Source organism: Piscirickettsia litoralis (genome assembly GCF_001720395.1).
GTDB classification, from domain to species: domain Bacteria; phylum Pseudomonadota; class Gammaproteobacteria; order Piscirickettsiales; family Piscirickettsiaceae; genus Piscirickettsia; species Piscirickettsia litoralis.
In genome coordinates, this window is sequence record NZ_MDTU01000001.1 from 1974438 (window position 1) to 2030568 (window position 56131).

Consider the following 56131-nt stretch of genomic DNA (forward strand, 5'->3'; position numbering starts at 1 on the left):
TGAAATTAAATCAATTTTTTCTTGCAAGTAAGTTGATTTAATATTACGTGGGTGGTCTGCAATAATTTCAGTTTCAAAGGCGATTCGTCCAGGGTTGTGATCGAAGACGATGACACGGTCAGCCATTTCTACCGCTTCTTCAACGCTATGAGTGACGATGACCATAGAATGGGTATTAATCGCTTTTTCTTGCCAAAGTCGAATAACATCTTTGCGTAATATATTTGCGGTACCGATATCCAAAGATGAAAAAGGTTCATCCATAAGTAAAATTTCAGGCTCGACGACGAAGGCACGAGCAAAGCCGACACGTTGACGCATACCCCCCGAAAGCTCTTTAGTATAAGCATTTTCATAGCCTTCTAGGCCAACCAAACGAATGGCTTCGAGTGCTTTAGGTTCACTCTCTGATTTAGGAATACCTTGAGCGTCAAGACCAAAGCGGACATTATCAAGCACAGTCAGCCAAGGCAGTAAAGCAAAGCTTTGAAACACCATAGAAATTTCTTCAATGGGCTTTTCGATTAAAGTATCACGATGGTAAACATTACCGCTAGAGGCTGGCAATAAACCAGAAATTGTACGCAAAAATGTTGATTTTCCTGCACCAGATTTACCTAAAATTGCAACGATTTCATTATCGTATAAAGTAAAGTCAATATTGTCTAAAATATGATGAATTTGTTTATCTTCACCCACCAATGTTTGGTTAACACTTTTTGTGTAAAGTAGAGTATTGTTGTTGGTCTGAGTAGTCATAGTTGTAGTTTGCATGAGTATTCTCCTACGCTTTGTAACGTGTTTCAGCAAGACGATAGAGTGGTTTCCAGATAAAAATAACGCAAAGTCCGACAAGGAAGCACAGTGCGGTGACTGCAAGAGCGGCCTGATGAAGTTGATTGTCACCGGTTGTTTGGGCAACTAAAGCACCTAGACCATCGGCTGCGATAGTTTGGCTGCCCCATTGTAAAAACTCTCCAGCGATGGCTGAATTCCAGGCACCACCTGCAGCGCTAATGATGCCGGTGACAATATATGGAAAAACAGCAGGTATCATAAATTTAAACCACCAATTCCAACCGGAGAGGCGAAAGCTTTTTGCCATTTCAAGCATGTCTTGTGGCAGAGATGCTGCTCCAGCGATGACATTAAAGAGGACATACCATTGGGTGCCGAGCATGATCAATGGGATCGTCCATAGGTTTAGTGATTGATGAGTAGCGATTAAAATAATGGTGATTACAGGAAAGAAAACATTAGGAGGAATAGCCGCCATGATTTGGATAATAGGCTGGAAAATTCGTGTTAAGCGTGGGCTTAAACCAATCCAAATGCCAATCGGCGTGAAAATAATCACACTCAGTATCATCGCAATGGCAACTCTTAATGTTGTTTTTAGCATTAATGGAATAAGGTAGGCCATACTACCGTTGGGGTAGAAATTCCACAGCTTATAACCTGCATAAATACAACCTGCACTGATCACTCCATACCATAAGGCCGTGCTAGTTTGTATTAAACTTTGTGGCAAGCGGGTTGGTTTGAGTTTAAAGGTATTGGCAACATGAGTCGGAAAGTTAACGAATGCGTGGCAGATGATACGAAAAAGATAGTTTATAGAATGAGTGAAGGTGCCTCGTTGCATAAGATTATAAAACCAAGAGCTATTATGTGAGCGTGATTGCACATTTTCATATTTAAATTTTTCTGACCATTTCACCAGTGGGCGAAATAAGAATTGATCAAAAATAATAATATTAATAGCAATGGCTGCGATTGCATAGAAAATTGCCTGTATATTCGCGTGGTCTAATGCAACTTGAATATAAGAGCCAACGCCAGGGAGCATGATCGTGTTATCACCGACGGGAATTGCCTCTGTAGCAACTAACGCAAACCACGCTGCAGATTGTGAGACCATCGTATTCCATAGCAAACCTGGAATAGAATAAGGCAATTCAATACGCCAGAAACGTTGCCATGCGTTCAAATGAAAAGCTTTGCCTGCTTCGACGAGTTCATCAGGAATAATACGCAAAGTTTGGTAAAAAATTAAGGCCATATTCCAGGCTTGGCTGGTAAAGACCCCAAAAATTGCTGCAGCTTCAAGTCCCATAATATTTTTAGGAAATAAAAATAAAAACAACGCTGTGGTAAAGGTTAAGAAGCCAACAAGCGGAGCAGACTCCATAAAGTTAATCACAGGGAGCAAGACACGCGCAATGTGCTTATTTTTGGCACAGGCATAGCCAGCAATAAGGGCAAATAGCGAGGAAAAAAGCATGCCTACGAGTAGGCGCATTGTTGTTCGCAGTGTGTAGTAAGGCAGGTGCTCAGGATTAAGTGAAATTGCTGCAACACTTTTTGCACCAATAAATTGGGCATGCATATCATGCCAGCCGATGTAGTAAAGGCCAATGAACAAGCCGATAAATATTAACGTGATAACATCACGTTTATTTAAGTGTAATTTAAAATTACGAGCTTTATAAGCAGGGCATACTGCTTGGGTAGAAAGTGAATTACTTTCGTACATAAAACTACCCTCGAAGTTTAATCAAGTCAATTTTTAAAAACAGATAATAAAGCAATTTATTAACGTTTTATTATTTTTTTATTAAGATGATGATGCCTTATCGCTTGGTTATTTTAATAGTGCTAACGATTAACTATGACAGGTCATAGCAATGTTATAGCGTACTTAAAGAAGGCAAGATATAAAGCAAGGATGTTGTTTTAGTGACAACTTGGTGGTTGCAGCGGAGTGCTGATTTTGTGTGGCATAGAAGCCTCCTTACATTTTCTCAATTTGGGGAGGTTGATTTTTATCAATTTGCGACAAATCTAAATCAAAAAATTATCGAAGTCAATAAAAAAATAACAAAAGATTGATTTTTATTTTTGGCCGGGTAGAATACATGAAACATTAGCCATATTACTTACCACTCAATTATAAAGGAGGTCTAAATATGCGCTGTTTTTATAGCTTACAACCTCCGAGTCCAAGCTCTTAACGCCTCTTTAAAAGTTATAAATTTTCATTACTATATTTTTGATTTTGTTAAATTTTATATAGCTTGATGTTTTATATCAATCTAATCTATTTATTTTGAAAACTCGCTGCATACAGGAGTTTATTATGCATTTTTAGTACTATTACGAGTCTTGCCGCAACGGGGGCAACTATTGGATTTTTTGTCGGGTTTATTAGGGAGTGGTGGAACAACTTTCTTGGTGCCGACACTGACCGCTTTTTTTACCTACTATCTGTCATTGCATGGGAATTCTGTGCACTTTGCTGTGTTTTCTGCTTTAACTATTTCAGCATTAACTTCATTAAGCAATATAACAACATACTTGAGACAAAATCTTATAAAACAGCAAGATTTGCTTGCTATTGCTCCCTGGTTATTGGTTGCTAATATTGTTGGTTTATGTTGTTCATCAAAAAATTCCAGCATTTATAAGTACGATTTTATTTGCTATTTTTTCATTATATTTATCTTACTCGATTTTTGTTAATCAAAAGCAAGGTGCTTTAATGGGGCGTTTGCCAGCAATGAGTAGCTGGGTTGGCTTTCAGTCTGGTTTGTTGGGTATTAGTGGCGGTAATATCGCATTTTCATATTTATCAAAAACGTCAATGAAAATTGAGCAATCGATTGCGCTGTCAACGTTTATTACATTCAGTGTATCAATGACAGGTTTTATTATTGGGTTGATTGGCAGTTCTCATGCGCATGTAACATGGGCAACAGGGTTTATTTATTGGCCTGCTGTGCTTTTAGTCACGCCGTTTTCTGCACTAATGGCGCCGTTTGGAGTGAGACTCGCTAAAGCGTTACCTGCGACCTTATTGAAGCTGATTTTTGCTTTGGTGATGCTTTGCTCGGCCTTATATATGCTAAGTAGTGTTGCTGCTGGATAAGTGCTGTAAAGATATAAAATATTAATGTGAAGAAGCTTTTTGGCATAAAAAAGGCGCTATTAAAGCGCCTTGTATTAAGTTAATAATATTGACTCTATTTTTTTGCGCGAGATGCACGTTTGCGGTCCGTTTCTGAAAGCATTTTCTTTCTTAAACGAATATGCTCAGGTGTGACTTCAACTAACTCATCATCTTCGATAAACTCAAGGGCTTGTTCGAGGGTAAAACGAATCGGTGGAGTGAGTTGAATGTTTTCATCTGTTCCGGAGGCGCGTACGTTGGTGAGCTGTTTGGCTTTTTGTACGTTAACGACTAAGTCGTTATTACGTGAATGAATGCCGATGATCATGCCTTCATAAGTATCAGTTTGCGGGCCGATAATCAGCTTGCCACGCTCTTGTAGGTTCCAGAGTGCAAAGCCGACGGCAGCACCGGTTGCATTCGCGATTAATACGCCGTTTTGACGTGTGATGATTTCTGATTCTTGCACATCACCATAATGGTCAAAGACGTGAGTCATGATGCCTGAACCTGAGGTCATGGTTAAAAAGTCGTTATGAAAACCGATTAAGCCTCGGGTTGGAATTTGATAGTCTAAACGGATACGACCTTTACCATCTGGGATCATATTGGTGAGTTGGCCACGACGTAGGCCAAGGCGCTCCATCACTGTTCCTTGATGCTGTTCCTCGATATCCAGCATAAGCTCTTCGAACGGCTCTTGGAGTTTGCCATCAATTTCTTTTAAAATCACCTCAGGGCGAGAAACACCCATTTCATAGCCTTCACGGCGCATGGTCTCAATTAAAATTGATAAGTGCAGCTCGCCACGACCAGAGACGCGGAATTTATCTGGATCTTCGGTATCTTCAACGCGTAATGCGACGTTATAGATTAACTCTTGCTCTAAGCGATCGCGAATCTGACGGCTGGTGACGTATTTGCCTTCTTTGCCGGCAAAAGGCGAGTTATTGACACAGAACATCATGCTGACGGTCGGCTCATCAACAGTCAAGGCAGGTAGAGCTTCGACTTTATCGGGTGAGCAGAAGGTTTCAGAAATAAATGGACGTTCGATACCTGTGACGCAAACAATGTCACCGGCAAAAGCTTCTTCGGTTTCAACGCGCTGTAAGCCATGATGAGTCATGATCTTTAAAATGCGACCAGAGCGCTCATTGCCATCATTATCAATGACACGAATAGCAGAATTGGTGCTTATTTTGCCACGATTGATGCGGCCGACTGCAATCGCGCCAACATAACTGGAGTAATCCAGTGAAGAGACTTGCATTTGGAAAGGGCCTTCAGGATCAACATCAGGTGCAGCCACTTTTTCTACAATGGTTTCGAATAAAGGTGTCATATCGCCACTTTGCTCAGCCTCATCAACGCTAGCATAGCCTTGTAGGGCAGAGGCGTAAACAACTGGGAAGTCAAGTTGCTCATCGGTTGCGCCGAGTTGGTCGAAGAGTTCAAAGACTTGGTCCATCACCCAGTCAGGGCGCGCGCCTGGGCGGTCGATTTTATTGATAACAACAATGGGATTTAAGCCTTGTTCAAAGGCCTTTTTAGTCACAAAGCGTGTTTGTGGCATCGGCCCATCAACGGCGTCGACCAATAGCAAGACAGAATCGACCATAGAAAGTACACGTTCAACCTCACCACCGAAGTCCGCGTGCCCCGGGGTGTCGACGATATTAATGTGGTAATCATTCCATTGGATGGCTGTATTTTTAGCGAGAATGGTGATACCACGCTCTTTTTCCAGATCATTAGAATCCATCATGCGCTCACCGCCTTCATTGCGGCCTAACGTACCTGATTGTTCTAACAATTTATCAACCAGTGTGGTTTTACCGTGGTCGACGTGGGCAATAATCGCAATATTGCGAAGCTTCTCTATCACAATGACATCCTCAATGCAGCATTCAATAATATAAATCTTTAGATGCCAAGGAGGGTAATGTTTTCCTCGCCAAGTGTAAAGTTTTCTCGGCTTTATTTAACTAAATTAACCCAAATTCATCAAAATTGATGCAAATAAGCCCAAAACAGCCCTAAATATTCGTGTATAACAATACGTGAGCGCTGTAAGTAGGCCGCTTGAGGTAAGTAATAAAAGCGTGGATGAATTTGCGCTATAAAGTCGCTGGGGGCGGCAATAGGCGACAATCCTTGTTGGTCGAAGAGCCAAAGCGCGCGCGGCAGGTGTGATGCTGAGGTAACTAAAGCAAATCTATTGTTTTTTAATAACTTTTTGATCATTATCGCTTGGGCTGCGGTATTTTTTGAAACATCATCGGTAATAATATGCTCTTTAGGAATACCGAGCGTAATTGCTGCTTGCTCTAATAATTCCGCTTCTATGGGGCTGCCAAGCACTGATCCACCTGAGACGACCAGCGTTATTGGGCGCCGCGCTTGTTGGTAGAGTCGCACAGCACTGACGATGCGTGCAACAGAGGCACGACTCAGCTCTGTGAAAGGAGAGGGTGTGGAAGCGGTGTGAGCGCCACCACCCAAGATAACAATCGTGTTTATATCATCAGGAAGTTTGGTTAAAGGGGAATGTTGTGATTCTAGTTTGTTCAGTAAGTATTGCGGTAAAAAGGGCGTGCTCCACAATGCCAGCCAGCTAATAGAGAATATTAAGAGTGTTAGGCTTGCTATGCGCGAATAAAATAGGCTTAAAGCGGCGAGGGCTAATAAAATAAAAAACAGTGGCAGCGGGTAAAGTAAGCTGCTCATAAACTTCATAAAATAAAAAGGCATTGTGACTCCTTTAACCCTTGTGCTCTAATAATAGGTGATTGAACGTTTAAAGTGTGGTTTTAGGAGATCTATAGTAATGACAATTATTGACGATATTCGTCATGCTCACCGTCTGACTGCGGGGTATCGCCTGAGTTTTTGGTTATCTTTTTTCCCTATGTTGTTTTTGTTATGTGCATCACAGCTATTGAATGAACATGCAGAGAAGAGCACTAGCATTGGCTTGACTGCATTGCAGCTTGTGATTCAACTGATTACCATATTTGCTGTCATTGGACTTTACCGTTTTGGCTTGTCTCGAGCGCGTGAGCAAGATTGCCATGTGTTTAGTACTGTCTGGAGTGTATCGAAATGGCGTCAAGGGCTTGCTTATCTTGGTGCTAGCATTCTTGTGGCGATTATTTTAATGGCCGGACAGCTGCTTATTGGTTTACTCGCACATATTTTGCCGGGTGAGCTGGTGCTTGCTTTGGCATTAGTTTATTTTTTGGTGATAGCCTTCGGTGCTGTATTTATCCCGCTGATTATACTCGATGGGCAACTGCCTTGGTATAAGGCGGTATTTGGTTCCTTTGTTTTGATCCGCTATGGTGTGAGTGACTTTTTACAATTTATCTTGGCAGCTTTGGTCATGATTATTGTGTCCATTTTTACGTTCGGTATTTTATTTATCTGGGTATTTCCTTTATTGTTTGTTTTAGCCGCTGGCACTTATCAGCGTTTATTGAATCGAGCCAAGAGTTAAGCTTAATACGCCGCTGTAATTTTCTTGTTGTGGTGTTGTGTGAGTGCTAGAAAACGCCGAATCAATAGCAAGGATGCGATAATTAAAGCAATAAGCATGGCGTAGCGTAAGCCGAGCGGGCCGATGGTGAAGATAAAAGCAAGGGCGATTCCCGTGGGTAAGGCGATGCCCCAGTAGCATAGAAAGCTGTTGAACATGGTGAACTTAGTTTCATAAAGCCCACGCAGGAAGCCGGCCATCACTGTGCGAATGCAATTTGCCAGTAGTGTAAATGCATTGATGATAAAAAACGCACTGGCCAGCTGGTAAATTTCTTCTGAAAGGGGTTCATCGGTATAAAGCCTAAGTAAATGCTCATTATGGAAAAGGTAGATAAAGCTTATTATCAGCATCAGTGCAAAGGCCATTGCCATGCCGATATAGCCTGCCGCGCGTAGCTGTTGTATGGAATGGCCTTGCCCCTTGGCTTGGCTGACAAAAATACTCACACTATGGGCGATACCAAGAGGAATTAACATGGCGATAATAGAGCATTGAGTGACGATTTGTTGAGCAGCAAGAGCCTGTGGGCCGAATGATCCCATCATAAAAACGGCTAGAGAAAGTGCACCGAGTTCAGCACAGGATTGGCCGGTGATGGGTAAACCAACCTTTAATATCTTTTTGCGTATTTTCTTCTCCCGTGCTTTTGGCTTTTGCCAAACAGAAAATTTCTTTAACGCAGGTGAGTAATAAAAAAATAATAAAATTAATAGAAAAGTCACACTATAGGCGATCACATTTGCAACAGCTAAGGCGTTGATACCAAGCTCGGGCAGGCCATAATTGCCATGAATGAATAAATAGGTGAGAGTGAGTATATTGACGCTGGTTAAGGCGCTAAATGTTAAAGCAAGACGGGGCTTACCGATGCCATAAAGAAACTGCTGGGCATTAATGCAAAATAAGCTAGGCAGGAGGCTTAACGCAATTATCTGAAGGTAATCACTACAAGGGGAAATGAGGTGAGCTGGTTGCCCAGCAAGCTTTAACAAAGGTTCAGCGCAGTATAATAGGGCAATCATAGGTAAAGCGATGATGGGGCCAAGTATAACCGCTTGACGCAAAACGGCAGCACAATAGTTATACTGCTTTCTTACCATGCTGCGTGCGCTAATCACACCGACGGCCAGAAATACTGACCAACAACCGATTTGTATCGGAGTAAATAAGGCGGTGATTAATGTGGTGGTGGCAAGGGCATCTTCACCCAGGCGAGCAATCATCAGTAGGCCGAACCAATTCGTTCCCACATTAAGGAAGCGACTTAGCATCATTGGTAGAGAAAGCCGTGCTAAGGCTGTAAATATCCTGAAGTTCGTCATTAGCGATGAGGCATGAAACGAGAAGGAATGTTTGCTTGTCTATTCACACTTTAAGTGTAGTGTGCTTTAGGGGGTTTGCTTACTTTAGAAGGTATTGAAACCAGTGCAATAAGCGCTTTTCTAACCAGCTTTGTGGTAAATAGCGTCCCTGGCCGAGAAAGCCAACGTGGCCACCATGATCATAAATTTCTGCCTGGCAAGAAGATGGAAATTGTGCGGGGATACAAGATGCTGGAATAATTGGATCATCTTTAGCATGGATGATTAGTGTTGGTGTTTTAATATCAGCAATAAAGTTCTGGCTGCTGCAAGATTGATAATAGTGTTCAGCCGAGTTAAAACCATGTGTTGGGGCTGTGACCTCTTCGTCAATTTGGCGAACGGTTTTAAGTTGCTGTAAGCGCTTTTTAGATATGCTTAAATCAACGCCATGATCGATTTTGTTTTGTACAGTGCGCTTGAGGCTTTTTAGGAAGCTGTATTGATAAAGTTTATTCGCTGGTTTTTCAAGCTGTGCACAGGCGCTAGAGAGATTAAAGGGGGTGGAGACGGCAGCAGCACCCTGCAATGGGTTAAGTGAGTTCTCACCCAGGTATTTTAGTAAAGCATTTGCACCAAGGGAGAAACCAGCGGCGAATAGAGGGCAGTTAGGATAGTATTGACGAAGATGATCAATTACTGTGGCAATATCCTGACTTTGGCCGGCATGATAGCCTTCTGCGAGTTGATTGACGCGCCCATCACAGCCGCGAAAATGCAAAGTAACCATACTGAAGTGATAATGATGCGCTTGATGCATTAAGGCCTGGATGTAAGCTGAGTGGGCTGAGCCTTCAAGTCCGTGAATGAGGAGTAAAATGGGCTGTGTATGGATGAGATGTTGATTTAGCCAGACAAGTTCAAGTTGATCTCCAGGAATATCTACGTACTCATGGCTAAGCTTAAGCGTTGAGTTAGGTTTGCGCAGGCTTGCGAGTATTGTCTGCAAGTGGGGATTTTTAATGGACCAATGGGCTTTAAAAGGAGGGTAAGTCATATTGATTACTCCTTTAGCATCTGTATTGTATCTTAACTAAACAAAAAGCCCCGGAAACGGGGCTTTTTTGAAAATTAAATCTCTCAGGCGAGGTGCTGATTATTTAATTTTTGCTTCTTTATAAAGAACGTGCTTACGAACAACAGGATCATACTTTTTAAATTCAAGTTTATCTGTTGTTGTACGTTTGTTCTTATCAGTTGTGTAAAAGTGACCTGTACCGGCACTAGAAACTAATTTGATTTTATCACGCATAGTTAAGCTCCTTAAACTTTCTCACCGCGAGCACGGATCTCAGCAAGAACTGAGTCAATGCCTTTTTTATCGATGATGCGCATACCTTTAGAGCTAACGCGTAGACGAACAAAGCGTTGTTCACTTTCCACCCAAAAACGGTGGTGATGTAAATTTGGCAAGAAACGACGACGCGTTTTGTTATTTGCGTGAGAAACATTGTTCCCAGTCATCGGACCTTTACCAGTAATTTGACAAATTCTGGACATTTCGTTACCTATACCTCAAAACCTGAGCTTAGAAATTCTTATCAGGGGCCAATTTATACCAGAATCACGGATTGAATGCAAATCAAATTCGAGCACTCCTGGTGATTAAGACTGTTTTGCTGACTTTATTTCTAGTAGAATCTTGCAGACGTAATCATTTGAAGGTAAATCGTGATCAATGTTGAAGAATAAAAAGGTTCTCCTTGCAATCAGTGGTGGTATCGCAGCCTATAAATCTGCAGAGCTAGTGCGCCGCTTAATCGAGCAGGGTGCCAAGGTACAAGTGGTGATGACGCAGGGCGCGCAGGCTTTCATTACCCCGCTGACATTGCAGGCACTTTCAGGGCGGCCAGTACGAGATTCTTTACTCGACTCAACAGCTGAGGCGGCCATGGGGCACATCGAGCTTGCGCGCTGGGCAGATTTGATATTGATCGCACCTGCGACAGCGGATGTGATTGCGAAACTGGTCGCAGGTATCGCGGATGACTTATTGACTACTTTATGTCTTGCATCAACAGCGCCGCTTGCTATTGCGCCAGCGATGAACCAGCAGATGTGGCAGGCGAGAGCAACGCGTGACAATATTCACACTTTAAAAGCACGGGGTGTAGCAATTTGGGGTCCTGCCTGTGGTGAGCAAGCCTGTGGTGAGATTGGACCGGGACGGATGTTAGAACCTGTGCAATTGTGTGATCAGGTGTGTCAGCAGTTAACATTAAAATCAGACTTTGCTGGTAAAGTTGTCCTGATTACTGCAGGGCCAACCCGTGAAAACATTGATCCTGTGCGTTATCTGTCGAATTACAGTTCGGGTAAGATGGGCTATGCCTTGGCAGAAATGGCGAGGCGTCGTGGTGCGAAGGTTATTTTAGTCAGTGGCCCGGTACGCCTAGCAGCGCCTGCGGGTGTGACTGTATTGAGTGTTGAAAGTGCTTTACAGATGCGTGATGCGGTAATGGCGCATGTGAAAGAGGCTGATATTATGATCGGCGCGGCTGCCGTGGCAGATTTTCGTCCTGAACATTGTGAAGGGCAGAAAATTAAAAAAGGGGCTGCAACCTCGATGCAACTTCATTTGGTGAAAAATCCGGATATTATTGCTGAAGCATCGACTCATCCACAGCGTCCTTTTACAGTTGGTTTTGCAGCTGAGACACATAATCAAGAAGAATATGCGAATAAAAAATTGATTGAAAAAGAGCTAGATATGATCGCGATGAATGATGTGAGTCGCAAAGATATTGGTTTTAACAGCGATGAAAATAGTTTGCGTGTATTGTGGCGAGAAGGTGAAGCTGTTATTGAAAAGGCGAGTAAATTAATTGTTGCCGATCAGCTTTTGAACGAGATTAAGGATCACTATGAAGCAAAAAGTAAAAATTAAAGCATTATCTGAAAAAATAGGCCGAGACATCGCCTTACCTGAATATGGTACGGTAGGCTCTGCAGGGCTAGATTTGCGCGCTTGTATCGATCAGCCTTTGCAACTGGCTCCAGGCGCGGTGGAGTTAATCCCGACAGGACTTGCGATGTATTTAGAAGACCCTAATCTGGCCGCGATGATCTTACCACGCTCAGGACTGGGCCATAAGCACGGCATTGTGCTTGGGAACTTAGTGGGTTTGATTGATTCAGATTATCAAGGAGAACTGAAGGTTTCCTGTTGGAACCGAGGTCAAGATCACTACGCAGTTGAGCCGGGTGAGCGCATTGCCCAGATGGTGCTCGTGCCTGTGGTGCAAGCCGACTTTGAGCTTGTTGATGACTTTGATGCGTCGGTACGCGGTGAAGGTGGCTTTGGTCATACAGGCAATCATTAAGGTAGTTATTATGAAAAATATTCAATCACTTAAAAGTATTTTCCGCGCTTATGATATTCGCGGCACTGTGGGTGATCAGCTGACTGCTGAGTTTACTTATTGGTTGGGCCGTGCCGTGGGCAGCGAAGCGCTCGCACATGGTGAGAGCATGGTGGCAGTAGGGCGTGATGGTCGTTTGTCGGGGCCTGAACTTGTTGAGGGTTTGATCAAAGGTCTATTGGCAAGTGGCGTTGATGTTGTCAATGTTGGGCGTATTCCCACACCGGTCTTATATTTTGCCGCAGCGACAGAATGTCGCTCTGGAGTGATGGTCACCGGCAGTCACAACCCACCGAACTATAATGGTTTTAAAATGGTGATCGCCGGCAAATCTGTTGCGGGGGGTTGGGTGCAAAAGCTCTATCAACGCATAGAATCTCAACAACTTGAAGAAGGTCAGGGCCAGCTTGTCGAAAAAGACCTAAGGGAGATTTATCTAAACCGCATCACTAGTGATGTTAAAGTGCCTGAACCGCTGAAGGTGGTTGTTGATGCGGGTAATGGTGTTGCAGGTGAGCTAGGGCCAGAGTTGCTGCATCGCTTAGGTTGTGAAGTCGATAAGCTATATTGCGAGATTGATGGCACTTTCCCAAACCACCACCCAGATCCAAGTAAGCCTGAAAACTTACAAGATTTAATTGCCAGGGTAAAAGAAACGGGTGCGGATCTAGGCTTAGCCTTTGATGGTGATGGGGATCGCTTGGGTGTGGTATCACCTCAAGGTGAGATCATTTGGCCAGATCGCCAAATGATGCTTTATGCCAAAGGTGTGCTAGATGAGCGTCCGGGTGAAGAAATCTTATATGATGTGAAGTGCTCACGTAATGTGGCCAAAGAAATTGAGCGTGCCGGTGGCGTAGCAACCATGTGTCAGACCGGCCATTCTCTTGTTAAAGCTAAAGTGAAAGAGACAGGTTCCCCTCTTGCCGGTGAGATGAGTGGTCATATTTTCTTTAATGATCGTTGGTATGGTTTTGATGATGCACTTTATACCGCAGCGCGTTTGCTGGAAATTTTGGCACGTGATTCTCGTGCGGTTGAAGACGTGTTTAAGAGCTTACCCGATAGCATTAATACTCCGGAGATTAATGTGGCTGTTAGTGAAGCGCGTAAATTTGAGCTAATGGCAGAATTAGTGAAAGCGGCGGATTTTCCTGATGGAAAAATCATCAGTATTGATGGCTTACGCATTGAGTTTGCAGATAGCTGGGCATTAATTCGACCATCGAATACGACGCCTTGTTTTGTTTTGCGTTTTGAGGCTGACAGTCAAGAGGCGTTAATTAAAACTCAAGAAAGGATTAAAGCGTTTTTGCATACGCATGAGCCTAATTTAGAGTTAAATTTCTAAATTTGTAGAGTCAAAAAAGCAGCCTTGAGCTGCTTTTTTTTATGACGATAAGGTAATTAGTTAGAGCGATAAGGGGGTGTTATGGAAAAAGCAACATTTGCAGCAGGTTGTTTTTGGGGGGTGGAAGCCTCATTTCGTAAGCTTACAGGGGTGGTTGATACACGTGTAGGCTATATTGGCGGCCATGTAGAGAATCCAGGCTATGAAGCAGTCTGTACAGGGAAGACTGGCCATGTTGAAGCTATCGAAATTGATTATGATCCTGCTCTAATGAGTTATTTAGATTTGGTGAATCACTTTTGGCAATGCCACAATCCAACGACTTTAAATCGCCAAGGCCCTGACATCGGTAGCCAGTATCGTTCAGTGATTTTTTATCATAATGCTGAGCAAAAAGAGATAGCAGAACAAAGCAAAGTCGCGCAGGCGGTTAATTTTAGCAGCGAGATTGTCACAGACATTGTCGACGCCAGTGTTTTTTACTTAGCAGAAGAGTATCATCAACGTTATTTTGAGAAGCAGGGTAAAGAAGGGATGTGTTATATACGCTAGTCAAAGAGAGCGAAACTTAACTATCCTTATTGATAAGGCGGAGTTTTATTTTATAGGTTTAAGGATATGGACCAAGCTCAAGGACAAGAGCTTTATCGAATGATCATGGCAAGACATTACCTAAAATCAGCGGTAAAGCTAGGCAGTTACGTTTTATCTCATGAACGTGAGTTAGCGAAAGGAATTAAAAAGAAACTAGAACGCACGGTCATACTTTATTACAGTATTCCTTTTCGTCATACCTGTTCATGGGGGCGTTGAGTGGTGAGTTTATTCCTGATTCAAGCCTTCATAATGAGCTTTTGCAAGCATCAGAGCAAATACTGGGCGTTAAAGATACGGCGATTCGCTTTTTTCGGGAAAAAGATCAGAATGATATTTATTGCTATAGCTTAAATCAACCGAGCATATGTGCTGGAAAAATATCGGCTTCTGTGGTTTTGCTAGGCAAACCATTGCAAGAGAAACTTGAAGAGAAAATTAATAGCCTTGGTAATCAGGTTGAATTTAATCGTGCTTCTGATGAGGTGGAAATACATCTTGATGGCACTATTTCTAGTAAATAATTATACTTTAATCGCAAAGTGGTTGAGCTTATAAGCATGTCTTTTTTTGCTTCATTGTGTGTTTTATATTTTGCAGTTTTTGCTGTGCTTACTTATGCTTTACTCTATGCTTATACAGACTTAAATCTCTATTTGATCATTGAGATTGCAAGTTTGGCTGGGATTATCGGTATTTTATTTCCAGTGATTAACATGATGTTGCATAAGGTAAAACGACGGAAAAGGCGTTATTCTGACTCTTGGCAACGTGAAAAAAATGATGCCGAACATAGCATTACTCACTTAAGAAAGCAGATCGAGTGGTTTCATCGCCATGAAAATGATAGTGGCTTGTCTCATCGCTTAACCTGTAAGCAGTCGATAAGCCGGCTCCATAGTGCTTTGTTACCGATTCATAATCACCGAATCATCAAAACAGAGGTGATGGTGCTTTGTAATGAATTGTTTGAGTTAACAGACAGAAGTCACACTCAAGGCCACCATTTAACGGGCGACGCTGTTGCTAAGCTTAAAGCCCTAGAGCAAGCGCTGATCGACCCCTACATAAAAGATACCGAATCGGCGGATCTGCTCAGATAGTTACTCTTGCTGGAATTTTTTGCACTGCGCTCGCTTCTTTGACTCGTGATAAGTGCTCGGAGAGTGTGTGTTTGCGTTTAATGGCAATGCCAATGGCAAGCGCGTCGATAATGCTCAGATGAACAAGACGTGAAATCATGGGGGTATATAATTCGGTATCATTGGTTGCTGTCGTTGTGAGCCCCAAGGTCACAACTTTGGCTAACGGGGTGCCACGACTGGTAATGCCGATCACTGTCGCTCCTGCATTCTTGGCAAGTTTGACGCTTTCAATGATTTCTTTTGTGCGGCCACTGCGCGAGATGGCGAGCATGACATCTCCCTGGCTGAGCATGAGGGCCGTCATGCTTTGCATGTGCGAATCCATACAGGCAATGGCGGGAATGGACAAGCGGAACATTTTATGTAGAGCATCTTGGGCAACAACGCCAGAGGCACCAAAACCAAAAATGCCAACCCGCCTTGCGCCTAGAATGGTTGCAATGGCCTCATCTAACATGCTGGCATCGATATCATGTTGAGCATTTTGAAGGGCGATTGCGGCGCCTTTGAATATTTTCTCTTTTAAAGTTTCACTGTTATCTTCTGCTCTGATCACTGTTGAAATAGTGGGTTCTTTTGGTTGACTAACAAGGCTTTGTGCAAGTTTTAGTTTAAAGTCTTGATAACCTTGGCAGCCGATGCTACGACAAAAACGCAAGACGGTCGGTTCGCTGACATCGGCCTGACGAGCCAGGTCGGTGATGCTAAGTTGAATTGCTGTTTGGTTGTTGCTAAGAACCCATTCACCGACTTTGCGCTCCGATTTACGCAGTTCGGCGAGGAAGTTTTGAATATGTTGTAATAAGCTGCTCATGCTATTATATCACTCTAAAATAAAAATATAGGTAAATTTACTACATTTTAGCATAATTTTGATTTTTTGTTACATTCTTCTTGATTTTTGTAGTTTATTTTGCATTTTATGGGGGCTTATGGCATAGTGAGCCTGGTTTCACAATTTGAATTGAACGTTTCGTCTATGTTTAGGGGAGGTTCGGTTTTCTTGTGAGGCGACACTCCTTAAAATTTTTGCGCACGTGTTTTAACGCCTGCGCATTTTTTTGTCCTCAATGAAGGCTATTTACTTTTTGTTAGAGGATTGGTAGAATCGGCCGATATTTGGCGCAATCTGGCGCTTAACGAGTTTTTAAAAAGCATATGCGGTGCCTGTCTAAGCAGGGTGGCGGCATATCATTAATGAGGTATATATCATGAGAGAAGGCATCCACCCAAAATATGAGAATGTGAGTGTTGAATGTAGCTGTGGTAACAAGTTTACAACTCGCTCAACTTTAGCAAAAGACGAGCTTCAAATTGAAGTCTGCTCAGCTTGCCATCCTTTCTATACAGGAACACAAAAAGTTCTTGATTCTGGCGGTCGTGTGGATAAATTCAAGAAGCGTTATGCGCGTTTTGGCAAGAAAGCATAATTCGCCTGCTAATTACAAATTTTGTTAAAAAAGCGCCTTCTAGGCGCTTTTTTTATGGCATTATATTGAGGATGTGAAATTGTTCGACTAAGCGAGGATGTAATGAGCAATACAGAATCAAAGCAAGCAGCGTTAGATTATCACTCTAAACCTGCACCAGGGAAGCTGAGCATTGCGGTGACAAAGTCCATGGAAACCCAGCACGATCTTTCTTTGGCTTATAGCCCAGGTGTTGCAGAGCCAGTGCGTGAAATCGCTGAAGATCCAAATGCAGCTTACCGCTATACCTCTAAAGGGAATACCGTTGCAGTCATTAGTAATGGTAGTGCGGTGCTTGGTTTAGGCAATGTAGGTGCTTTAGCCAGTAAGCCGGTGATGGAAGGAAAAGCAGCGTTGTTTAAGCGCTTTGCCAATATTGATGCGATTGATATCGAAGTTGATGCGGATAACCCGTCTGATCTGATTAATACAGTGGCGAGGATCTCGCCGAGCTTTGGTGGGATTAACCTTGAAGATATTAAAGCACCTGAATGTTTCCAGGTTGAGCATGCATTGCATGAGCGTTTAGATATTCCGGTATTTCATGATGATCAACATGGTACGGCAATTACCATTGCTTCTGGTCTTTTAAATGCGCTTGAATTACAAGGCAAAGAGTTAAAAGATTGCAATATCGTCTGTGCTGGGGCCGGTGCTGCTGGTTTAACCTCCATGCGCTTATTAACGACTTTAGGTGCGTCACGAGATAAGATCTTTGTGGTTGATCGCGAAGGGGTGATTCACTCTGAGCGTCAACGCTTAAACCCTTATAAATATGCGTTTGCGATTGAAACGGATAAGCGTAGCTTAGAAGATGCAGTACGTGATGCTGATGTCTTTATTGGCCTATCAGCACCGAATATTTTAACGCCAGAAATGCTGACTTCGATGGCACCACGCCCAGTTATTTTTGCTTTATCTAATCCAGATCCAGAAATCCACCCTGCTGTGGCTCATAAAATACGTGATGATATTATTATGGCAACAGGGCGTAGTGATTTTCCTAATCAGGTGAATAATTTATTGGTCTTTCCTTTTATTTTTCGTGGTGCCCTGGATGTACGTGCTAAACGCATTAATATGGAGATGCAAGTGGCGGCTGTCAATGCGGTACGTGATTTAGCCCATGAGCCAGCACCTAAAGAAGTGGTCAATGCTTATGGAAAAGATGAGGTGCTAAGTTTTGGTGCTGAATATATTTTACCTAAACCCATTGATCCACGCTTAAAAGAGTGTGTTCCTGCTGCCGTTGCAAAAGCTGCAATAGAAACAGGTGTTGCTCAATTGGGCTACCCTTCACATTATCCAAAAATAGATTAAGTTTTTAATAATCTAATTTAAATCCGTTTAAAAGCTGCTATTTAGCGGCTTTTTTATTTTTTGTTTTTTGTAATCTTATAAGCGCAGCGCCTGGCGCCCTGAATAATATGCTCAGTTCGGCTGACTTTAACCTTATCTCCCAGAACGTTTTGAAAAACTTCCAGCTCTGAGCGGCAAAAATTTTGGCAGTGTTTTGCAGCAATGCAAATAGGGCAATGATTTTCGAGTAAATAAAAACAATCGTCTGCTTTTTTGACTTCTGCCATATAGCCTTCTTGCCTACGTAGTTTAGCCAGGGCTTTTAGTTTATTTTCTAAGTGATTATGCTGATCAATCTCTTGCTGATAGAGCTTGAGCATTTGATGTTCTCGAGTTTGAATAATTTGATCCAAGCCGTTTTCACCAAAAGCACTATTGATGCTTTGAATCAAACTTACAGCCAGTTCAGCATGGCTATCTGGGAATTGCTGCTCGGCTTTTTCTGTAGTGCACCAAAAGCGCTTGGGGCGACCACGTTGTGCATTATCTTCATAGTGAGAAACCAGACCTTCTTGCTCTAAGCGGTGCAACTGTTGACGTGCGCCCATAGAAGTGAGTTCGAGCGTGTCAGCCAGTTCTTGAGCCATTTTTGGCCCTTTAGTCTTTAATAAATAAAGAATTTTATCTCTAGTGCTCTGTTCGTCTTTCATGTTAGTCATTTAAATAAACTTTTGTATTTACATATTCTAGCAGCTTTGCTAGACTCTAGCTATTAAGTAAATATTTTTGTTTATTTAATTTTGAGATATGAGGTCATCAATTTTATAGCGAGATTGAGCGTTACTGACGTCGTCGAATTTATACTCATGATGAAAATAATCGCTATTATGAGTTTGCCGAGTATTTAATAGAAGATATTAATCTGAGAAACCAATATGAATAAAATAGCGAATAAAAAAGAACCCATTATATTTCTTGGCAGTTCTCGCTCAGACGGAGATACACGTAAAGCGATAGAACAAGTTTTTAATGGAAAACAGTCCGTTTTATATGATCTTAATGATTATAATATTTCTTATTTTGACTATCAATATAATAATCAAGATGATGATTTTATAAATTTAGCAAAACAGATGATGGAGCATGAGACAATCGTTTTAGCAACGCCTGTTTATTGGTACACCATGAGTGCAGTTATGAAAACATTTATCGATCGTTGGTCAGATTTACTAACGATTAGAAAAGACCTTGGGAGAAAATTAAGAGGGAAAAACTTATTTATTATTTCTACCTATGCAGTGAATTCTTCTGATGTATTTGAAGATATTTTTTCTTTAACTGCGGAATATTTAGGAATGAATTACTTAGGTTGTTTTTATTATCGGCAAAACTCAAATGTTATTGATGCTTCTGAAACGAAGTTAGAAATAGAGTGTGCGCAAAATATTTTATTTGATCATAACGTTGAGAAGTTGGAGGTGAACTATGCTTGGTGAGTTACTTGATAAATATAAGCCATTATCGCCCTTTTACCAAAATTATAAATTAGCAAATCACTTGCCGATGGTTTTGATTAGTTTATCAAAAATGGGTGCAAATCATCAACGATTAGAAAAATATGCAAAGTTTTATATTGACCGATATCATTTGCAAACTGCTGTTGCTGATGTAAATATGGTGGCTATAGACCATAAAAACTGGTTAAATCATCTCGGTTGTTATTCTTGCTACTCGAGCTATTTGATCTTTTTTAAAAATGAGTTTTCAAAGTTTGGGAAAGATGATTTTCTAGTCCATTATTTGCCCCAGTTTATCAATGGATTTGCTGTTCATGCCTATCATCCGCTGATCCGTTTAGCATTGAGTGTTGATGCTGGAGATGACAATGATATTCCTTATGCCTTTGCGTATTGGGCCGCTGGATTTTGGCGATTATCTGATCAAAAACCTAATTTTGATTTGGGTTCACATGATGATATTTTAAGCCATATCCAAAGTAAGGCTGAGTTCAATAAAGTTCAGGCCAGCGGAGAAAATATAGAGATTCGTTTGCAAAAAATAGTAACACAGCTGGATTTGAAAAAATTACCTGTGTTGAATATTCATGAAAATAGTTTAAAAGATATTGCTAGCGTGTTGGCAAAGTTATATTTTTCTACACAAAATTTTACTGTGTTGCATGGAGTAACGAGCTGTCATGCGTTACGAACAATTTTGCCTTATTTTAAATCGCAACAGCGCCAAGAGCTGGCAATTAGAAATTATTGGTTATCACTATCAGTTGTGTATGTTATGCTTGGCTGCCCAAAATATGAAGATATACCTGAAATTAGTCAACTCTTACCAACATGGGCAACGCTATTTCAGCTTGCATGTGAACATAGTGATCCACATGTTATAAAGTTGGTGTACAGTTGTTATGAAGAGTATTGCCACTATGGAGATCAGCTTTATCACGCCATAGCAGCACAAAAACTAGGGTTGTTACAAGATTTTTAAGTCATGCTTAGCCCAATCATGAAATTCAGCTTTGAGTTGCTCATAGGACTCTATAACAAATAACAGTGGCTGCATATGCCAAACATCGTATTCTTGATTACCAAGATCGGCCGGCTTAAATGGCCATTTTTTCTACTTTGTCGGTGAGGCAATGTAAGGTTTCGTTATAGGAAGAGAGAATTCCTGCACCATATATCCGCGTGCCTGTCGCCTCTTGGATTAGGCCAAACTCAACGGTAAACCAATAAAAACGTTCTAATTTAATTGCTGTTTTTTCGTCTGCATTCAATGAGGCTTTGCCAAAATCTTGGAAAAACTCTGAAAAATAAGGATTAGTAATCAATGGCATATGGCCAAATATCTCATGAAACATGTCTGGTGCAGGCGTGTAGTCTAGCTCATGAGGCTCGCGGATATAATTGGTGGAGGGAATGACTCGGTCCGCTAGAGCGGCGATAAATTGAGTGCCTTCAAGTAACCCAGGCGAATAGCCGACTTGCCAGTCATGAAACTGGTGAAGCTTGTCGTTGAGTTTATGCACAGAAGGAAGGTGATCAGAAGGCAGATCTAATTTTTTCACGCCTTCGATGAAGTCATGGCTTGCACGTCCTTCTAAGATTTTAATTTGACGCTGAAAAAGTGTTTTCCAGGTGTTGTGTTGCTCTGCAGAATATTGGAGCTCAGGAAATTGCTTGCCCACTAGCATGGGCCCATCTAATTTGACAGGCGCGCAGCGTGGGTCACTGCCTGCAAGCTCACCTTTTTCGTAAGCGCTTAAAAAATCGCCGTTATTTTCCTCTTCATTTCCCATAAGTCCTCCTTCTATGCTGTTTTCTTAATTATAGATTTTAATAAGAAAACAGTCTGGTTTTTTGCACTGCAATACTGCAATTTAGTTTAATCGGCACGCTTATTATTAATAAAACTATGTATTTATTCAAGAGAATCTGATAGCGTGGATGTGATTTAGGAAAGATGTTTGATTCAAAAACAAAAAAAGGAGACTGGCATGACAGATGCGAATGCTGCGAACGTGGGACCTACGACGACGATTAACCCTATGCAAACTCAAGGGTTTTCATTTCTTGAGTTTACAGCAAGTAAAAATCCAGAACACTTTACTACAACATTTACTAATTTAGGCTTTAGTAAAATTGCGGTGCATGCAAGGAAAGACGTAGAATTATGGAAGCAAGGCAATATCCATTTTCTTGTTAATCGTGATTCAAATAGTGCATCACAAAAATTCTCTGACCAGCATGGCCCCTGTACTTCAGCCATGGGTTTTCGTGTAAAGGATGCTAGCTTTGCCTTTGAGCGTGCGGTAGAACTGGGTGCAGAAGTGTTCACTGGTGAAGGCGTGATTGATGTGCCTGCGATTTATGGCATTGGTGGTAGTGTCTTATACTTTGTTAGTGAAGACTATGACCTTGAAAGCGAGTTTGAGATTATTGCCGGTGTTGATATGAATAGTACAAATATGGGCTTGGTTGAGTTGGATCATGTCACCCATAATGTTTTGCGCGGTAACATGGATAAATGGGCTGGCTTTTATGAAAAGCTCTTTAACTTTCGTGAGATTCGTTATTTTGATATTGAAGGCAAACTGACAGGCCTTAAAAGTCGCGCAATGACCAGCCCTTGTGGAAAAATTCGTATTCCTATCAACGAGTCTTCTGATGATAAATCTCAAATCGAAGAGTTCATCAATGAGTTTAATGGTGAAGGAATTCAGCACATTGCTTTGACTTCAAGCAATATTTACAAATCTGTTGAAAATATCCGTTCTAACGGTGTGACATTCTTAGATACACCAGATACGTATTACGAGGGCATTGCTAAGCGTGTGCCTTGGCACAGCGAATCTGTTGAAGATTTACACAAGAATAAAATTTTAATTGATGGTGCGCCGACGGCTGATGGCGGTCTATTATTGCAAATCTTTACTGATACAGTAATTGGCCCCGCATTTTTTGAGATCATTCAACGTAAGGGCGATGAAGGGTTTGGTGAGGGTAATTTCCAAGCTTTATTCGACTCAATTGAATTAGACCAAGTTAGACGTGGTGTTTTAAAAGACGAATAATAGTAAGGGTCGCACGGCCCTTCTTCTTGGTGAAATTAAATAGCTTAAATAAATATATCGTTTTATATATGAAATTTTAATGAAATTTAGTTGAAAAATGAGGTTAATGACTAATGAAATTAGCAACTTTAAAAGATGGTAGCCGCGATGGCAAGCTGATTGTTGTCAGTCGTGATTTAAAAAAAGCAGTCACAGTAAGCTCTATTGCGAAGACGTTGCAGGTTGCTCTGGATGATTGGGTGAATACCGAGCCTAAATTACAAGAAATATACATCGGTTTGAATCAAAATGAAATCGCTGATAGTTTTGACTTTAATGAAAATGCTTGCATGTCACCATTGCCGCGTGCTTATCAATGGGCTGATGGCAGTGCGTATGTGAATCATGTTGAGCTAGTGCGTAAGGCACGTGGTGCGAAAATGCCAGAGAGTTTTTGGCATGATCCGTTAATGTATCAAGGCGGCAGTGATTCTTTTATCGGCCCTCGTGATGATATTCAGGCTGAAAGCACAGATTTTGGTATCGACTTTGAGGCTGAGTTAGCAGTGATTACTGGTGATGTTGCGATGGCAGCAGATCCTAAGGCTGCTAAAGAGAATATTCGTTTATTTATGTTAGTTAACGATGTATCGTTACGTAGTTTGATTCCAGCAGAACTCGCTAAAGGCTTTGGTTTTTTCCAATCTAAACCATCGAGCAGTTTTTCTCCAGTGGCAATTACTCCAGATGAATTAGCAGAAGCTTGGGATGGTGAAAAAGTGCACTTACCGATGATGGTGCATTTAAATAATAAGCTTTTTGGCAAGCCTAATGCTGGTGTAGATATGACGTTTAACTTCCCTGAACTTGTCTCTCATGCGGCTAAAACGCGTCCATTGGCTGCGGGTGCAATTGTGGGTTCTGGTACTATCTCTAATGTTGATCGAAGCTCTGGCTCATGTTGTTTAGCAGAAAAGCGCATGCTGGAGATTATTGAAAGTGGTGAAGCTAAAACACCTTTTATGCAATTTGGCGACAAAATTCGCATAGAAATGTTTAATCAACAAGGTCAGAGCCTATTCGGTGCCATCGATCAGCAAGTTGTAGAATATAGCAAATAAAGGAGTTAATCGTGAAGCTTTATGGTTATTTTCGTTCTTCAGCAAGCTTTCGAGTTAGAATTGCTTTAGCACTCAAAGAAATTAATTATGAAAATATTCCAGTTCATTTATTAAATGAGGGTGGTGAGCAATATAAAGCGGATTACACGGAGATTAACCCTCAACAGCTTGTTCCAAGCTTGATTGATGGTGAAGCGGTGATCACGCAGTCACTCGCAATTGTTGAGTATTTAGATGCTAAATACCCAGGTGTCATGCCACTTGTGCCAAAGGACATTTGGCTTGCTGCAAAAGCGCGGCAAATTGCCTATGCTATCGCTTGCGATATTCACCCAATGAATAACTTACGTGTATTACAGTACTTGAAAGGTGAGTTAAAGGTGGATGATGAAGTAAAAAATACGTGGTATCATCATTGGGTTTTAACTGGTTTTACTGCAATTGAAAAAATGCTCGGTGAAACTTGTGACCAATATTGTTTGGGTGACCAGCTAAGCCTGGCGGATGTGTGCTTAATTCCTCAGGTTTATAATGCCAAGCGTTTTAATTGCGATTTAACAAAGTTCCCACGTATTTTGGCAATTTATGAGCATTGTATGGAGCACGATGCCTTTATTCAAGCGGCTCCTGAAAACCAACCCGATGCAGGATGATGAAACCATGTCATTAAATCTAGATGAACTTGCCCCTGCTTTCATTCGTGAAGTGATTCCGTATAAACCAGGTAAAAGTATTGATGAGCTTAAACGTGAATATGGCTTAGAAACGATTATTAAACTTGCCAGTAATGAAAGTCCATTGCCACCTTCTCAAAAGGTCAAGGTCGCAATAGAGCAGGCAGCCCATGATGTTGCCCGCTATCCGGAAGATGCGGCGCCTGTTTTGCGTGAGCGCTTAGCTAAAAAAGATGGAGTTAAGCCTGAGCAAATTGTGATTGGCGCAGGCTCTTCTGAAAACCTAGGTATGCTAATTCGCTGCTTTGTTAGCGAGGGTGATGAGGTTGTGGTTTCTGAACATGCCTTCTCGGTCTATCGTATTTTTGGCAAGATGTCAGGGGCGAGTATTATTCAAACAGCCGCTAAACATTATGGCCATGATTTAGAGGCGATGTTAGCAGCAGTTACTGAAAAAACAAAAATTGTTTTTATTGCTAATCCAAATAATCCAACAGGTACTTGGTTAACTTTTAATGAGATACAAAATTTCTTAAAAGAAGTGCCAGAGAATGTTTTGGTTGTGCTCGATGAAGCCTATTATGAATACGTTGAAGATGAGAATTATCAATCAGCAATAAGTTTACTTGACCAGCATACTAATTTAGTAATTACCCGAACTTTTTCCAAGGCCTATGGCTTGGGAAGTTTACGTGTAGGCTATAGTATTAGTTCAAGCGATTTGGTGAACTATATGATGCGAGTGCGCTATAGCTTTAACTGTAATAGTATTGCTGTCGCCGCAGCCTTAGCGGCATTAGAAGATAAAGATTATCTGGAAAAAAATCTTGCTAATAATCATCAAGGTTTAATTTATTTAAAATCATGTTTTGATAAATTAGGCTTAGAATATGTCCCTTCTGCAACTAACTTTATTTTGGTGAAAGTAGGAGAGCGAGCAATGGATGTTTTTAATGCTCTGCTTAAAGAAGGCGTGATTGTGCGCCCAACGGTTGCAGATGGTTTAGCTGATTTCTTGCGTGTTAGCGTTGGGCTACCCGAAGAAAATCAATTATTCATCACTAAATTTGAGAAGGTTTTAAAAGAGATTTTGTGATTTTGTTTTTATAAAATATTTAATATCTAAAAGAGGGATTTGTCCCTCTTTTTTTCTGGCCTGTTATTTTTTATCATTTAGTTTTTTTGCACTTCTTTACACCATTTTTCCTGGGCTTCTAAAATAAGCTCCGAGTGCCGATAAGTCATTAACAAATATTCTTGATCTTGACGATTTTTATGATCATTTTCGATGTGCTGTTGAATTTTTTTGAGTTTGCGTTTGCGACTTTGGACTTGTTCGGCAAAATAGTCAATATGCTCCAAGGTGTCTGTTGTTGATAAGTGCTGAGCAAGGCTCAATTTTAACATAAGCTCATTACGTATTGTTGTTTCTTCAACATCTTGGCGCAGCCACGTTAATAGGTGCTCACGGCCTTTTTCTGTGATGCTATAAAGATTACGCTTTCTACCAGACTCTTGTGTTTCTGCCATAGTGACCATGTCTTGGGCGAGCAGCTTTTTTAACAGGGGGTAGAGCTGTGAGTTGCTCTCTGACCAGTAAAAAGAAGCGACTTTCTCAAGGAGTCTTTTAATATCATAGCCTGACATAGCATCGCGCTTGGTGAGATAGCCAAGAATAGCAAATTGTGTTTTGTTGGTACGGGACATGGACTTTCCAGTAATTAAGCTTTGCCACAGCTTACCCTGGTGCTCTCTTCTTGACAAGCCCAGCACTTGACAGTTTAACCAAGCGTGTTTAACATGTGTTTTCTATAGGTGTTTAAGACCTATATAGGCTTAAGGAGTATTCTCTTGGAAAAAAGATTAACTATTTGTTTTTATGTTGTTTTGTCGGTTTGTTTAATCACTCCTCTGGGCAATGATATATTTTTGCCTTCTTTGCCGGATATGGCGCAGTATTTTCATACTAGTCATATACAGTGGGTGATGAGTTTCTTTTTATTTGGCTTAGCGTTGCCTCAATTAGTCTATGGGCCGTTATTCGATCGTTTTGGTCGTAAACCTGTGCTAATTGGCGGTTTGATTATCTTTACTATAGCAAGCATAGGCGTTGCTGCGGCAACCTCGATAGAGATGTTGTTAACATCACGGTTTTTTCCAAGCAATCGGTGCTTGTTGCTCTGTTGCTGGAAGTTTAGCCATTGCCCGTGATGTCTATGCGAAAGAGCGCCTGGTAAAGGTGATCGGCATGATTATGCTAGCCATCGGTGTATGCCCTGTGTTGGGTCCTTTATTAGGCGGGTATTTGCAAGGTTGGTTTGATTGGCGTGCGAGCTTTGAGTTGCTTGTTGTTTTGGGTAATTTTTTATCTGTTTTTTATTATAGTTACATTTAATGAAACACATCACCATAAAAATGACCATGCACTCAAGCTTGATCATATTGTTTGCAATTATATGACGTTATTAAAAAACTCAAAATATTTAGGCTATACGTTGACGAGTTTATTTTCTTATGGAACCTTATTTGGCATCGCGACGATTTTCCCGTTTAGTTTTTACTAAGATATATCATTATCCTGTGGCTGAAGTAGGTGAGTTATTTGCCTTAAATGGTATCGGTATACTGGGAATGGGGTTGGTTTCACCCAGTATTGCCAATCGTTTTGGCTTATCAGTTTGGTTACGAGTCGGTGCCGGGCTAATTTGCTTTGCTGGGCTGCTGTTATTTGTGACTCACCTGGTTTGGCCAAATTCATCTTTAAGTGTGATTTTGCCTGTATTGATGACAACGACTGCAATCGGTATTATTCGCCCTACTGCAAGTGCTGGAGCTATGAGACTGGTTGATCGAAAAATTGCAGGCTCTGCTGCATCGCTATTTAACTTTGCATCATTTATCGGCGGCGGTGTTTCAACCCTGACTATTTCCTTTTTACCACTCTCTGTTAATACGCTAGCGGGGCTGATCTTTGTCTTTGGCTTGTTTGCTATTTTATTTGCGTATAGCACAGCAATTAAATTTACAAAAACGAATGAAAGATCACTAAAATTAACGGGTGCATAGATATTGCTTTAATTCATCGATAAAGAGCTGATGAATAAATAAATCACTGTATCATGCATCTTTTCGCCCTTCGAAAAGCAAATGGTTTTGCATGTTAAACATTTAGTTTGGGCGGTAGATTAAATTATATTAGCAATTGCATTGTCTAATGCGAAAATCATACTGACGGCCTAGCCCATTTTAGCGCGACCGCTACTTGTTGCTGAAAATATAATTGCAACAACAAGAAGCGTTATGAGTATTATTAAGTAAAAAATTGCCAATGGTATGGCTGTTTGCACTTTCAAAAGGCTGGCAAGCGATACAAGTAGGGAAAGTACCAGTAAATATATAATAGACGACGCAGCTCCTGCTGTACCTGCCATTTCGGGAAATAAACTAATGCAGATGCCTGTACCCACTTGATAAAGTCCTGCGCATGAAATAAAGAAGAAAATTGCAAACACAGGGATTGTTATCGCCCAAAAGTTAATAGGGAACTGAATTGACAGTATTGCTAATATAATCGCTGAAGCTAGTGCAGCTAATAAATTTGAAATAACAATTCGGGCAAGCTTAAAACGGCTTTGCATAAAACGATAAACATAACTACCAACAAAGCATGCAGCTCCAAGAGAGAGTGCCGTATGACCAAAAGTGATTGCGCTATAGCCGAGTATATCTTGTATCAAAAATGAACCGGTGACCGCAAATATAACAATGATACTGGAAACACTCATAAACAATATACCTACCCAAAAAACAGGCGTTGTTAGAATTTGAAGGTATCGTTTGAAGATTTGTTGCTTGTGTATAGGTGTGCGTTGCCAATGAGTTTCAGGAAGGATGAGAAATGCACATAAGACCAGTGCTCCATATGCGGCTAAAAAAACAAAGTTGGCCTCCCAACCCAAGAAGTGTTGTAAATAAGCGCCGATAAATGGTGAAATTATTGGGCTTAGTGAAAAAAATAAACCAATCGGTGCCATTGCATGCTGAATTTTATTCACAGGTCCGTAGACATCGGCAATAAACGCTCTATAGCCAACAAACAAGGAGGCTAAAAAAAATCCTTGCATAAACCTTAATGCTAATAAAGAGTAAACATTAGGCGAAGCAGTGCAAAGTAAGCTGATAACCACGTAGAGAGCTAGCCCAATAGTCAGTGGTTTTTTTCGCCCAAAAGCATCTGATAAAGTGCCAAAGATAAGTGATCCAATTGCAACGCCATAAGAAAAACATGGCAAGGTTAGTCTGGTTAGGTGAGGACTAGCGTTTAACCCTTTTGCTATCCATGGTAAAGAAGGTGCATAGAGGTCGACACCCATAGGACCGAGTATCACTGCAAAGCAAAGAATGGGGATAGTGAACCAGTAATTATGATATTGGTTGCTTTTCATCATATCGGATTAAACTCCAACAACGTGCTATCAGAAAATGTAAGACCCGAGACTCCAGGCAGACTAGCACAATAACTTATCCTCTGTCATCTTCGCTGTGAGATTATGTTAATTAACAGGGCAACCTGCCAAACATTAATTCACTTTTATAAAAATAAAGCACTTTTAGGAAAAATTAAAAATTTATGTTCAACGTTTGTGGTTTAAGATTTAGATGAATAAAAAAGAACAATGTCGGCATGAATAAAATATAAGGGCTTTTCATTAAGCCCTTATATTATATATGATAAAAATAATTAATTTTAAAAATAACGACCTGGCTATACTTTATTATATAAACCCGATTTTTTATATTCTTCAGACTTTTCTTGCATACCCTGACTTAATGCCTCATTATTATTGAGGCTTTGCTGGTGAGCATAGTCTCTAACGTCCTGAGTGATTTTCATCGAGCAAAAGTGTGGACCACACATCGAGCAAAAATGGGCGACCTTATGTGCTTCTTTGGGCATGGTTTCATCATGCATAGAACGTGCTTTTTCAGGATCTAAGCTTAAGTTGAACTGGTCTTCCCAGCGGAATTCGAAACGAGCTTTTGATAAGGCGTTATCCCTAATTTGCGCGCCAGGGTAGCCTTTGGCAATGTCTGCTGCGTGAGCGGCGATCTTGTAGGCGATGACCCCATCACGTACATCATGCTTGTCTGGCAAGCCTAAGTGTTCTTTTGGGGTCACATAACAGAGCATGGCAGCACCATACCAGCCGATCATGGTGGCACCAATGCCAGAGGTGATATGATCATAACCTGGAGCAACATCGGTGACTAAAGGCCCGAGGACATAAAAAGGTGCTTCGAAGCAATCGTGTAACTCTTTATCAACATTGTCTTTAATTAATTGAGCTGGGATATGACCGGGTCCTTCGATCATGGTTTGAACATCGTGCTCCCAAGCCACTTTAGTCAGCTCACCCAACGTTTCTAATTCAGCGAATTGTGCTCTATCATTGGCATCGGCAATCGAGCCTGGGCGAAAGCCATCCCCCAAAGAAAAAGAGACATCATAGGCTTTCATGATTTCACAAATCTCATGAAAATGAGTATATAAAAAGCTCTCTTTATGATGCGCTAAGCACCATTTGGCCATGATAGAACCACCGCGTGAGACGATGCCTGTCATGCGCTTGGCGGTCAGTGGAATATGACGGAGTAAGACGCCGGCATGAATGGTAAAATAATCGACACCTTGCTCGGCTTGTTCAATGAGGGTGTCGCGATACATCTCCCAAGTGAGTTCTTCGGCTTTGCCGTCCACTTTTTCTAGTGCTTGATAAATAGGAACGGTACCGATAGGGACAGGAGAGTTGCGTAAAATCCACTCACGGGTTTCATGGATGTGTTTTCCTGTGGATAAGTCCATGACATTATCTGCCCCCCAGCGTGTAGCCCAGATCATTTTCTCCACTTCTTCGCTGATGGATGACGTCACCGCAGAGGTGCCAATATTGGCATTGATTTTAACGCGGAAGTTACGGCCGATGATCATCGGTTCGATTTCTGGGTGATTAATATTTGCCGGAATAATCGCACGGCCACAGGCGACTTCTGAGCGGACAAATTCAGGGGTAATTTCTGTTGGGATATTCGCGCCAAAATGTGCGCCTAAATGTTGTGAGGTGAGTGTTTGGTCTTGAATGTCTTGACGGCGAGCATTCTCGCGAATGGCGACATATTCCATTTCAGGGGTGATAATGCCGCGCTTGGCATAATGCATTTGGCTGACATTATGACCTGCTTTTGCTCTTAGTGGCTTTCTGGTGCGCTTAAACTGTGGGACTTTCCACTGTTCTTGGCTTAAGTGCTGCTGAGTAAAATTTGAGCTATAGCCTGAAAGTTCTTCGGTATCATTGCGCTCTTGAATCCAAGCGGTGCGTATGCTGGTTAATCCTTGGCTTAAATCAATATTGATGTTTGGGTCGGTATAGGGTCCAGATGTGTCGTAAAGAGGAATATCTGGGTTTTTCTCTAAACCGTGCTCTAAAGGCGTATCCGTTTGTTCAACGGCACGCATGGTCACGATTAAATCATCGCGAGAACCTTGTTGAAATATTTTTTTTGAGCCGGTAAAAGGTTGGCGTAAGCGTTTGGCAACACTAAAGTCTTCAGCGGCAGTGTTATGATTATTTTTTGTAGACATAAATTTAAATTCTCCCCTAAATTTACTACATAGGGAGGGAGTGCAGGTCTTTATACAAGAAGTATAGAAACTGGCAAAGCTTCCCTCCGTCGGTGTTAACCGAATCAGGTTCTAAGGGACTCTCTCAATCTGGAACTCCAGATACCCCTAGCTTTACCCAGGTTTATATCCTAAGGGTGAGAGAATGTAAAGGCTTTTCACACCTGCTACACTAGGGCTAAAGCATGACCTGATGGAAGGATGAGGGAGCGATGGAAGAAGTTAATTTATATACGACAGAGCAAGTACGAGCTTTAGATCAAGTGGCTATTCATGAATTTAATATCAATAGCTTCGAGCTGATGCAAAAAGCAGGCGCTGCAGCTTTTCAAGTTATCCAAGAGTATTATCCAGCGAAAAAGCAGTTGTTAATTTTTTGCGGCAAGGGTAATAATGCCGGGGATGGTTATATTATTGCATCCCTTGCTAAGCAAGCGGGCTGGGAGGTTTTAGTTCAGGGTTTAAGTCACATCGATAAATTATCGGGTGATGCTTATAAGGCTGCAGACTTAGCCATCAATGCCGGCGTAAAGATATCTAGCTTAAATTGCTCAGAGCAAGTTTGTAGTGAAAAAACAGTGATTATTGATGCTTTATTAGGAACAGGCTTTCAAGGTAAACTGCAGCATGACTATTTGCGAGCGATGCGCTTTATTAATCAGCTAAATGCACCTTGTCTGAGCATCGATGTGCCTTCGGGGTTGAATGCAAGCCTGGGCATATGCACTCAAGAGGCAGTGCGTGCTGAGCAGACGGTGACTTTTATAGGGAATAAGCAAGGCTTATATACTGGAGATGGGCCTGAATATGCTGGGCGAGTGATTTATCGTTCTTTGGATTTAGCAGCGAAGATTTATAATAAAATACAGCCGGATAGTTATTTACTGCAGCAGGCAAGCACATTACTCACTAAGCGTCGTAAAAATAGCCATAAGGGAGGCTATGGTGAGACTCTTGTGTTGGCCGGTGGTCCTGGCATGCTGGGAGCTGGATTGATGGCGGCGACTGCAGCGTTGCGTGCGGGGGCGGGCTTAGTGAGGCTTGCAACACTGGAGGATCATGCCCGGCTTGTTGCCTTATATCAGCCAGAGTTGATGAGTTATGGGCTGAGTGAAAATACCAGCAGTGATGAGCTGCTAGATTTAGTCAGTCAGGCCGATACCCTGCTGGTTGGTCCAGGTTTAGTCGATAGTGCGTGTGGTTTGTCTATTATGGATAGAGTGATACGTCAGGCAATTTCCCTGAATAAACATTTAGTCTTGGATGCCGGTGCGCTTGGCTGGTTGGCTAAAAATCCACTGCAATATGAAAACTGGTTACTCACCCCTCATCCGGGTGAAGCGGCTCGACTATTGAACTGTAGTAGTGAGAAAATTCAAGAAAATCGCTTTATGACAATTAAAAAATTACAGCAAAAGTATCAGGGGTGTGTGGTTTTAAAAGGTTGTGGCAGCCTAATTGCTGATGAGAAAAATATTTATGTTTGTCCCTATGGTAATCCAGGGATGGCTAGTGCAGGGATGGGGGATGTATTAGCGGGTATAGCCGCAGGTCTTGCTTTTCAATTAGATTCTATCAGCCTTGCGGCGCAGTATGCGGTGACTCAACATGGCTGGACTGCTGATCGTCTGTTATTGCAAAAAGGGGAGGCAGGTTTGCTGGCAACGGATATTATCCAAGCTTTAAGAGTTTAGAATGAAAAGGTGAGTTGGGACAGGGTTTACTAAGATAAAGATATTTGATTTTAAAGAGATAAAAAACATCAATTGACAGTCTGTGTTCAGGCTGTCATGCTGCCGTTTTTAGGAGGGCGTATGAGAGTTATTTCTGCAAATGTAAATGGCATACGAGCGGCGGCGCGTAAAGGTTTTTTTGATTGGTTAAATATTGTGAATGCGGATGTTATTTGTATTCAAGAGACTAAGGCGCAGGAGCATCAGCTCGATGATGATCTCTTTAACCCTGAGGGTTATCACCGTTATTTATTTGATGCAGAAAAAAAAGGCTATAGTGGTGTTGCGATTTATAGCAAGCAAAAGCCAGATGCTGTGCACACTGGCCTAGGCTTTGAAATCGCTGATCGTGAAGGACGCTATATTCAAGCGGATTTTGGCAAGCTAAGTATTGCATCTTTATATCTACCTTCGGGGTCTTCTTCAGAGGAGCGCCAGGACAGAAAATGGCAGTTTATGCATAATTTTATGGAAATACTCAAAGGTTATAGAGAGGATGGTCGAGAATATATTATTTGTGGAGATTGGAATACTATTCACCAAGAAATAGACATTAAAAATTTTAAATCCAATCAAAAAACCTCAGGCTGCACACCGGCTGAGCGTGCTTGGATGGATGATGTAATTAATGATGTGGGTTTTGTCGATGCCTTTCGCGTGGTGAATCAGCAAGCTGAGCAATATACCTGGTGGTCGAACCGCGGTCAGGCTTGGGCAAAGAATGTCGGTTGGCGGATAGATTATCAACTGATTACGCCAAACTTAAAAGATAAAGTGGCAAGTGAAAGTATTTATAAAGAAGAGCGTTTTTCTGATCATGCGCCTTTGATTATTGATTATAACAACTTATAAATTAACCGGTTTTAATTAAAAATCAAAAACCAGATAGATTGAGCTAGGACAAAGTAAGGTTAAATCGGTATAGTGGAAGATAAATAAAATTTGGGAGAGCGTCATGATTTCAGGTATTGGCATTGTTGTTATTGTCTTGGTTGTATTGGCTATAGTTGTTGTATTGATGGGAGTGAAGGTGGTTCCGCAAGGAAGTGAGTGGACCATAGAACGTTTTGGTCGCTATACCCATACGTTAAAGCCTGGTTTGGCCTTGATTATTCCCATGATAGATCGTGTCGGCGCTAAATTGAATATGATGGAGCAAGTCTTAGATATTCCATCACAAGAGATTATCAGCCGGGATAATGCCATGGTGAGAGTGGATGCGGTGGTGTTTTTCCAGGTGACAGACGCAGCACAAGCCGCTTATGAAGTGAATCAATTAGAGCACGCGATTCGCAATTTAACCATGACTAATATTCGGACGGTTTTAGGGGCAATGGATTTAGATAGCATGCTCTCTAAGCGTGATGGCATCAATAGTAAACTGCTGATGGTGATTGATGAGGCGACAGGGCCTTGGGGAGTAAAAGTCACACGCATTGAGATTAAAGAAATTGCGCCTCCGGCAGACTTGGTTGATTCAATGGCAAGGCAAATGAAAGCAGAGCGTGATAAGCGTGCGGCCATCTTAGAGTCTGAAGGTATGCGTCAATCTGAAATTCTTCAAGCCGAAGGCAGTAAGCAAGCGGTGATTTTGGCGGCAGAAGGTGAGAAAGAGCAGGCGTTTCGCCAAGCTGAAGCACGTGAGCGTTTGGCACTTGCAGAGGCCAATGCGACAGAAACACTTTCTAATGCCTTAAATACGGGGAATGTCCAGGCAATTAATTATTTTATTGCTCAAAAATATATAGAAGCCCTATCAACGATTGGCTCTGCAGAGAACCAAAAAGTCATTATGATGCCCTTAGAGGCCAGCCAGCTCATTGGTTCTGTGGGCGGTATTGGTGAGATTATTAAAAATACCTTCAAAGATAATCAATAAGTTTTAGGGAGTGAAAGAATGGAGCACCTATTAAACCAACTGCAGTATTGGCACTGGCTTAGTTTTGGCATTGTCTTGATGGTTTTTGAAGTGCTCGGCGCTGGGGGGATTTTGCTCTGGTGTGGCATGGCAGCGCTTGTTGTTGGAATCGTGTTATGGATAGTGCCGATTCCCTGGGAAGCCCAGCTTTTTTTATTTGCGGTGCTAAGCATAGTCTCGGTTGTGCTATGGCGAATGTATTGGAAAAAACACCCTCAACGCGTCGATCAGCCCAACCTTAACCAGCGCACGCAACGTTTAATCGGTCATGAATTTATATTGCCCACCGTTTTGAACCCGGGTGAGTCGATTCGGGTAAAAATTGAGGGCACCCATTGGAAAGCAGTTAGCGATACAAAGATTACAGCAGGAAGTAAAGTCAAAGTTATAGCTGTTGGGGCGAACGAGGTGCATGTTCAACCCGTTGACTTTAATGATTCAATAGAAAATTAGCTGATCCTTTATACTTCAACAAGACTGTCGATATATCTAATTTTTACTAATAATAGCTGGAAAAAGCGCTACTGCGGTTCCATGTTAGGGCATTCTTGCTATGGCTAAGAGTGTTTATACTCTGATTAAACACCTCTATCTGGTGTGGCATACACGTCACCACTTATTGTGCGATGCGATTACTCACTTGTTTACTGAATTTGTCAGTTATGCTTTAGATTCGATTATATTAACAGCGGTTAAACGACTTTCTAAGGCTTTGAGCTGGGGTTTTTAGCTGCTTTATTTTTTAATAAAAAAGGAAAAGGTGTGTTTAAAAGTTACATGAATTAGTTGTAGTCGCCTTTCAATATTTTCTTGTTTGAATTCTTAAAGTTAGGTAAAGTTTAGTGGGTTTGATTAAGAGATGATTATGAGAAAAATCACGGTTACGACTGTTCTGCTTTGTTTTTTGCAAATATTCCAAACGACTGCTGCTGAAAATGTTAGGAGCAAAGACACATCAATCTACTCGGTAGGAGGCGATGCAAACTGGAAAAGCAGCGCCTTGACTGAGGAAATACTTGCAAAATTGCCTTCAGCTCTAACGCCAGGTGTTACGCTTCACTTAACATCACATCTTTCGTTAAAAGTCACCTTGGAGGGCTTATTGTCTGTGGAGTCAGAAGAGGAAGGGGGTGAGGCTAGTACAAATGAACACTTAGTGAACTTATCCCTTAATGGTTTTTTGATGAATGTTCGGTACACTTTCTAGCAGAGCGTGTGGGAATTTTTCTAAAAATGATACTGTAATTGTTAGTATTGAGTTGATAAAGCTCCAAAAGGAGCTTTTAAATTTATTTTTATCTGGGTTGATTTTCTATTGATTGATTATTATCATCTTGTTTGTCGTTTTTATTTTTTAAATAAGCTGGTGTTAGGAAAATAATAGCTAGAACTGCTAAATAGATAATCAATTGCATCGCACTGGGTTGATCATTATAACCAAACATGATTGCAAAAAATTTGCCGACTAAACTGTGATCTGAGAGTAGAGCTGAAGTATCCCAAATGTGTGGAATAATTGCGGGTAATGCGTCAATGCTGATTAATTTTCCCGTTGCTTTTGAAGCGAGGCCTGCGGCAATAAAGGCGAGTAATATACTGGTTACTGTAAATAATTGTTTTAAAGGCAGGCGAATAAAACCCTGATACATTAATACACTGAGTGCTAAGCCTAAAGCTAATCCGATTAAAGCGCCTGAGGTAAGAGCTATGATTGAGGTTTGGTTGGAGATAAAGATACTGTATAAGAACAGTATAATTTCTGACCCTTCGCGCAAAATAGCAAGACCAACGATAATTGAAAGCATCGATAAGGAGGCTTGGCCGCTAATAATCGCTTGGCCTGTGCTTTTTAAGCGGCTTGCAAACTCTTGGCTGTGTTGCTTCATCCAGATCACGGTATAAGCAATTAAGCCTGTCGCAGCAAATAAAATAATGGCATTTAAAACTTGTTTGCTCGCGCCTTTGAAAATGCTTGAAAATAAGATCATGAGTAAGGCGAGTATAAATGCACCGCCAATCCCTGAAATAATACCAATATTAATCCAACGTTTGCGACCAGGGATATTTTGAGTGGCTGCAAGTAATACGCTGATAATAATTGCCATTTCCATAACTTCACGGAAAACGATGATCAGTGAGGCAAGCATAATAAAATCTCCTTATTTTTAGAATAATCAGTTTTAGATAATGATAATCATTATTAATTATAGCCATATTACTGGTTACTTCAAATGTAAGGTTGGTGATTTGTCATTTTTAAAAAGCTGGCAGCAGTATATAAAAATATTTAAACTTTTATTTAATGTATTTTAAATGCTTTATTTTTTATTTATTCATAATACTCTCCTGTTTTTGTTTATGGCTGCTTATGTTGAAAGTATTTTTATTTTGTGATAATCCTATAGATGGCCGTTAAACAAACTTTATTCATCTTGGTTAAAAGGTGTGATCGCCTTTTTGCAAGATGGATTTTGAACCAAAAAAATATCGTAATGAGGCGAGAATATAACTGTTTACTTTAATAAGCACGGTATCGTTTTTAAGCGTTATGATTTTAATTGATCAAAATATTGAATATTTTAGCGGGTTTTATCGGCCTTAGTTTAAAACAAAACCTAATGGAGGATATCATGGAAAATAAAGAAGTTGCTCTTGAAAATTGGTTTGATCTTGAAACGCATCAAGAAGCTGTTGAAATGATGGAAGAAGATGCAGTCGTCCCTTTTGGTACTGCGCTTTGGCCTTAAAGTTAAAGTAAATTAACTTAAGTGCTTTTGATATAGGGAAGAGTTCTCTTTCCTGTGTCTTTTTTTGATTTCTTATTTTATCTTGTGTGGTATTTATGAACGCTATTCGCAATTTCCTTTTTTATTTAAAATTTCACCCGGCAATTAAAAATATTGATGAAGCTAATATAGTCATTGGCTTTAGTGAGAAGTATTCAGGATTAATAAGTGAGATGGTGGCATTTAACACTTTGGCAGGGCTAAACTATAAATTTACTCCTTATAATTTAGAGAAAGAAAAAAAAGAACGGCTAATGCACGCGATAGATGAAGAGTGTGATTTATTTTTACTGTTTTATGACTCATCTACTTTAAAAAATCCTACGCCTCACGGACCTGAGTATATTTATGCGATTAATCCTGTGATTAAAAAAAATTGGAAGAAGTCAGTTTTATTTAAAGATTATGGCCAATTTTTTAATGAGGCATTTATGATAGACCCTGAGCGTATTGCCAACATTAATAATAAATTGATTCAGATTGCTCATGCCTCAACTCAATTAAAATTTACAGATAACAATGGCTCGCACTTAACTGCTAAATTATCTGCCGCAGAGCAAAAATGGACAAACATAAATGGTATCGGTAATTTGGACATTGTACCCGGCGAAATTGCAACCCACTCTGATGAAATCAATGGTAAAGTGTATTTTAGCGGTGCGTTTTTAAGTACAATTCCATTTGCGATTAAATACGGTGTGATAGAGCAACCACTTGAATTACATATTGAAGATAGTGAAATTAAATTTGTAGGTTCAGAGAATTCTGACTTAAAAAGAGATTTTAATAAATATTTATCAATGAATTCTTCAAATCGGCGAATAGAAGAGCTTGGCATTGGTACTAACGAAGGGGTAATTCAGCTACATGGGCGTAACGCAGGGTTTGAAGAACGGCATTGTGGCCTACATCTTGGTTTGGGTGGTGGCGCAATGGGGAGTCACCATTTGGACTTAATCTTTTCTTCGGGGAGTATTAATTTTGATAAGACTCAAGTTTTTGGTGGGAAGTCCTATCTAGTCTAGCCTGTATTAGTAGTTGTTCTTTTTGCGAGAAGTTTCTAATATGAAGACGTGACTTAAAAAGAGAGGAACAATAGATAGTGATAGATAGCAATTTTAGCGCAGTTTACCAAAGGCTTTTCGTTTTTCCAGTCGCACGTTTTTGCCGACTTTCAGCCAATAGTATTACCATCCTTAGCTTGATCACTGGCCTTATTGCTGCTGTTTGTATTGCTGTCGGCCAGCCTGTTTGGGCGGTTGTCTTATTATTACTTTCAGGTTATTTAGATAGTTTAGATGGTGTGGTTGCGCGTCATTTTGATAGCAGTTCGGATCAAGGATGCGTATTAGATATTTTCTGTGATCGAGCCGTTGAATTTGCTGTGATGTTCGGGTTATTGATGGTGGCACCGGCTGAACGTGCACTAGAGGCTTTTTTAATGCTTGGGGCGAGTTATTTATGTATTACTTCTTTTTTAGTCGTCGCTATTTTTTCTAAAAAAATCGGATTATAAAAGTTTTCATTACAGTCCGGGGTTAATGGAACGTTTTGAGGCCTTTGTCTTTTTTATTGTGATGATCGTGTGGCCTGCAGGGTTTACAGGCCTGGCGATTGCTTATAGTGTCTTAGTGCTATTAACGGCGATGATTCGTATTGGCCAGTTTATGTATTTTCATCGTTTGAGTAATACTTAACACCGATTTTAATCGGCTCGCGCTGATTATCACGGCGCCAATTATTAGTGTCGCGTAATGAGTAAGCACAGCCGCAGTATTCTTGTTGATAGAATTCTTCGCGCTTGGAGATATCGATCATGCGTTTGGAACCGCCACCTTTGCGCCAGTTGTATTGCCAGTAAGTCATTTTAGGGTATTTAGCCGCGGCACGGACACCACAATCATTAATCTGAGTCATATTTTTCCAGCGTGAGATGCCAAGGGAGCTCGTGATCACTTTAAAGTCATGCTCATGAGCATAGAGTGCTGTACGTTCAAAGCGCATATCAAAGCACATGGTGCAACGAATGCCGCGCTCTGGTTCATGTTCTAGCCCTTTAGCACGCTTAAACCAATTATCAACATCATAGTCGGCATCGATGAATGGAATGCCATGCTTGTCAGCGAAACGCTTGTTCTCTTCTTTGCGAATTTCATATTCACGTTTAGGGTGAATGTTTGGGTTATAAAAGAAGATCGTGTAGTCAATATTTGACTCTAAAAAAGCCTCCATTAGTTCGCCTGAGCAGGGTGCACAGCACGAGTGTAGTAGTAATTTATCTGCACCGTCTGGAAGTTGTAAATGTTCGCGTTGCGCCATGATGGACTCTCAAGTTTTGCTGATTTCGGCCCTATTATCTTGATTGTGCCTAATTTATGCAAGTTGTATTGAGGTGAGGAATTGATAAAGGCACACTATAGTTAATATACATAATTAATATAAAAGGAATTTTAAAAGATAACAGGGAGTTACTAATTTTGTGATCAGAGTGATAAAGGCTTGTTTGCGAACGCATAAAGCAGCGCTATGGGTGGGCATTGCGGCGATTATTGTTGTTGTCGCGCTATTGATGAGCAAAAAAACACCGAAAACCCTAGAGAACCATGAAAATATTATCACAGTCACAGCCATGACGGTAAGTCGGCAAGAATATGCGCCTTATCTAGAGCTATTAGGCATTGTCCGATCTGTTGAAGAAAGTCAGTTGTCTATTCCTGTAGCTGCCTTTGTACAACGCGTTCTTGTTAAAGCGGGCCAAACTGTGACAAAAGGGCAGTTATTATTAGAGTTTGATAGTGCTCAAATCAAATATCAACTTGTTGCGCAAAACGCAGAAGTTAAGCGTTTAGAAGCTGAAATATTGACTGAAGAATTGCGCGCCCATCATGAGTCTCAAGAGTTTCGCGCCGAGAAGGCATTGCTTGTTTTAAAAGAAAAAGAGTACTCCAGAGAGAAGCGTCTACTCAAGCAGCGTGCTTCGTCTCAAGCGGGTTTAGATCGTAGCCAGGAAAAAGTAGTCAGTCAGAAAATCAAGGTCGGTAAATTAGAGTTTAAAGTCAAAAATTATAAGTTTCGCTTGCAGGCACTGACAGAGCGTTTAAATGCAGCAAAAGCAAAGCAAGCTGAGTTGGCGGATGATTTACAGCGCCTTGAGGTGCGCGCGCCTTTTAATGCTATTGTTAGTGAGCGCTGGGTGGCAACCGGTGAGAGGGTCAGCGCAGGAGCAAAACTTTTGAGCTTATATGATAAAGAGCGTATGGAAATCGTTGCAAAACTTCCAGAACGCTATGATGCATTGTTCCAAGCGGCCTTGGCTAAAAAAGAAAAAATAGTCGCAACAGTGAAAAAATCACTTCATAGTGAATTTAATTTAGAGCGGATAAGTGCGCAAATTCATAGCGGTGAAGTGGGGCAGCGTGTTTATTTTGCTAGCAAAAGGGATACCACGAATTTAATTCAAAACGAGCATGTGCATCTTGAGGTGATTTTGCCGAAAGTGCTTGCTATTGCGGTGCCTGCAGCGGCGGTTTATCGCCAAGATAATATTTATTTGGTTGATAAGAATAATCGCTTAGTTTTAACTAAAGTAGAGCGTCTTGGCCAGTGGAAGAGCAATCAAGGGCAGCGTTATTTATTAGTGAATGCGGCAGGTATTAGTGATGATAGTCATATTTTAACTCAACACCTGCCTAATGCTCGGCAAGGCTTAAAAGTGAAGATGATCTTATGAGCGCTGGGCGGGGTTTTCTCGAATTATTTGTCAAACATCGAGTTCTTGGTAATGTGTTAATGCTGATGATGCTTGGCAGTGGTTTATGGGGTATTTGGAAATTAAATGCCCAGTTCTTACCCCATTTTGAGATGAATTATGTTTCAGTGACAGTGCCTTGGGCCAAAGCCAATGCGACGGATATTGAAGAGTCGGTGATTGTGCCACTTGAGCGAGAACTGCGTAGTGTTTCTTCAATCAAAAAAATGAATAGTGTGGCTTACAAAGGTGTTGGTGTTGTTATTTTAGAGTTTAAAGAAGGCACTGACATGGGGCGGGCGGTTGAACAGGTAAAAAACCAAGTCGCTCAAGTGCAAGGCTTACCTCAACAAGCAGAGGCCGCTAAGGTTAAACGCATAGAGCACTTTGAGCCGGTGGCACGCTTATTAATTACAGGGCCTGATAACCTTGCAGCATTAAGGAAATTAGCGCATCAATTTGAAAATCAATTGTTAGCACGCGGCATAGATAAAATTAGTTTAGTCGGCGTGCCAGACCAAGAAGTAGCAATTACGATATCCAGTCGTAACTTAACTAAATTACAGATGACTCATGAAGAAGTCGGAAAAATTATTGCAGAAGAAAATGCCCGTGCCGCATCTGGTAGTGCTGGTTTAAATGAGGTCAGTCGTGAGTTACGGGTAACTCGTCAGGCTAAAAAAAACTGAAGATTTTCTAGAGATTCCAATTAAAGCCAATGAGCAAGGCGGGCGAATAACACTTGGAGAAATTGCCCAAGTTGCTTTGCAGTCACAAGAACAAGAGGTGTTATTATTTTATCAAGGCAAGCCTGCTGTTGAGCTTTACGTGCAACGTAATGAGCAGGGCAATGCCTTACAGGCTGCAAAAATTTTAGAAAAGTGGCGTAGTGATTTGCAGCCTAAACTTGGCGAAAGTATTAAATTAACGATTTATGATGAACAATGGAAGATGATTGATCAGCGTTTATCCTTGTTGATTAATAATGGTGTTGCCGGTTTGGCCTTTATTTTAATTATTTTATTTATATTTTTAAATCGACGAGTAGCTTTTTGGATCGCCTTTGGCATTCCGATTTCGTTTATGGCAACTTTGGGGGTGCTCTATCTTATTGGCGGCAGTATCGATATGGTGACGATGTTTGCCTTGATTATGAGCTTGGGGATCATCGTTGATGATACCATCGTGGTTGGTGAAGATACCTTGGTGCATTATCAGCAAGGCAGAAATCCTGTCGAAGCGGCTGTTGCCGGTGCAATACGAATGTCTAAACCGGTGCTTGCTTCATCATTAACAACGATTGCAGCTTTCTTGCCGTTAATGCTGATCGGTGGCTTAATTGGTCAGATTTTGCAAATTATTCCAACGGTTGTCATCTGTGTGATTATCGCTTCATTATTAGAATGCTTTTTAGTTTTACCTGCGCATTTGAAAGTTAGCTTAGGGAATATGCACAAGGATAAAGCGGTGCCGTGGCGTCAGCGTTTTGATTGGCGCTATCAAAAATTTATCGATGGGCCATTGAGTCACTTTGTCGACTTTAGTTTAAAAAATCGCCAATTAATTATTGTGATTGGGGTTGCTGCTTTTGCAATTAGCATCGCATTGTTAGCGAGCGGCCGTGTGCCTTTTACTTTTTTCCCAACTCCCGATGGTAATGTCTTAAAGCTTAATGTCGGCTTTGTTGCAGGGACGCCACAAAAAAAGGTTAAACAGCTCTTACGTTATTCTGAGCAGCAATTAGAACAAATTAATCATGACTATCAAGCTAGAAATAATCAAGGATTTTTGGTATTAACAAATTTAGTTTTAGGAAAAACAGCAGACACTCAGGGAGATGAAAGTGAAAAGCGTGGTGATGTCTATGGTCACCTCAATGTTGAGTTGACGCCTGCAGATAATAGGAAAGTATCAAATCGCCAATTAATTGCTATTTGGAAAAACCATATTCAATTACCACCTCAAGTAGAGTCTTTTGAGATTACCGTTGTCAAAGGAGGGCCGCCTGGGCGGGATATTGATATTCGTTTGTCAGGTGCTACACCGATTGAACTTAAAAATGCTGCTTTAAAAGTACAGAGTGAGCTTGCAAAGTTTGCAGGCGTAATGAATATTACCGATGATTTACCTTTTGGTCAGGAGCAATGGTTGTTTGAATTAAAACCAGCCGCTAAAACCGTTGGTTTAACAATCAATGATATCGCTAGGCAGGTGCAGCATGCATATTCAGGTTATCAGGTACAACTACTATCGCAAGGGCGTGATGAAATTGAGGTAAATATCCGCCTACCAAATGCAGAACGTTATAATTTAGCTAGTTTAAAATATCTCCCTATTAAGACAAAGTCGAGTATTGGCACGATGTTACCTTTAGAGGATTTAGTGACGATTAAAAGTGTCGCCGGTTTTGAGGAACTGCGTCACAGTGCTGGGGAAATCAGTGTGCACGTAACCGCAGAGGTTAATGCTGAGCTTGCTAATGCCAATAAAGTATTAGCAGAGTTAAAAGTAGGCGTTTTGAAAAAGATAGCAAGCCAGGATAATATTCAAGTTTCTTTTGCTGGTCGCTCACAAGAGCAAAAAGAAACATTAAACGATATGCTCTTTGGGGCGGGTCTTGCGTTGATTTTTATTTATTTAATTTTAGTAGTCATGTTTTCATCATATAGCTGGCCATTATTTGTGATGTCAATTATCCCATTAAGTTTAAGTGGGGCAATTTTTGGACACTGGTTATTAGGCTATGATATGACAATTTTATCTTTATTTGGCTTATTTGGTTTGGCAGGTATTGTGACCAATGATTCGATTATTTTAGTGAGCTTTTATAAAAATATGAAAGGCCAGGCGCATTCCTTATCAGACGCGTTGGCATCGGCGATCAAACAGCGTTTTCGTGCGGTATTTTTAACGTCGATTACAACGATTGCCGGTTTATTGCCTTTATTGTTTGAAACCTCATTGCAGGCAAAATTTTTAATTCCGATGGCAGTGTCTATTACTTTTGGTTTGGCATGGTCGCTATTTTTAATTTTATTTTTATTGCCAGCTTTATTGCTAAGCTATGAAGAGTCAAGTTGGCGACATAAAATTAAGCGTAAGCTAAAGCATTATTCATTATTTTAATAAAAAACGCTGTTGACAGTGATAAATGCTGCCTTTAGCAGTTTGCTCGCTACTAAAAAGAGCAAACGACTCTGCTAAAAAATATTCATTAACTGATTGATTAGACTTATTTACCTGTTTTAAAAATTTATCTTTTTTTTGATGATTAATATTTTTAAGGCGCGCAAGAGTAATATGAGGCTTAAAATGTGAGTGGGAATAATCGGTAATATTTAGTATTTTTGCCGATTGTTGGCAAAGTTTGGCAAGTTGAGTTAATGTAATAATTGGCTCGGCTTTTATGGCGAAAATAGTTTGAGAGTGGCCTGTTTTTAAAAAGTAAGGTGAAGATAAACTAACAGTTTGCGGTTTTAATGAATTTAGGTGCAGCTGATTATTTACCTCTTCGATTAATGGCCCAATCAGTGTTGTTTTAACAGCGCCGAGGAAGGCGAGGGTAATGTGGTAATTTTCTTTAGGAATCCATTTGACTTTTTTGGTTGTTGTTGATATTTGGGCTTTATGCTGGATTGTGTAATTTGCCAGCACATCAGCACTTTTCTCAGGTAGGCTTAAAGCAAAAAATAATCGTTGTGTTGTTATTTTTATCATAAGAGTAAGATATAACATAAACTAACTATAATTCACCCAGTATAGCAAAGAGATAGAGCAGAACCTATGGAGCCATTAGCCAATGAAAAAATCAGCCAGCAACTTGCCTTGTGGCCTGAAGAAACCTTATTTACCGATGAGCTCAAACAATATTTTGATTATTATCGCTTTGCTTTAACTGAAGCTGATGATATTCAGGTTCAAGTGAGTTATATCAATGTCGCTCGGCATCGCATTGCGGTATATCATTTAACCCCTAAAAAGCCAATTCAGCATGTCTTAATTATGCATGGTTATTTGGATCATTCGGGGATTCATGCAGATTTAGTCAATGATTTATTAAGCAAGAACTGTCAGGTGAGCCTTTATGATATGCCAGGACACGGTTTATCAACGGGGCCGAATGCGGATATTGATGACTTTCGTTGTTATGTAGAGGTGCTAGGTGCTGTACTCACAGCATTTAGTGAGAAAAAACAATTGCCTGATGCTGTACTTGCTCACAGTACTGGGGCTGCGGCGTTGATTTTAGCGTTATTATCAGGTGAACTACCCCGCCTGGCAGCAATGAATATTATTCTTGTTGCTCCTTTAGTGCGTATCGCTAACTGGTATCGCATCAAGTTAACTTATCACTTGATACGGCATTGGTTGAGTGAGGTGAAGTTAGGTAAGATTGATAACAGTGCAGATCGTAAGTTTACCGATTTCTTATTGGCGGACCCATTGCGCCATTGTGTGATGCCCATTCAGTGGTTGGAAGCGGCTTTTGAGTATGAGAAAAGCCTCAGCCAATATCCACCCTGCGAAAAAAGTATTACGGTGATTCAAGGCTCGGATGATACGACGGTGGCTTGGTCTTATAATTTACGCTTTTTGCATCATAAGTTTCCTCAAGCACGAGTGTATTGTATAGAAGACGCTAAGCACCATGTGCTCTATGAGCGAGAAGCGCTGCGACAGCGCGCTCGTGAAATTTTATACGAGCGCCTAGGCTTAAGTAAAGACTGAATGGGCTTGTCTTTAGAGTAGAGTCAAGCAATGAGCAAAGTGATTATTGTGACCATGAACAAGACTTAAGTACTCTTCTTTGAGCTTCTTGGTGATGGGGCCTACGCTGCCATCGGCAATGATTTTATCATCAAGAGAGCGTATCGGTGCGACTTCGGCAGCTGTCCCTGAGAAAAAGACTTCATCGGCATTGTAAAAGTCTTCGACGGTTAATTGAGCCTCGCGGGTTTTAAAGCCTAAACTTTCAGCAAGTTCTAGCAAGGTGGCGCGAGTGATGCCGGCGAGAATATGCCCGGTTTGGGGAGTATACAGTATGCCATCTTTGACCATAAAGATATTCTGACCACAGCCTTCGGCGACGTGGCCGGTGGTATCGAGCATTAAGGCTTCATGGTAACGCGTGCCACGGATGCAAAGAGCGGCAAGATTACTATTTAGATAATGTCCGGCAAATTTCGCTTCACTGACTGTGGTATCTGGATGAATACGAGCGACTGGGCTGGTTTTTACATCGAGTAAGCCTTGCGGCACAATGCTGGCTCCCGGCCAACAGGCGATGGCACATTCTGCATCGATATCGGTTGGAGTCACATTCATGCCATAGCCAAAATAGGCTACAGGACGGATATAGCCTGATTTTAAGCCATTGGTTTTGACAATTTTAATCGTCGCTTCGGCCAGCGTATTTAAATCATAGGCCAGTGGCATCTTTAAGGCTTGGCAGGAAAATAAAAAACGCTCCAGGTGCTCTTGTAAGCGAAAAAGTGCCGGACCTTTGGGTGTCTCATAGCAGCGAATGCCCTCAAAGATCGCTGAACCATAGTGCAAGCTATGGGTGAGGATATGGGTGGTTGCCTTATCCCAGGCGATGACCTGGCCGTTGTGCCAAATCCACTGTGTTGAATGCATGAAGTTACTCGTCATTATTCTAATTGAGGTGGCATGATAGCATCGATTAATGGTAGGGTCATCTGTTATAATAGGATCTTTAAATGTGAGCGAGATGACTGGTCTCGGCAACAAAGCCTTTGGTTGGGCTGTTAATTTTTAGGGGACTGCTGTGATTGATTTTGTGAAATTTTTGCATGCCGAGCTTGCGAATCTCAACGAAATGATAGAAAACGATGATGATGTCGAGCAAAGTGAGTTTTTAATTGAGCGCTTAACCGATGTCGAGGCACTGTATTATGATTTTGTTAAATCTAATAAAGTGGTGATCAGCGCTGAGAAGGAAGAAGAAGAAACTGAAGAGGAAGCGAGCTATTACCTCTTTGCAACTTGGCTCTATTTAGAGCAGCAGCAACGTGGCAAAATTCCTGAAGATGAAGAGAGCTTTAGCTTTGATAATGTTAAAACTGTGACTGAAGATGATGAGCGCATTGATAATGCATTTTTTGTCGTCGGTATGTTTGAGCAGCATCTAGAAAATATGGGGTTGATGGACGGTGAGTTTGATGAAGAGGATGAACCACGCCATTAAATGACGAGCGGCCATACATAAAATAGCTTTAATAAGCGATAAGGCCCGATAATGGGCCTTTTGTTTATTTTTATACTGTACCGAATAAACGATCACCGGCATCACCCAGCCCTGGGCAGATATAGCCTTTTTCGTTGAGCCTTTCATCTAAAGCCGCGGTATAGAGCTTGATATCAGGGTGTTCTTTTGCTAAATGATTAATCCCTTCGGGGGCGGATAAGATATTTAGAAAGTGGATATTGGTAATGCCGACTTCTTTGATGCGTGTAAGTGCTGCTGCTGCTGAGTGGCCGGTTGCCAGCATCGGATCACAGACGAGGATCTGCTGGTCAGGATCCTGTGGCGGTAGATTAAAATAATAACAGTGTGCTTCGAGTGTCTTTTCATCGCGCTTTAAGCCAATATGACCAATCACAGCTTTTGGGAATAAGCTGGTAACTCCCGGGACCATTCCTAGCCCCGCGCGTAAAATGGGAATAATCATCGGTGCAGAATGATTTAAGCATTCACTCTCACATTTTTGCAAAGGGGTGGTGATGGTTTTTGTTTTTATTGCAAAATTCCGACTGGCTTCATAGGCGAGAATATGAGCAATCTCTGCGGTTAGGCTACGAAAAAGTTGTGAGTCCGTTTTTATACAGCGCAGCAAGCTCACTTTGTGAGCAAGGGCAGGGTGGTTGATCAGTGTGGCAAATGATTCCATAGCAACTTAACTTTCCTTAACTTTATTTTGAGTATAACGGCTGTATAGCCCATCAGTAAAATTGACTTATCGTGGATTAAGAGATTTATTGTCGAGTTATAGCGCTTTGACTACTTTTTTGATAAAGTGTTATCCCTTATATGGAATTAATAAATATAAAAGTTATAAAATTGAGATAAAAAAACAACATAAGTCAAAAAACAAGGCATTTCCTTATGGGAGTGCTTTTTCTTTGGGATAGTTCTAATTAGAAATAGGATGACAACACGATGACGAAAAGTGTGCAAGATGATGTAAATGTGAGTGACCAAGCAAATTCAACGAGCGAGTCTGTTGAATATAGAGAAGGAAAATCATCTATCGGATTAGAATGGTTAGCTATTTCTATACTTACAATCTTTTTTAGTGGACTCGTTATTTTTATTTTGGGTATCGTGCTATTCAATATGATTGGTTATGACGGGATGTTTGGCGCTATTTTAATTGGTGCATTCGCAGCACCTGCCTTTCTTCCTGTGCTGCTCATAATTGTTGTGATCGTTGGCTTATGTGTTATTAGTGCATTTTGGTCTTCAAAAAAAGGAAAATAGAAATGATTAGAAAAAGATATTTTTGCTTGCTATTGTTGCCCCTAATAACCTTATTTAGGGTTTCTTACACAAAGCCGTTAACCGAAGCTCAGTTTAAAGCGACTAAACTACCTTATTCCGTCATGGCCTATAGCAATAAATACGCCCATGAATATGGTTTAGATGCAAGTAAAGCAATCAAGCTGCCAAAGGGGCTAGAGGCGATTAAGCTGACGCTATCTAAAAGTTTTAGTAAAGGGTATGGGCCTTATGCGAGCAAGTGGGACTACAACTGCAGAGCAGAGCTTTATGTGGATAAAAGCCTAAAAATTCTATGGCCAAACAATAATAGATCTAAAATGACTTTGCCAATTTTGGATGATCGTGGAACTATGAAAGTTTTTCTAGCAACCACTCAAATGCATAATTATCATGGTCGGATAGGGCCTGAGAGTTTTACTAGCTTGTTTTTCGTAGGGTTTGATAAAACTATATCGTCTGGAACTAATCAGATTAAGCTTAATGCAGGATCATGTTCTAAATTCCCATCACAAGCGAGTTTTCCTGTGGAGATTTGGCTTGAAAAAAGTTCTGGTCCTCACTATAACAAGTTGACGACAAATGCAATACCTACACCAAACGACTTTTACCGGTTTCCTTTACCAGTGAAATACACACAGAAGTATTTCGATTACACGATTGCTGCAAATAAATATGGAATACAATAGGAGTAAAATATGCAAGATAGCAGTATAACACTTTATGATATGGCGCTATTATCCAATGATGCATATAACAACCAAAGTAGTACTTTGAGAGCTGCGAGTGGCAATGCAGTATGGGAAAGGGAAGATTTTCCTGGTGCTATTGATAAAGTGAAATCAAATGGTTTTTTTGCGGTATTGTATGGTTATCATCCAGAAAACCAACATTTGCCAACGCGTTTAGTAATTGCCTATCGCGGTACTTCCAGTGTGGCAGATGCGTTAATTGATATGGAGTTGGCGGCTGGTCAGGCAATAGAGCAAGGGCATGATACGATTAATTTCTTAGCTGAAGTATTAAACTATGCAAAACACCAAAATATTTTACCAAAAGATATTTATATTACTGGGCATTCTTTAGGTGGAGGTTTGGCGCAGTGGGTGTCCATGCTGACTGTTGATAATCACGAGCTATTCAACGGTGAGCTAAATACTCCGACTGCGATGCGAACAGTCGCATTTAACCCACCGGGTATGCAAGAGATTAATCCAAATGGACGAGCACCTGCTTATACAAAAGCACTGAATAGCTCAGTTATTGTAGCAAGCGTTAATCTTGCTTTTTGGCTTAATCCTGGGGCTTTTGTGAGTTTGGCTACGAAAGCTGGAGTAGATAAAATATGTGAGATTATTGATCATCAATTAGGATTGAAAAGCCGCCAAAATGCTTTGAAAATGGGGCAGCGAGCGCTGATATTTGCCTGGGATTTGATGCGGCCGGATGAGCAAGGAAAGGAGGATCAGACAGAGATAGCAAATTGTTATCCACATATTTATAATGTGTCAGCACGTTATGACATGGTGCATTGCTGCGGTATTCCTGGGGGAAACCTGATTAGTTTAGACATTGATAAAATGGCATCGCTGCCTGCTGCGCATGATAGTAAAAACCGGTTGCGGCATGAATTTTTAGATCATTATTTTACTGCGCGCTTGCATTATCTAAAGCGTGGTGTGCATTCGGCAAAAATGAAAATAATGTATCAACATTTGAGTAAGGCAGCGAATGATTTTATTTATCATGCAGAAGAACAACAAGGAATTCCAACCGTGAAAGACTGGGAGAATTACTTTAGTGGCAGGAAAATCGTACCCGGAGCAAGTTTGGTTGAAATTAACTCTCCAGAAGTATTCAAGGCTTTTTATGGGCGAGAGTTGCTTGTTTATACGGTAACGACAGAACATTCTATGGTGAATATGCTTGCAGCTATCCAGAAAAGTACTGACCTTGCGCAGGTTACTATTGGTTATGATACGGTAAGAACATTGATTAACTTTGCTAAAAAACCAAATGTTTATATTCATACGACAGCAAGGCATCAAACCCTGGGCCGGGCAACAGATAAGAATGTAGTGACGTATGAACAAGGTTATGCCAGAAAGCCAGGAGGGCATGCAGTTCCTGTTTACCCTTATAATCAAGAAAACTATCAATCGTTTTAAGTAATAGTTTTTAGATAAATAAAAGGGGATGTTTTAACCCCTTTTTAAATCGTAAACTAGATTAATTATCTTATTAAACAAGGTGCGCTAAAAAGTGTTTGGTTAAATGTACCGATGAGTGTTTTGTAGCTAACATTAAGCCAGAAAATAACTAATAAAGTTGCTCCGATAATTCCAGCGATATTGAAGAAGGCCATTTGAGTATGATCGGCAATGGCGAAGGTGCCTAATGTAAGGACAGCAAGCGGGAAGGTAAATGCCCACCAGCTTAGGCTAAACTCCATGCCTTTGCTCCAATGGTAGGCAGTGCTGACCAAAGCAGTAATAAACCACCAGAAACCCAAACCCCAAAGAACAATTGCTGCCCATAAACCAATGCTCGGAAGAATCTCAAGCATTTGTTGCATGACTGCTGGATAGTGGCCTACTAATGCGCCTGCAGCTTGACTGATTGTAATTAAACCTAAGACACCAGTACCGATGGGGCCGAGCACGAGCCAGATGGAAGGTGCGAGCATTTTATCCGGTAATGAATGCAATACTAGGCGTTTAAAGAAAATCGCGATCACACCAAAGGCAAGGAGGACAGAGATAGACCATAGGCTCCAGCTGACCACAAAGACCCAAGGGCGAATGGTAGTGCTGATATGAGGAATAAGCAGTCCACCAGAAGAGGCAGCCACCTCACAGGCAACCAAAGGTAGTAACCACACCGGTGTCATGGTTTTAAGCTCATGGTCTTGGAGCATGAACATCGCAAAGGGAATAAGCCAAGAAATAAACAATGATAAGGCGACATCTAGCCACCAGAGGCCATGAGCGATGCTAAAGGCAAGGCTGGGATCGAATAAATGACAACCAAAACTCATAAAGCCATTCACGATAGTAATTAACCCCATTGGAATGCAGCCTAGAAATAACGGCTGGACCGGGTGGGCGAGCATCAGGCGGATATGGTGAGGGTGAGTGATAAAGCGCAGGGTGAGTAGAAATGAGAAGGTAATAAATAAAATGATGTTCACCAGCCAGATGATGGCCGCGATATGGCCCAATAAAGGAAGTGCTTTGGCAAAGTGGTTTAAGACCAATGCGGTGCCTCCGGTGCCCATTGTGACAGCGAACCAGTTAGGAGTGAATTGTTGGATAAATTTCGTGTTTTTCATGTGATATGCTCCAAAATCTTGGCTTCATCATCACTTTTTTTAAATTATAAGTAAAATATATAATATTAATTTTTATAATCAAAAATATTGATATATTGGACGGTTAAGGGTTTTAGAGCCACTTCGAAATATTCTCGACCTAGGTAAAGCTTATTGAAAATACAGTTAACTGATAGCTTTAGATTCCCGCCTACGCGGGAATGACGGCAGTTGTTGAGGAGGGCCATGGCAAATTTATTTAGTTGAGTAACAGAGCTAATTGATAAGCCTCATAGCTTGCTAACGCTATGAATATCAAGGCGGAAACGATACGAATGAGCTTAAAAGGTAGCTTCTCACACCAGATTTTACCGAGGAAAACAGCGGGTACATTCGCGATCATCATCCCTAAGGTTGTACCAAGGGTGACCCAAAAGACAGTCTGGTATTGTGCACTTAAAGCCAGAGTGACCAGCTGCGTTTTATCGCCGAGTTCTGCAATAAAAAAGGTAATTAAAACAGTCCAGAAGATGTTTTTGTTGTGCTTACCGGCCTCCCCTTCATCCAGCGTATCTGGGATTAAAGCCCAGATGGCAGTGATGATAAAAGACACAGTGAGCACGCCATGCAAAATAATCGGTGTGAAAAAGGAGCTGAAAAAGGCGCCGGCCCAAGCGGTGATACCATGATTAAGTAAGGTAGCGACTAGAATCGCAGCGATAATGGGCGCAGGTTTTTTAAAGCGTGCAGCAAAAAGCAAGGTAAGTAATTGAGTTTTATCACCAAGTTCGGCGGTGCCGACAGTAAAAGTAGAAACTAAGAATGAGTGCATGGGGTTCTCCACAGCTGCCGAGCTTTGCAATTAGCCAATAGCAAACCACTTCTAAGCTCGACACTAAAGAAGTCATTTACTACTGGTCTTGCTAACCTTGCGGCGCATGTACCATGGGATGTTCCCAAGTATGTTGATACGTGCCTCTTGCAATGCAAGAGAAGCTACTCCCCAGAGTGAGAATGATTGTATGGTCTACCTTATAAAAAGGCAAGGGCTTGCGGTTATTGGCTCAAAACTTTATCATGAACAGAGCCGATAAGCTGTTATTTTATAACAAGCAAAAATTTGAAATACTCACGTTACGATAAAGCGTTTCTGAGTAACAATTGAGGTGTGCGTCTAATGGATATTGTTGCTTTATTTGATGAAATTGTAAAAAATCCGTATAAAAATAATATGTTAAATAAAATTCAAATTGATCAAGTAGCGAGCATTCAAGAAGTGATCGGTGTAGAAAGCAGTCAGCTTCGGTGCTCTACTCATAATGTTACTGACTATTCTAAATATTACTCAGATGTCAGCCATGTCTTTAGGACTTCTTCTTAAGATTAAGCGAAATTGAACTATGAATATAGATCAAGCTTCTTTAACCCTGGTAGGGTCAGGAATCAAAGCTATTTCGCACTTAACGGAGGAAGCTAAAGCGTATATACAGCACGCTGACCAAGTTTGTTATTTATTAAATGAGCCAGTGGCACAAAAATGGATAGAGAAAAATAATAAAAATGCATTTTCTTTGGAAAAGCTTTATACCAAGTACCCTAAACGTGTAGATAACTATCGAGCAATCACAGATGTTATTGTTGAAGCTGTTATTAAAGAACAGCATGTATGCGTTGTCTTATATGGTCACCCTACAGTATTTGCTCAGCCAGGCTTAGAAGCTGTAAGGGTCTTAAGAAGCAAAGGATATACTGCTAGTATTTTGCCTGGTATTTCTGCTGAAGATTGCTTGTTTGTTGACTTATTAATCAATCCAGGAGAATGTGGTTGCCAGTCATTTGAAACGACAGACTTTCTTATTTATCAACGTAATTTTGATTCTCGTTCTCATCTAGTCCTATGGCAGGTGGGAATTATAGGTTGTCTGGGGCATACAGCTAATTATGATAATCACCATGCTGCTACTATATTATCTGGCTATTTAACAAAATATTATGGTGAGAGGCATGAAGTCGTTTTATATGAAGCAGCACAATACCCAACGTTTAAGCCTCGAATAGATAAGCTGCCTTTAAATCAGCTTTCTGAAGCTCAATTCAGTGCAATTACCACTTTGTATGTTCCCCCTAATCCTTCGAATCAAGCAAATAAAAACATGTTAAAAGCTTTGAATATAGAATGTTCATAGTTAATATAGTACTTTGTATAAAGTACACACAAGGATTGTCGTGATTCAGCAAATAACTCTACTCGGTCGTCGATATGTATCCAACTATTCTGGTTTTTCAAAAGAAGTTTGGCAGCGAGTTGCCATTAGTTTGGTTGAAGCTAGTGCTAGTGGAGTTGTATTTTTTTATCATTTTATTTTGTGAGAGACTTAGGTTTGTCTGTAGGAAGTGCTACATTTATTATTTCTTGCTATGGTGTAGGAAAGATTTTGGGTGGGTTCTTATCGGGGAAATTAGTAGATAAATTTTCGGCAAATTCAGTTTCAGCAGTTAGTCTTTTGATTATGGCGTTTTTATTCTTGATTATGGCGTACTTAAGAGATGTGTATAGCTTGTCTTTAAGTGGATTAATTATTGGTATACTTGCTTATGGATTTATTACATCAAACAGTGTTTGGGTGCTGAACAGTTGTGAAAAGTCTTCAAAAATGAAACTGAAAGCTATTAATATGCTGTCTGTTTCATCTAATCTGGGGATTGGGATAGCGGCTGCAATTGTAAGTTTATTTGCAGTCGCAGGATTTATTATAATATTTTATATCTCATTTTTTAGCCTGCTAACAGCTTCTATATTTTTATTTTTACAAGATAAACATTCTGATTCTTTAGGTAATGATTTTTCAGAGGAGCTGTCTAGTGATAAGAAAAGAGGAAATAAAAAAGTCTTATTACTTGCTTTAGGTTGCTTATTTTTTATTGGTATCGCAGTAGCTGAGAAAACAGCACTGTATGTTGTTTATTTACATCAAAATTTTCCACAGTATAGCATCAGCCTTATTGGCTTGTTGTTTATGTTGAACCCCATAATGGTAGTTTTCGCACAAGCCCCTATTGTTAACTCTTTTCAAAATAAAAATAAAATCCTAGTTCTTGGTTTGGGTGCCTTTTTAATGGGGTTAGGGTTGATTGTTTTATGTTTTTCATTTGTGTTTGTTATTGCTGTTATTTCAATGATCGTATGGACCATTGGTGAAATGCTGATTTTTTTCAGTTGCTCAATTGTTGATTTATCAGCAAGCAACAGCTAAAAAGAAAGGTCAAAGTATAGGGTTGTTTAAAACTGTGTACGCTATCAGTATGGCTATAGGCCCAATTGTGGGAGGTTTTATTTATTCACATTGGAGTGGAGATATGGTCTGGTATTTGAGCGGTATTATTGCGGTCTTTTGCTTAGGACTCTGTTGGTTGCTAAGGCATGAAAGATATTGATTAGTCTATTTTGATACTAATACAACCACGGACAAATTGAGCATCGCTGGAGAATATTGCGTTTTCATTATGGATGTGGGAATGTCTGAATCTTGTATCCAAGGTTGAAATTTTACTAGAGGGTGTAACTATATTGTGCTGGTCTTTTTTGTTATGGAAGTATTGGAAATTTATATTTTTTGCAGCAAGACTTATGATTGAATCATAACAAATTGAGTCATGCTTAGACAGTTCTTCTGAGAAAATTCGAACAAGATGTTCTAATTCTCTCATTTCTAGCAGTGTGCTCGATGCTTGTCTAGATTTGGGTGAGAACACATACGTTGATGGATTTTGCAGTGAATAATAGACAGGAAACTTGTCAGTTTCAAATATAAATTGACATGGCTGCATAATAGTAGGGAAGTATTTTTTCAGGCCATATGATTCTACAAATGCTTCTTGTATAAGTTTAGTCGGAAGGTTTTCTTCTCCTTCAGCAGGAGCAAATCCGGGTGTTGCACCTAATGCTATTGTAAATAAATGCTGAGCAGTGTCTGCTAAGTAAGGGTTCGGCTTTAAGTTGCGGTTTTT

The 56131-nt window shown here is 40.8% G+C and carries 64 protein-coding genes and 2 riboswitches (1 of these 66 running past the window's edge); of the genes, 42 read left to right on the plus strand and 22 right to left on the minus strand.

The window, feature by feature from the left end; all coding sequences use genetic code 11:
* Positions 1 to 774: ABC transporter ATP-binding protein (locus BGC07_RS09775; protein ID WP_069312950.1), on the minus strand; the 774-nt coding region annotated here is incomplete at its 3' end.
* Between the two features lie 10 nt (positions 775 to 784).
* Positions 785 to 2536, minus strand: a complete 1752-nt coding sequence (locus tag BGC07_RS09780) for an ABC transporter permease (protein WP_077216843.1) — start codon at positions 2534 to 2536, stop codon at positions 785 to 787.
* Between the two features lie 698 nt (positions 2537 to 3234).
* Between BGC07_RS09780 and BGC07_RS23265 the strand changes: the two genes are divergently transcribed.
* Complete coding sequence (locus tag BGC07_RS23265) at positions 3235 to 3522, plus strand: hypothetical protein (RefSeq protein WP_268801711.1); 288 nt, start codon at positions 3235 to 3237, stop codon at positions 3520 to 3522.
* A complete protein-coding gene (locus tag BGC07_RS09785) occupies positions 3425 to 3928 on the plus strand; it encodes a TSUP family transporter (protein ID WP_268801648.1) in 504 nt (167 codons plus the stop codon). The genes BGC07_RS23265 and BGC07_RS09785 overlap by 98 nt, the downstream gene beginning before the upstream one ends.
* A 94-nt stretch (positions 3929 to 4022) precedes the next feature.
* On the opposite strand, the gene typA is transcribed toward BGC07_RS09785, so the two are convergent.
* Both typA and BGC07_RS09795 read right to left on the minus strand, forming a co-directional pair.
* A complete protein-coding gene (gene typA, locus BGC07_RS09790; RefSeq protein ID WP_069312952.1) occupies positions 4023 to 5837 on the minus strand; it encodes a translational GTPase TypA in 1815 nt (604 codons plus the stop codon).
* A 119-nt stretch (positions 5838 to 5956) separates the two neighbouring features.
* The gene (locus BGC07_RS09795) at positions 5957 to 6703 is read right to left on the minus strand and encodes a YdcF family protein (protein WP_069312953.1); all 747 of its coding nucleotides are present in this window, start codon (positions 6701 to 6703) and stop codon (positions 5957 to 5959) included.
* Between the two features lie 76 nt (positions 6704 to 6779).
* Between BGC07_RS09795 and BGC07_RS09800 the strand changes: the two genes are divergently transcribed.
* A complete protein-coding gene (locus tag BGC07_RS09800) occupies positions 6780 to 7448 on the plus strand; it encodes a hypothetical protein (RefSeq protein ID WP_069312954.1) in 669 nt (222 codons plus the stop codon).
* A gap of 2 nt (positions 7449 to 7450) precedes the next feature.
* Here BGC07_RS09800 and BGC07_RS09805 read toward each other — a convergent pair whose 3' ends face one another.
* The 4 genes from BGC07_RS09805 to rpmB form a co-directional block, all read right to left on the minus strand.
* Positions 7451 to 8812, minus strand: coding sequence for an MATE family efflux transporter (locus tag BGC07_RS09805; RefSeq protein WP_235603077.1), 1362 nt, complete (start codon positions 8810 to 8812; stop codon positions 7451 to 7453).
* A gap of 79 nt (positions 8813 to 8891) precedes the next feature.
* Positions 8892 to 9848, minus strand: coding sequence for a YheT family hydrolase (locus BGC07_RS09810; protein ID WP_069312956.1), 957 nt, complete (start codon positions 9846 to 9848; stop codon positions 8892 to 8894).
* A gap of 99 nt (positions 9849 to 9947) precedes the next feature.
* Entirely contained in the window at positions 9948 to 10103 is a 156-nt protein-coding gene (gene rpmG / locus BGC07_RS09815) for a 50S ribosomal protein L33 (RefSeq protein ID WP_069312957.1), read from the minus strand.
* An 11-nt stretch (positions 10104 to 10114) separates the two neighbouring features.
* Positions 10115 to 10351 (minus strand): 50S ribosomal protein L28, encoded by a 237-nt coding sequence (gene rpmB, locus BGC07_RS09820; protein WP_069312958.1) that lies wholly within the window; start codon positions 10349 to 10351, stop codon positions 10115 to 10117.
* 178 nt (positions 10352 to 10529) lie between these two features.
* On the opposite strand from rpmB, the gene coaBC reads away from it, so the two are divergent.
* The 7 genes from coaBC to BGC07_RS09855 all read left to right on the plus strand — a co-directional run bounded on the left by coaBC (position 10530) and on the right by BGC07_RS09855 (position 15261).
* On the plus strand, positions 10530 to 11738 hold the full coding sequence (coaBC, locus tag BGC07_RS09825) for a bifunctional phosphopantothenoylcysteine decarboxylase/phosphopantothenate--cysteine ligase CoaBC (protein ID WP_069312959.1): 1209 nt from the start codon (positions 10530 to 10532) through the stop codon (positions 11736 to 11738).
* A complete protein-coding gene (dut, locus tag BGC07_RS09830) occupies positions 11716 to 12174 on the plus strand; it encodes a dUTP diphosphatase (RefSeq protein WP_069312960.1) in 459 nt (152 codons plus the stop codon). Before coaBC ends, dut begins: the two co-directional genes overlap by 23 nt.
* Positions 12175 to 12184: 10 nt before the next feature.
* Complete coding sequence (locus tag BGC07_RS09835; RefSeq protein ID WP_069312961.1) at positions 12185 to 13564, plus strand: phosphomannomutase/phosphoglucomutase; 1380 nt, start codon at positions 12185 to 12187, stop codon at positions 13562 to 13564.
* Positions 13565 to 13645: 81 nt separating this feature from the next.
* Complete coding sequence (gene msrA / locus BGC07_RS09840) at positions 13646 to 14116, plus strand: peptide-methionine (S)-S-oxide reductase MsrA (protein WP_069312962.1); 471 nt, start codon at positions 13646 to 13648, stop codon at positions 14114 to 14116.
* A 66-nt stretch (positions 14117 to 14182) separates the two neighbouring features.
* Positions 14183 to 14377 carry a hypothetical protein gene (locus BGC07_RS09845; RefSeq protein WP_069312963.1) on the plus strand — a complete coding sequence of 65 codons (195 nt, stop codon included), beginning with the start codon at positions 14183 to 14185 and terminating at the stop codon, positions 14375 to 14377.
* On the plus strand, positions 14374 to 14682 hold the full coding sequence (locus BGC07_RS09850; RefSeq protein ID WP_069312964.1) for a hypothetical protein: 309 nt from the start codon (positions 14374 to 14376) through the stop codon (positions 14680 to 14682). The genes BGC07_RS09845 and BGC07_RS09850 overlap by 4 nt, the downstream gene beginning before the upstream one ends.
* 36 nt (positions 14683 to 14718) lie before the next feature.
* Positions 14719 to 15261 carry a hypothetical protein gene (locus BGC07_RS09855; RefSeq protein WP_069312965.1) on the plus strand — a complete coding sequence of 181 codons (543 nt, stop codon included), beginning with the start codon at positions 14719 to 14721 and terminating at the stop codon, positions 15259 to 15261.
* On the opposite strand, the gene BGC07_RS09860 is transcribed toward BGC07_RS09855, so the two are convergent.
* A complete protein-coding gene (locus BGC07_RS09860; protein ID WP_069312966.1) occupies positions 15254 to 16117 on the minus strand; it encodes an SIS domain-containing protein in 864 nt (287 codons plus the stop codon). The two genes, BGC07_RS09855 and BGC07_RS09860, sit on opposite strands and share 8 nt — an antisense overlap.
* Before the next feature lie 397 nt (positions 16118 to 16514).
* Between BGC07_RS09860 and rpmE the strand changes: the two genes are divergently transcribed.
* On the plus strand, positions 16515 to 16733 hold the full coding sequence (gene rpmE / locus BGC07_RS09865) for a 50S ribosomal protein L31 (RefSeq protein WP_069312967.1): 219 nt from the start codon (positions 16515 to 16517) through the stop codon (positions 16731 to 16733).
* Between the two features lie 102 nt (positions 16734 to 16835).
* On the plus strand, positions 16836 to 18092 hold the full coding sequence (locus BGC07_RS09870) for a malic enzyme-like NAD(P)-binding protein (protein ID WP_069312968.1): 1257 nt from the start codon (positions 16836 to 16838) through the stop codon (positions 18090 to 18092).
* A 53-nt stretch (positions 18093 to 18145) separates the two neighbouring features.
* Here the strand turns inward: BGC07_RS09870 and BGC07_RS09875 are convergent, their stop codons facing one another.
* The gene (locus BGC07_RS09875; protein ID WP_069312969.1) at positions 18146 to 18790 is read right to left on the minus strand and encodes a helix-turn-helix transcriptional regulator; all 645 of its coding nucleotides are present in this window, start codon (positions 18788 to 18790) and stop codon (positions 18146 to 18148) included.
* 216 nt (positions 18791 to 19006) lie between these two features.
* On the opposite strand from BGC07_RS09875, the gene BGC07_RS09880 reads away from it, so the two are divergent.
* Positions 19007 to 19567, plus strand: a complete 561-nt coding sequence (locus BGC07_RS09880; RefSeq protein ID WP_069312970.1) for a flavodoxin family protein — start codon at positions 19007 to 19009, stop codon at positions 19565 to 19567.
* Entirely contained in the window at positions 19557 to 20570 is a 1014-nt protein-coding gene (locus BGC07_RS09885) for a questin oxidase family protein (protein WP_069312971.1), read from the plus strand. Before BGC07_RS09880 ends, BGC07_RS09885 begins: the two co-directional genes overlap by 11 nt.
* Before the next feature lie 115 nt (positions 20571 to 20685).
* Here BGC07_RS09885 and BGC07_RS09890 read toward each other — a convergent pair whose 3' ends face one another.
* Positions 20686 to 21381, minus strand: coding sequence for a phenylalanine 4-monooxygenase (locus BGC07_RS09890; RefSeq protein ID WP_235603078.1), 696 nt, complete (start codon positions 21379 to 21381; stop codon positions 20686 to 20688).
* A 198-nt stretch (positions 21382 to 21579) separates the two neighbouring features.
* Here BGC07_RS09890 and hppD point away from each other — a divergent pair, with 198 nt between their 5' ends.
* From hppD to hisC, 4 genes are all read left to right on the plus strand, one after another.
* Entirely contained in the window at positions 21580 to 22656 is a 1077-nt protein-coding gene (gene hppD, locus BGC07_RS09895) for a 4-hydroxyphenylpyruvate dioxygenase (RefSeq protein ID WP_069312972.1), read from the plus strand.
* Positions 22657 to 22769: 113 nt separating this feature from the next.
* Positions 22770 to 23756: a fumarylacetoacetate hydrolase family protein gene (locus BGC07_RS09900; protein WP_069312973.1), complete on the plus strand. Its 987-nt coding sequence runs from the start codon at positions 22770 to 22772 to the stop codon at positions 23754 to 23756.
* An 11-nt stretch (positions 23757 to 23767) separates the two neighbouring features.
* On the plus strand, positions 23768 to 24409 hold the full coding sequence (gene maiA / locus BGC07_RS09905) for a maleylacetoacetate isomerase (protein WP_069312974.1): 642 nt from the start codon (positions 23768 to 23770) through the stop codon (positions 24407 to 24409).
* Complete coding sequence (gene hisC, locus BGC07_RS09910) at positions 24363 to 25526, plus strand: histidinol-phosphate transaminase (RefSeq protein ID WP_235603079.1); 1164 nt, start codon at positions 24363 to 24365, stop codon at positions 25524 to 25526. The genes maiA and hisC overlap by 47 nt, the downstream gene beginning before the upstream one ends.
* A 77-nt stretch (positions 25527 to 25603) precedes the next feature.
* Here hisC and BGC07_RS09915 read toward each other — a convergent pair whose 3' ends face one another.
* Complete coding sequence (locus BGC07_RS09915; RefSeq protein WP_139121664.1) at positions 25604 to 26194, minus strand: PadR family transcriptional regulator; 591 nt, start codon at positions 26192 to 26194, stop codon at positions 25604 to 25606.
* Between the two features lie 87 nt (positions 26195 to 26281).
* On the opposite strand from BGC07_RS09915, the gene BGC07_RS09920 reads away from it, so the two are divergent.
* The 3 genes from BGC07_RS09920 to BGC07_RS09925 all read left to right on the plus strand — a co-directional run bounded on the left by BGC07_RS09920 (position 26282) and on the right by BGC07_RS09925 (position 27496).
* Positions 26282 to 26641 (plus strand): MFS transporter, encoded by a 360-nt coding sequence (locus BGC07_RS09920; RefSeq protein WP_069312976.1) that lies wholly within the window; start codon positions 26282 to 26284, stop codon positions 26639 to 26641.
* Complete coding sequence (locus tag BGC07_RS19440) at positions 26631 to 26825, plus strand: MFS transporter (RefSeq protein WP_235603405.1); 195 nt, start codon at positions 26631 to 26633, stop codon at positions 26823 to 26825. The genes BGC07_RS09920 and BGC07_RS19440 overlap by 11 nt, the downstream gene beginning before the upstream one ends.
* A gap of 131 nt (positions 26826 to 26956) precedes the next feature.
* Positions 26957 to 27496, plus strand: a complete 540-nt coding sequence (locus tag BGC07_RS09925; RefSeq protein ID WP_158006910.1) for an MFS transporter — start codon at positions 26957 to 26959, stop codon at positions 27494 to 27496.
* 170 nt (positions 27497 to 27666) lie between these two features.
* Here BGC07_RS09925 and BGC07_RS09930 read toward each other — a convergent pair whose 3' ends face one another.
* Both BGC07_RS09930 and thiC read right to left on the minus strand, forming a co-directional pair.
* Positions 27667 to 28878: a Bcr/CflA family efflux MFS transporter gene (locus tag BGC07_RS09930; RefSeq protein WP_069312978.1), complete on the minus strand. Its 1212-nt coding sequence runs from the start codon at positions 28876 to 28878 to the stop codon at positions 27667 to 27669.
* Between the two features lie 317 nt (positions 28879 to 29195).
* Positions 29196 to 31070: a phosphomethylpyrimidine synthase ThiC gene (gene thiC / locus BGC07_RS09935; protein ID WP_069312979.1), complete on the minus strand. Its 1875-nt coding sequence runs from the start codon at positions 31068 to 31070 to the stop codon at positions 29196 to 29198.
* A 64-nt stretch (positions 31071 to 31134) separates the two neighbouring features.
* A riboswitch (TPP riboswitch) is annotated at positions 31135 to 31229 on the minus strand.
* A 92-nt stretch (positions 31230 to 31321) separates the two neighbouring features.
* Here thiC and BGC07_RS09940 point away from each other — a divergent pair.
* From BGC07_RS09940 to BGC07_RS09960, 6 genes are all read left to right on the plus strand, one after another.
* Positions 31322 to 32803: a bifunctional ADP-dependent NAD(P)H-hydrate dehydratase/NAD(P)H-hydrate epimerase gene (locus tag BGC07_RS09940; protein ID WP_069312980.1), complete on the plus strand. Its 1482-nt coding sequence runs from the start codon at positions 31322 to 31324 to the stop codon at positions 32801 to 32803.
* A gap of 120 nt (positions 32804 to 32923) precedes the next feature.
* Positions 32924 to 33694, plus strand: coding sequence for an exodeoxyribonuclease III (locus BGC07_RS09945; protein ID WP_069312981.1), 771 nt, complete (start codon positions 32924 to 32926; stop codon positions 33692 to 33694).
* A 103-nt stretch (positions 33695 to 33797) separates the two neighbouring features.
* Complete coding sequence (locus tag BGC07_RS09950; RefSeq protein WP_069312982.1) at positions 33798 to 34721, plus strand: SPFH domain-containing protein; 924 nt, start codon at positions 33798 to 33800, stop codon at positions 34719 to 34721.
* Between the two features lie 18 nt (positions 34722 to 34739).
* Positions 34740 to 35213 (plus strand): NfeD family protein, encoded by a 474-nt coding sequence (locus BGC07_RS09955; RefSeq protein ID WP_069312983.1) that lies wholly within the window; start codon positions 34740 to 34742, stop codon positions 35211 to 35213.
* 100 nt (positions 35214 to 35313) lie between these two features.
* Positions 35314 to 35490 (plus strand): hypothetical protein, encoded by a 177-nt coding sequence (locus tag BGC07_RS20660; protein WP_158006911.1) that lies wholly within the window; start codon positions 35314 to 35316, stop codon positions 35488 to 35490.
* A gap of 135 nt (positions 35491 to 35625) precedes the next feature.
* Entirely contained in the window at positions 35626 to 35967 is a 342-nt protein-coding gene (locus BGC07_RS09960; protein ID WP_069312984.1) for a hypothetical protein, read from the plus strand.
* An 88-nt stretch (positions 35968 to 36055) separates the two neighbouring features.
* Here the strand turns inward: BGC07_RS09960 and BGC07_RS09965 are convergent, their stop codons facing one another.
* Positions 36056 to 36907 (minus strand): FTR1 family iron permease, encoded by an 852-nt coding sequence (locus BGC07_RS09965; RefSeq protein WP_069312985.1) that lies wholly within the window; start codon positions 36905 to 36907, stop codon positions 36056 to 36058.
* Positions 36908 to 37602: 695 nt separating this feature from the next.
* Between BGC07_RS09965 and BGC07_RS09975 the strand changes: the two genes are divergently transcribed.
* From BGC07_RS09975 to BGC07_RS22225, 3 genes are all read left to right on the plus strand, one after another.
* Positions 37603 to 38571 (plus strand): M29 family metallopeptidase, encoded by a 969-nt coding sequence (locus BGC07_RS09975; protein ID WP_069312987.1) that lies wholly within the window; start codon positions 37603 to 37605, stop codon positions 38569 to 38571.
* Between the two features lie 77 nt (positions 38572 to 38648).
* Positions 38649 to 39062 (plus strand): CDP-alcohol phosphatidyltransferase family protein, encoded by a 414-nt coding sequence (locus BGC07_RS09980; protein WP_235603080.1) that lies wholly within the window; start codon positions 38649 to 38651, stop codon positions 39060 to 39062.
* Between the two features lie 25 nt (positions 39063 to 39087).
* Complete coding sequence (locus BGC07_RS22225; RefSeq protein ID WP_235603081.1) at positions 39088 to 39243, plus strand: hypothetical protein; 156 nt, start codon at positions 39088 to 39090, stop codon at positions 39241 to 39243.
* Here BGC07_RS22225 and BGC07_RS09985 read toward each other — a convergent pair.
* Entirely contained in the window at positions 39212 to 39865 is a 654-nt protein-coding gene (locus BGC07_RS09985; RefSeq protein WP_069312988.1) for an epoxyqueuosine reductase QueH, read from the minus strand. The genes BGC07_RS22225 and BGC07_RS09985 overlap by 32 nt on opposite strands.
* Before the next feature lie 184 nt (positions 39866 to 40049).
* Here BGC07_RS09985 and BGC07_RS09990 point away from each other — a divergent pair, with 184 nt between their 5' ends.
* The 3 genes from BGC07_RS09990 to BGC07_RS09995 are packed head-to-tail and all read left to right on the plus strand — an operon-like array spanning position 40050 to position 44420.
* Positions 40050 to 41276, plus strand: a complete 1227-nt coding sequence (locus tag BGC07_RS09990; RefSeq protein WP_139121665.1) for an efflux RND transporter periplasmic adaptor subunit — start codon at positions 40050 to 40052, stop codon at positions 41274 to 41276.
* Positions 41273 to 41983 (plus strand): efflux RND transporter permease subunit, encoded by a 711-nt coding sequence (locus tag BGC07_RS23270; RefSeq protein ID WP_077216847.1) that lies wholly within the window; start codon positions 41273 to 41275, stop codon positions 41981 to 41983. The genes BGC07_RS09990 and BGC07_RS23270 overlap by 4 nt, the downstream gene beginning before the upstream one ends.
* 19 nt (positions 41984 to 42002) lie before the next feature.
* On the plus strand, positions 42003 to 44420 hold the full coding sequence (locus tag BGC07_RS09995) for an efflux RND transporter permease subunit (RefSeq protein WP_268801713.1): 2418 nt from the start codon (positions 42003 to 42005) through the stop codon (positions 44418 to 44420).
* On the opposite strand, the gene thpR is transcribed toward BGC07_RS09995, so the two are convergent.
* On the minus strand, positions 44412 to 45011 hold the full coding sequence (thpR, locus tag BGC07_RS10000; protein ID WP_069312990.1) for an RNA 2',3'-cyclic phosphodiesterase: 600 nt from the start codon (positions 45009 to 45011) through the stop codon (positions 44412 to 44414). The genes BGC07_RS09995 and thpR overlap by 9 nt on opposite strands.
* A 66-nt stretch (positions 45012 to 45077) precedes the next feature.
* Between thpR and BGC07_RS10005 the strand changes: the two genes are divergently transcribed.
* Entirely contained in the window at positions 45078 to 46022 is a 945-nt protein-coding gene (locus BGC07_RS10005; protein ID WP_069312991.1) for an alpha/beta hydrolase, read from the plus strand.
* Between the two features lie 12 nt (positions 46023 to 46034).
* Here the strand turns inward: BGC07_RS10005 and BGC07_RS10010 are convergent, their stop codons facing one another.
* Positions 46035 to 46931 (minus strand): branched-chain amino acid transaminase, encoded by an 897-nt coding sequence (locus BGC07_RS10010; protein ID WP_069312992.1) that lies wholly within the window; start codon positions 46929 to 46931, stop codon positions 46035 to 46037.
* 151 nt (positions 46932 to 47082) lie between these two features.
* Here BGC07_RS10010 and BGC07_RS10015 point away from each other — a divergent pair, with 151 nt between their 5' ends.
* Positions 47083 to 47502, plus strand: a complete 420-nt coding sequence (locus BGC07_RS10015) for a hypothetical protein (protein WP_235603082.1) — start codon at positions 47083 to 47085, stop codon at positions 47500 to 47502.
* A gap of 70 nt (positions 47503 to 47572) precedes the next feature.
* On the opposite strand, the gene upp is transcribed toward BGC07_RS10015, so the two are convergent.
* Positions 47573 to 48205 carry a uracil phosphoribosyltransferase gene (upp, locus tag BGC07_RS10020; protein WP_069312993.1) on the minus strand — a complete coding sequence of 211 codons (633 nt, stop codon included), beginning with the start codon at positions 48203 to 48205 and terminating at the stop codon, positions 47573 to 47575.
* A 269-nt stretch (positions 48206 to 48474) separates the two neighbouring features.
* On the opposite strand from upp, the gene BGC07_RS10025 reads away from it, so the two are divergent.
* The 3 genes from BGC07_RS10025 to BGC07_RS10035 are packed head-to-tail and all read left to right on the plus strand — an operon-like array spanning position 48475 to position 50981.
* The gene (locus BGC07_RS10025; protein ID WP_069312994.1) at positions 48475 to 48795 is read left to right on the plus strand and encodes a hypothetical protein; all 321 of its coding nucleotides are present in this window, start codon (positions 48475 to 48477) and stop codon (positions 48793 to 48795) included.
* 2 nt (positions 48796 to 48797) lie between these two features.
* Positions 48798 to 49502, plus strand: a complete 705-nt coding sequence (locus BGC07_RS10030) for a hypothetical protein (protein WP_069312995.1) — start codon at positions 48798 to 48800, stop codon at positions 49500 to 49502.
* A 9-nt stretch (positions 49503 to 49511) separates the two neighbouring features.
* Entirely contained in the window at positions 49512 to 50981 is a 1470-nt protein-coding gene (locus BGC07_RS10035; protein WP_069312996.1) for an Mbeg1-like protein, read from the plus strand.
* Between the two features lie 65 nt (positions 50982 to 51046).
* On the opposite strand, the gene BGC07_RS10040 is transcribed toward BGC07_RS10035, so the two are convergent.
* Complete coding sequence (locus tag BGC07_RS10040; RefSeq protein ID WP_069312997.1) at positions 51047 to 52144, minus strand: TDT family transporter; 1098 nt, start codon at positions 52142 to 52144, stop codon at positions 51047 to 51049.
* Between the two features lie 238 nt (positions 52145 to 52382).
* A complete protein-coding gene (locus BGC07_RS10045; protein ID WP_069312998.1) occupies positions 52383 to 52955 on the minus strand; it encodes a TMEM165/GDT1 family protein in 573 nt (190 codons plus the stop codon).
* Between the two features lie 32 nt (positions 52956 to 52987).
* Positions 52988 to 53140: riboswitch (yybP-ykoY riboswitch) on the minus strand.
* Positions 53141 to 53300: 160 nt separating this feature from the next.
* On the opposite strand from BGC07_RS10045, the gene BGC07_RS10050 reads away from it, so the two are divergent.
* The 4 genes from BGC07_RS10050 to BGC07_RS23880 all read left to right on the plus strand — a co-directional run bounded on the left by BGC07_RS10050 (position 53301) and on the right by BGC07_RS23880 (position 55558).
* Positions 53301 to 53504, plus strand: coding sequence for a hypothetical protein (locus BGC07_RS10050; protein WP_069312999.1), 204 nt, complete (start codon positions 53301 to 53303; stop codon positions 53502 to 53504).
* A gap of 19 nt (positions 53505 to 53523) precedes the next feature.
* Positions 53524 to 54309 (plus strand): SAM-dependent methyltransferase, encoded by a 786-nt coding sequence (locus BGC07_RS10055; protein ID WP_069313000.1) that lies wholly within the window; start codon positions 53524 to 53526, stop codon positions 54307 to 54309.
* 159 nt (positions 54310 to 54468) lie between these two features.
* On the plus strand, positions 54469 to 55377 hold the full coding sequence (locus BGC07_RS10060; protein WP_077216850.1) for an MFS transporter: 909 nt from the start codon (positions 54469 to 54471) through the stop codon (positions 55375 to 55377).
* The gene (locus tag BGC07_RS23880) at positions 55352 to 55558 is read left to right on the plus strand and encodes an MFS transporter (RefSeq protein ID WP_069313002.1); all 207 of its coding nucleotides are present in this window, start codon (positions 55352 to 55354) and stop codon (positions 55556 to 55558) included. The genes BGC07_RS10060 and BGC07_RS23880 overlap by 26 nt, the downstream gene beginning before the upstream one ends.
* Here BGC07_RS23880 and BGC07_RS10070 read toward each other — a convergent pair whose 3' ends face one another.
* Positions 55559 to 56131: the 3' end of a hypothetical protein gene (locus BGC07_RS10070; RefSeq protein WP_069313003.1), read on the minus strand. Its footprint extends 777 nt past the window's final position; only the last 573 of its 1350 coding nucleotides appear in the window; its start codon lies off the right edge, out of view — the gene reads right to left on this strand; it ends in the stop codon at positions 55559 to 55561.

Excerpts from the sequence above, each read along its gene's own strand:
- hppD (WP_069312972.1), top strand. The coding sequence starts at position 21,580 with ATGACAGATGCGAATGCTGCGAACGTGGGACCTACGACGACGATTAAC.
- BGC07_RS10035 (WP_069312996.1), top strand. The coding sequence starts at position 49,512 with ATGCAAGATAGCAGTATAACACTTTATGATATGGCGCTATTATCCAAT.
- BGC07_RS09985 (WP_069312988.1), bottom strand. The coding sequence starts at position 39,865 with ATGGCGCAACGCGAACATTTACAACTTCCAGACGGTGCAGATAAATTA.
- BGC07_RS09975 (WP_069312987.1), top strand. The coding sequence starts at position 37,603 with ATGAACGCTATTCGCAATTTCCTTTTTTATTTAAAATTTCACCCGGCA.
- BGC07_RS09940 (WP_069312980.1), top strand. The coding sequence starts at position 31,322 with ATGGAAGAAGTTAATTTATATACGACAGAGCAAGTACGAGCTTTAGAT.
- rpmB (WP_069312958.1), bottom strand. The coding sequence starts at position 10,351 with ATGTCCAGAATTTGTCAAATTACTGGTAAAGGTCCGATGACTGGGAAC.
- thiC (WP_069312979.1), bottom strand. The coding sequence starts at position 31,070 with ATGTCTACAAAAAATAATCATAACACTGCCGCTGAAGACTTTAGTGTT.
- BGC07_RS10010 (WP_069312992.1), bottom strand. The coding sequence starts at position 46,931 with ATGCATTCAACACAGTGGATTTGGCACAACGGCCAGGTCATCGCCTGG.
- BGC07_RS09780 (WP_077216843.1), bottom strand. The coding sequence starts at position 2,536 with ATGTACGAAAGTAATTCACTTTCTACCCAAGCAGTATGCCCTGCTTAT.
- BGC07_RS10055 (WP_069313000.1), top strand. The coding sequence starts at position 53,524 with ATGAATATAGATCAAGCTTCTTTAACCCTGGTAGGGTCAGGAATCAAA.
- BGC07_RS09890 (WP_235603078.1), bottom strand. The coding sequence starts at position 21,381 with ATGGGAAATGAAGAGGAAAATAACGGCGATTTTTTAAGCGCTTACGAA.
- upp (WP_069312993.1), bottom strand. The coding sequence starts at position 48,205 with ATGGAATCATTTGCCACACTGATCAACCACCCTGCCCTTGCTCACAAA.
- coaBC (WP_069312959.1), top strand. The coding sequence starts at position 10,530 with ATGTTGAAGAATAAAAAGGTTCTCCTTGCAATCAGTGGTGGTATCGCA.
- hisC (WP_235603079.1), top strand. The coding sequence starts at position 24,363 with ATGCCTTTATTCAAGCGGCTCCTGAAAACCAACCCGATGCAGGATGAT.
- BGC07_RS09880 (WP_069312970.1), top strand. The coding sequence starts at position 19,007 with ATGAATAAAATAGCGAATAAAAAAGAACCCATTATATTTCTTGGCAGT.
- thpR (WP_069312990.1), bottom strand. The coding sequence starts at position 45,011 with ATGATAAAAATAACAACACAACGATTATTTTTTGCTTTAAGCCTACCT.
- BGC07_RS10025 (WP_069312994.1), top strand. The coding sequence starts at position 48,475 with ATGACGAAAAGTGTGCAAGATGATGTAAATGTGAGTGACCAAGCAAAT.
- dut (WP_069312960.1), top strand. The coding sequence starts at position 11,716 with ATGAAGCAAAAAGTAAAAATTAAAGCATTATCTGAAAAAATAGGCCGA.
- BGC07_RS09885 (WP_069312971.1), top strand. The coding sequence starts at position 19,557 with ATGCTTGGTGAGTTACTTGATAAATATAAGCCATTATCGCCCTTTTAC.
- BGC07_RS09860 (WP_069312966.1), bottom strand. The coding sequence starts at position 16,117 with ATGAGCAGCTTATTACAACATATTCAAAACTTCCTCGCCGAACTGCGT.
- BGC07_RS10040 (WP_069312997.1), bottom strand. The coding sequence starts at position 52,144 with ATGAAAAACACGAAATTTATCCAACAATTCACTCCTAACTGGTTCGCT.
- BGC07_RS09855 (WP_069312965.1), top strand. The coding sequence starts at position 14,719 with ATGTCTTTTTTTGCTTCATTGTGTGTTTTATATTTTGCAGTTTTTGCT.
- msrA (WP_069312962.1), top strand. The coding sequence starts at position 13,646 with ATGGAAAAAGCAACATTTGCAGCAGGTTGTTTTTGGGGGGTGGAAGCC.
- BGC07_RS09835 (WP_069312961.1), top strand. The coding sequence starts at position 12,185 with ATGAAAAATATTCAATCACTTAAAAGTATTTTCCGCGCTTATGATATT.
- BGC07_RS09965 (WP_069312985.1), bottom strand. The coding sequence starts at position 36,907 with ATGCTTGCCTCACTGATCATCGTTTTCCGTGAAGTTATGGAAATGGCA.
- BGC07_RS09900 (WP_069312973.1), top strand. The coding sequence starts at position 22,770 with ATGAAATTAGCAACTTTAAAAGATGGTAGCCGCGATGGCAAGCTGATT.
- BGC07_RS09845 (WP_069312963.1), top strand. The coding sequence starts at position 14,183 with ATGGACCAAGCTCAAGGACAAGAGCTTTATCGAATGATCATGGCAAGA.
- BGC07_RS09805 (WP_235603077.1), bottom strand. The coding sequence starts at position 8,812 with ATGACGAACTTCAGGATATTTACAGCCTTAGCACGGCTTTCTCTACCA.
- BGC07_RS09810 (WP_069312956.1), bottom strand. The coding sequence starts at position 9,848 with ATGACTTACCCTCCTTTTAAAGCCCATTGGTCCATTAAAAATCCCCAC.
- BGC07_RS23270 (WP_077216847.1), top strand. The coding sequence starts at position 41,273 with ATGAGCGCTGGGCGGGGTTTTCTCGAATTATTTGTCAAACATCGAGTT.
- rpmE (WP_069312967.1), top strand. The coding sequence starts at position 16,515 with ATGAGAGAAGGCATCCACCCAAAATATGAGAATGTGAGTGTTGAATGT.
- BGC07_RS20660 (WP_158006911.1), top strand. The coding sequence starts at position 35,314 with ATGGCTAAGAGTGTTTATACTCTGATTAAACACCTCTATCTGGTGTGG.
- BGC07_RS09945 (WP_069312981.1), top strand. The coding sequence starts at position 32,924 with ATGAGAGTTATTTCTGCAAATGTAAATGGCATACGAGCGGCGGCGCGT.
- BGC07_RS10030 (WP_069312995.1), top strand. The coding sequence starts at position 48,798 with ATGATTAGAAAAAGATATTTTTGCTTGCTATTGTTGCCCCTAATAACC.
- BGC07_RS09930 (WP_069312978.1), bottom strand. The coding sequence starts at position 28,878 with ATGATGAAAAGCAACCAATATCATAATTACTGGTTCACTATCCCCATT.
- BGC07_RS10005 (WP_069312991.1), top strand. The coding sequence starts at position 45,078 with ATGGAGCCATTAGCCAATGAAAAAATCAGCCAGCAACTTGCCTTGTGG.
- BGC07_RS22225 (WP_235603081.1), top strand. The coding sequence starts at position 39,088 with ATGGAACGTTTTGAGGCCTTTGTCTTTTTTATTGTGATGATCGTGTGG.
- BGC07_RS09955 (WP_069312983.1), top strand. The coding sequence starts at position 34,740 with ATGGAGCACCTATTAAACCAACTGCAGTATTGGCACTGGCTTAGTTTT.
- BGC07_RS09870 (WP_069312968.1), top strand. The coding sequence starts at position 16,836 with ATGAGCAATACAGAATCAAAGCAAGCAGCGTTAGATTATCACTCTAAA.
- BGC07_RS09960 (WP_069312984.1), top strand. The coding sequence starts at position 35,626 with ATGAGAAAAATCACGGTTACGACTGTTCTGCTTTGTTTTTTGCAAATA.
- BGC07_RS09875 (WP_069312969.1), bottom strand. The coding sequence starts at position 18,790 with ATGACTAACATGAAAGACGAACAGAGCACTAGAGATAAAATTCTTTAT.
- BGC07_RS09950 (WP_069312982.1), top strand. The coding sequence starts at position 33,798 with ATGATTTCAGGTATTGGCATTGTTGTTATTGTCTTGGTTGTATTGGCT.
- BGC07_RS09795 (WP_069312953.1), bottom strand. The coding sequence starts at position 6,703 with ATGCCTTTTTATTTTATGAAGTTTATGAGCAGCTTACTTTACCCGCTG.
- BGC07_RS10050 (WP_069312999.1), top strand. The coding sequence starts at position 53,301 with ATGGATATTGTTGCTTTATTTGATGAAATTGTAAAAAATCCGTATAAA.
- BGC07_RS09800 (WP_069312954.1), top strand. The coding sequence starts at position 6,780 with ATGACAATTATTGACGATATTCGTCATGCTCACCGTCTGACTGCGGGG.
- rpmG (WP_069312957.1), bottom strand. The coding sequence starts at position 10,103 with ATGCGTGATAAAATCAAATTAGTTTCTAGTGCCGGTACAGGTCACTTT.
- BGC07_RS10045 (WP_069312998.1), bottom strand. The coding sequence starts at position 52,955 with ATGCACTCATTCTTAGTTTCTACTTTTACTGTCGGCACCGCCGAACTT.